Source organism: Bacteroides cutis (assembly GCF_900241005.1).
GTDB classification, from domain to species: Bacteria; Bacteroidota; Bacteroidia; order Bacteroidales; family Bacteroidaceae; genus Bacteroides; species Bacteroides cutis.
This window is the reverse complement of the sequence record NZ_OEST01000005.1, coordinates 1-57671: the sequence shown is the minus strand read 5'-3', so window position 1 is coordinate 57671 and position 57671 is coordinate 1. Positions and strand designations below refer to the sequence as shown.

The 57671-nt window shown below is 41.5% G+C and carries 48 protein-coding genes and 1 tRNA gene (1 of these 49 running past the window's edge); 28 read left to right on the top strand and 21 right to left on the bottom strand.

What is annotated here, in order from left to right; genetic code table 11:
• The 5 genes from cls to C1A09_RS11620 all read right to left on the bottom strand — a co-directional run.
• Positions 1–101, bottom strand: partial view of a cardiolipin synthase gene (gene cls, locus C1A09_RS11640; protein ID WP_101544364.1) — the beginning only. It extends 1339 nt beyond the left edge of the window; only the first 101 of its 1440 coding nucleotides appear in the window; the start codon lies at positions 99–101; its stop codon lies off the left edge, out of view.
• Positions 102–211: 110 nt separating this feature from the next.
• The gene (locus C1A09_RS11635) at positions 212–3154 is read right to left on the bottom strand and encodes a TonB-dependent receptor (protein WP_101544362.1); all 2943 of its coding nucleotides are present in this window, start codon (positions 3152–3154) and stop codon (positions 212–214) included.
• A 210-nt stretch (positions 3155–3364) separates the two neighbouring features.
• Positions 3365–5881: an outer membrane beta-barrel protein gene (locus C1A09_RS11630; RefSeq protein ID WP_101544360.1), complete on the bottom strand. Its 2517-nt coding sequence runs from the start codon at positions 5879–5881 to the stop codon at positions 3365–3367.
• A gap of 32 nt (positions 5882–5913) precedes the next feature.
• Entirely contained in the window at positions 5914–6129 is a 216-nt protein-coding gene (locus tag C1A09_RS11625; RefSeq protein ID WP_101544358.1) for a peptidase associated/transthyretin-like domain-containing protein, read from the bottom strand.
• A gap of 275 nt (positions 6130–6404) precedes the next feature.
• Complete coding sequence (locus C1A09_RS11620) at positions 6405–6812, bottom strand: hypothetical protein (protein ID WP_101544356.1); 408 nt, start codon at positions 6810–6812, stop codon at positions 6405–6407.
• A 194-nt stretch (positions 6813–7006) separates the two neighbouring features.
• Between C1A09_RS11620 and aroB the strand changes: the two genes are divergently transcribed.
• The 4 genes from aroB (at position 7007) to C1A09_RS11600 (ending at position 13112) form a co-directional block, all read left to right on the top strand.
• The gene (gene aroB / locus C1A09_RS11615; protein ID WP_101544354.1) at positions 7007–8068 is read left to right on the top strand and encodes a 3-dehydroquinate synthase; all 1062 of its coding nucleotides are present in this window, start codon (positions 7007–7009) and stop codon (positions 8066–8068) included.
• Positions 8069–8716: 648 nt separating this feature from the next.
• Positions 8717–8790 (top strand) — tRNA-Pro (locus tag C1A09_RS11610).
• Positions 8791–9055: 265 nt separating this feature from the next.
• Entirely contained in the window at positions 9056–9829 is a 774-nt protein-coding gene (locus tag C1A09_RS11605) for a DnaJ domain-containing protein (RefSeq protein WP_101544352.1), read from the top strand.
• A gap of 34 nt (positions 9830–9863) precedes the next feature.
• Positions 9864–13112 (top strand): S41 family peptidase, encoded by a 3249-nt coding sequence (locus tag C1A09_RS11600; RefSeq protein WP_101544350.1) that lies wholly within the window; start codon positions 9864–9866, stop codon positions 13110–13112.
• A 25-nt stretch (positions 13113–13137) separates the two neighbouring features.
• On the opposite strand, the gene C1A09_RS11595 is transcribed toward C1A09_RS11600, so the two are convergent.
• Positions 13138–13527, bottom strand: coding sequence for a DUF2721 domain-containing protein (locus C1A09_RS11595; protein ID WP_101544348.1), 390 nt, complete (start codon positions 13525–13527; stop codon positions 13138–13140).
• A gap of 137 nt (positions 13528–13664) precedes the next feature.
• Here C1A09_RS11595 and C1A09_RS11590 point away from each other — a divergent pair, with 137 nt between their 5' ends.
• The 8 genes from C1A09_RS11590 (at position 13665) to C1A09_RS11555 (ending at position 20449) form a co-directional block, all read left to right on the top strand.
• Positions 13665–15260, top strand: coding sequence for an aspartate:alanine exchanger family transporter (locus C1A09_RS11590; RefSeq protein WP_101544346.1), 1596 nt, complete (start codon positions 13665–13667; stop codon positions 15258–15260).
• A 3-nt stretch (positions 15261–15263) separates the two neighbouring features.
• Positions 15264–16247 carry an aminodeoxychorismate synthase component I gene (locus tag C1A09_RS11585; protein ID WP_101544344.1) on the top strand — a complete coding sequence of 328 codons (984 nt, stop codon included), beginning with the start codon at positions 15264–15266 and terminating at the stop codon, positions 16245–16247.
• Positions 16231–16857, top strand: a complete 627-nt coding sequence (locus C1A09_RS11580) for an aminotransferase class IV family protein (RefSeq protein WP_101544343.1) — start codon at positions 16231–16233, stop codon at positions 16855–16857. Before C1A09_RS11585 ends, C1A09_RS11580 begins: the two co-directional genes overlap by 17 nt.
• 162 nt (positions 16858–17019) lie before the next feature.
• Positions 17020–18282 carry a 3-phosphoshikimate 1-carboxyvinyltransferase gene (locus C1A09_RS11575; protein WP_101544341.1) on the top strand — a complete coding sequence of 421 codons (1263 nt, stop codon included), beginning with the start codon at positions 17020–17022 and terminating at the stop codon, positions 18280–18282.
• Between the two features lie 80 nt (positions 18283–18362).
• Complete coding sequence (locus C1A09_RS11570; protein ID WP_101544339.1) at positions 18363–18791, top strand: phospholipase; 429 nt, start codon at positions 18363–18365, stop codon at positions 18789–18791.
• A 41-nt stretch (positions 18792–18832) separates the two neighbouring features.
• Positions 18833–19666 (top strand): metal ABC transporter permease, encoded by an 834-nt coding sequence (locus C1A09_RS11565; RefSeq protein ID WP_101544336.1) that lies wholly within the window; start codon positions 18833–18835, stop codon positions 19664–19666.
• A 71-nt stretch (positions 19667–19737) separates the two neighbouring features.
• The gene (tsaE, locus tag C1A09_RS11560) at positions 19738–20163 is read left to right on the top strand and encodes a tRNA (adenosine(37)-N6)-threonylcarbamoyltransferase complex ATPase subunit type 1 TsaE (protein ID WP_101544334.1); all 426 of its coding nucleotides are present in this window, start codon (positions 19738–19740) and stop codon (positions 20161–20163) included.
• A 67-nt stretch (positions 20164–20230) separates the two neighbouring features.
• A complete protein-coding gene (locus tag C1A09_RS11555) occupies positions 20231–20449 on the top strand; it encodes an immunity 17 family protein (RefSeq protein WP_101544331.1) in 219 nt (72 codons plus the stop codon).
• Between the two features lie 252 nt (positions 20450–20701).
• Here C1A09_RS11555 and C1A09_RS11550 read toward each other — a convergent pair whose 3' ends face one another.
• The 3 genes from C1A09_RS11550 to dnaE form a co-directional block, all read right to left on the bottom strand.
• Entirely contained in the window at positions 20702–21034 is a 333-nt protein-coding gene (locus tag C1A09_RS11550; protein ID WP_101544329.1) for a hypothetical protein, read from the bottom strand.
• A gap of 18 nt (positions 21035–21052) precedes the next feature.
• A complete protein-coding gene (gene trxA, locus C1A09_RS11545; protein ID WP_101544327.1) occupies positions 21053–21367 on the bottom strand; it encodes a thioredoxin in 315 nt (104 codons plus the stop codon).
• A gap of 64 nt (positions 21368–21431) precedes the next feature.
• Positions 21432–25229: a DNA polymerase III subunit alpha gene (dnaE, locus tag C1A09_RS11540; RefSeq protein ID WP_101544788.1), complete on the bottom strand. Its 3798-nt coding sequence runs from the start codon at positions 25227–25229 to the stop codon at positions 21432–21434.
• Positions 25230–25402: 173 nt separating this feature from the next.
• Here dnaE and C1A09_RS11530 point away from each other — a divergent pair, with 173 nt between their 5' ends.
• The 3 genes from C1A09_RS11530 to C1A09_RS11520 all read left to right on the top strand — a co-directional run bounded on the left by C1A09_RS11530 (position 25403) and on the right by C1A09_RS11520 (position 27125).
• On the top strand, positions 25403–26092 hold the full coding sequence (locus C1A09_RS11530; RefSeq protein ID WP_101544322.1) for a phosphatidylserine decarboxylase family protein: 690 nt from the start codon (positions 25403–25405) through the stop codon (positions 26090–26092).
• Positions 26093–26096: 4 nt separating this feature from the next.
• Positions 26097–26804: a CDP-diacylglycerol--serine O-phosphatidyltransferase gene (gene pssA, locus C1A09_RS11525; protein WP_101544321.1), complete on the top strand. Its 708-nt coding sequence runs from the start codon at positions 26097–26099 to the stop codon at positions 26802–26804.
• Positions 26805–26870: 66 nt separating this feature from the next.
• Positions 26871–27125, top strand: a complete 255-nt coding sequence (locus C1A09_RS11520; RefSeq protein WP_101544318.1) for a DUF4834 family protein — start codon at positions 26871–26873, stop codon at positions 27123–27125.
• Here C1A09_RS11520 and C1A09_RS11515 read toward each other — a convergent pair.
• Together C1A09_RS11515 and C1A09_RS11510 are read right to left on the bottom strand one after the other, a co-directional pair.
• The gene (locus C1A09_RS11515) at positions 27122–27556 is read right to left on the bottom strand and encodes a nucleoside deaminase (RefSeq protein WP_180949218.1); all 435 of its coding nucleotides are present in this window, start codon (positions 27554–27556) and stop codon (positions 27122–27124) included. The two genes, C1A09_RS11520 and C1A09_RS11515, sit on opposite strands and share 4 nt — an antisense overlap.
• A 42-nt stretch (positions 27557–27598) precedes the next feature.
• Positions 27599–27832: a hypothetical protein gene (locus C1A09_RS11510; protein WP_101544316.1), complete on the bottom strand. Its 234-nt coding sequence runs from the start codon at positions 27830–27832 to the stop codon at positions 27599–27601.
• 93 nt (positions 27833–27925) lie between these two features.
• On the opposite strand from C1A09_RS11510, the gene C1A09_RS11505 reads away from it, so the two are divergent.
• The 3 genes from C1A09_RS11505 to C1A09_RS11495 are packed head-to-tail and all read left to right on the top strand — an operon-like array spanning position 27926 to position 29473.
• Complete coding sequence (locus C1A09_RS11505; RefSeq protein WP_101544314.1) at positions 27926–28291, top strand: YraN family protein; 366 nt, start codon at positions 27926–27928, stop codon at positions 28289–28291.
• A gap of 59 nt (positions 28292–28350) precedes the next feature.
• Positions 28351–28707 carry an MmcQ/YjbR family DNA-binding protein gene (locus tag C1A09_RS11500; RefSeq protein WP_101544312.1) on the top strand — a complete coding sequence of 119 codons (357 nt, stop codon included), beginning with the start codon at positions 28351–28353 and terminating at the stop codon, positions 28705–28707.
• Positions 28691–29473 carry a biotin--[acetyl-CoA-carboxylase] ligase gene (locus tag C1A09_RS11495; protein ID WP_101544311.1) on the top strand — a complete coding sequence of 261 codons (783 nt, stop codon included), beginning with the start codon at positions 28691–28693 and terminating at the stop codon, positions 29471–29473. Before C1A09_RS11500 ends, C1A09_RS11495 begins: the two co-directional genes overlap by 17 nt.
• Positions 29474–29483: 10 nt before the next feature.
• Here the strand turns inward: C1A09_RS11495 and C1A09_RS11490 are convergent, their stop codons facing one another.
• Positions 29484–30170, bottom strand: coding sequence for a tetratricopeptide repeat protein (locus tag C1A09_RS11490; protein ID WP_180949217.1), 687 nt, complete (start codon positions 30168–30170; stop codon positions 29484–29486).
• A gap of 164 nt (positions 30171–30334) precedes the next feature.
• Here C1A09_RS11490 and C1A09_RS11485 point away from each other — a divergent pair, with 164 nt between their 5' ends.
• The 10 genes from C1A09_RS11485 (at position 30335) to pelA (ending at position 44137) form a co-directional block, all read left to right on the top strand.
• Positions 30335–31645: an MATE family efflux transporter gene (locus C1A09_RS11485; RefSeq protein WP_101544307.1), complete on the top strand. Its 1311-nt coding sequence runs from the start codon at positions 30335–30337 to the stop codon at positions 31643–31645.
• Between the two features lie 10 nt (positions 31646–31655).
• Positions 31656–32243, top strand: a complete 588-nt coding sequence (locus tag C1A09_RS11480) for a helix-turn-helix domain-containing protein (RefSeq protein WP_101544305.1) — start codon at positions 31656–31658, stop codon at positions 32241–32243.
• A 119-nt stretch (positions 32244–32362) separates the two neighbouring features.
• A complete protein-coding gene (locus C1A09_RS11475; protein WP_101544303.1) occupies positions 32363–34864 on the top strand; it encodes a heavy metal translocating P-type ATPase in 2502 nt (833 codons plus the stop codon).
• Positions 34865–34946: 82 nt separating this feature from the next.
• Positions 34947–35657: a UMP kinase gene (pyrH, locus tag C1A09_RS11470; protein ID WP_101544301.1), complete on the top strand. Its 711-nt coding sequence runs from the start codon at positions 34947–34949 to the stop codon at positions 35655–35657.
• A gap of 146 nt (positions 35658–35803) precedes the next feature.
• The gene (frr, locus tag C1A09_RS11465) at positions 35804–36364 is read left to right on the top strand and encodes a ribosome recycling factor (RefSeq protein ID WP_101544299.1); all 561 of its coding nucleotides are present in this window, start codon (positions 35804–35806) and stop codon (positions 36362–36364) included.
• 114 nt (positions 36365–36478) lie between these two features.
• Complete coding sequence (gene rsgA, locus C1A09_RS11460; protein ID WP_101544297.1) at positions 36479–37411, top strand: ribosome small subunit-dependent GTPase A; 933 nt, start codon at positions 36479–36481, stop codon at positions 37409–37411.
• Between the two features lie 135 nt (positions 37412–37546).
• Positions 37547–38629, top strand: coding sequence for an efflux RND transporter periplasmic adaptor subunit (locus C1A09_RS11455; protein ID WP_101544295.1), 1083 nt, complete (start codon positions 37547–37549; stop codon positions 38627–38629).
• A gap of 36 nt (positions 38630–38665) precedes the next feature.
• Positions 38666–41698 carry an efflux RND transporter permease subunit gene (locus C1A09_RS11450; RefSeq protein WP_101544293.1) on the top strand — a complete coding sequence of 1011 codons (3033 nt, stop codon included), beginning with the start codon at positions 38666–38668 and terminating at the stop codon, positions 41696–41698.
• The gene (locus tag C1A09_RS11445) at positions 41695–43023 is read left to right on the top strand and encodes a TolC family protein (protein WP_101544291.1); all 1329 of its coding nucleotides are present in this window, start codon (positions 41695–41697) and stop codon (positions 43021–43023) included. The genes C1A09_RS11450 and C1A09_RS11445 overlap by 4 nt, the downstream gene beginning before the upstream one ends.
• A 13-nt stretch (positions 43024–43036) precedes the next feature.
• Positions 43037–44137 carry a pectate lyase gene (gene pelA, locus C1A09_RS11440; RefSeq protein ID WP_101544289.1) on the top strand — a complete coding sequence of 367 codons (1101 nt, stop codon included), beginning with the start codon at positions 43037–43039 and terminating at the stop codon, positions 44135–44137.
• A 1-nt stretch (position 44138) separates the two neighbouring features.
• Here pelA and C1A09_RS16760 read toward each other — a convergent pair whose 3' ends face one another.
• From C1A09_RS16760 to C1A09_RS11400, 9 genes are all read right to left on the bottom strand, one after another.
• Positions 44139–44531: an acyltransferase family protein gene (locus C1A09_RS16760; RefSeq protein ID WP_370738740.1), complete on the bottom strand. Its 393-nt coding sequence runs from the start codon at positions 44529–44531 to the stop codon at positions 44139–44141.
• A gap of 17 nt (positions 44532–44548) precedes the next feature.
• The gene (locus C1A09_RS16755) at positions 44549–45292 is read right to left on the bottom strand and encodes an acyltransferase (RefSeq protein WP_370738739.1); all 744 of its coding nucleotides are present in this window, start codon (positions 45290–45292) and stop codon (positions 44549–44551) included.
• 109 nt (positions 45293–45401) lie between these two features.
• The gene (locus tag C1A09_RS11430; protein WP_101544286.1) at positions 45402–47042 is read right to left on the bottom strand and encodes a fumarate hydratase; all 1641 of its coding nucleotides are present in this window, start codon (positions 47040–47042) and stop codon (positions 45402–45404) included.
• A gap of 71 nt (positions 47043–47113) precedes the next feature.
• Complete coding sequence (locus tag C1A09_RS11425; RefSeq protein WP_101544283.1) at positions 47114–49111, bottom strand: DUF4954 family protein; 1998 nt, start codon at positions 49109–49111, stop codon at positions 47114–47116.
• Between the two features lie 21 nt (positions 49112–49132).
• Complete coding sequence (gene hflX / locus C1A09_RS11420; protein WP_101544784.1) at positions 49133–50392, bottom strand: GTPase HflX; 1260 nt, start codon at positions 50390–50392, stop codon at positions 49133–49135.
• Between the two features lie 218 nt (positions 50393–50610).
• Positions 50611–51885 carry a DUF4302 domain-containing protein gene (locus C1A09_RS11415; RefSeq protein ID WP_158557812.1) on the bottom strand — a complete coding sequence of 425 codons (1275 nt, stop codon included), beginning with the start codon at positions 51883–51885 and terminating at the stop codon, positions 50611–50613.
• An 11-nt stretch (positions 51886–51896) separates the two neighbouring features.
• Positions 51897–52805: a zinc-binding metallopeptidase gene (locus tag C1A09_RS11410; protein WP_101544280.1), complete on the bottom strand. Its 909-nt coding sequence runs from the start codon at positions 52803–52805 to the stop codon at positions 51897–51899.
• A gap of 20 nt (positions 52806–52825) precedes the next feature.
• The gene (locus C1A09_RS11405) at positions 52826–54418 is read right to left on the bottom strand and encodes a RagB/SusD family nutrient uptake outer membrane protein (RefSeq protein WP_101544781.1); all 1593 of its coding nucleotides are present in this window, start codon (positions 54416–54418) and stop codon (positions 52826–52828) included.
• A gap of 22 nt (positions 54419–54440) precedes the next feature.
• Positions 54441–57578, bottom strand: a complete 3138-nt coding sequence (locus C1A09_RS11400) for a SusC/RagA family TonB-linked outer membrane protein (RefSeq protein WP_281258241.1) — start codon at positions 57576–57578, stop codon at positions 54441–54443.
• Positions 57579–57671 lie beyond the last annotated feature (93 nt).

Genomic DNA, 57671 nt, shown 5'->3' with positions numbered 1-57671 from the left:
TCGAGGACAATGACAATAATCGTTCCGATAATGGCTCCAAAATAAAGAATATTAAAAGCTACGGCAGCGATTTCACTTGCTATGAAAGTCCAGTCTATCATGCAAGCAAATATAAAAAAAAGAAATGATAATTTAATATACTAATATATAGTTAATGTGCTAATATGCACATATTAACACATTAGCACATTAACTATATATTAGCGCCTTATCAAAATGGCCTTCTACCTCCAAAACCACCTCCATGGCGTCCTCCACCAGGAGCGCCAGGACCTCCGAAACCACGTCTGCCACCATCTTGCATACTCTCACGAGCTGATTTATTACCAAAGATATTCAGACGATAGATAAAATGCAACATACAATAACTATTGACACCGTTGTATTCATAAACCGAACGACCGTTAGCATTCAATGAGCGACTGATATTACTCTGTTGCTTCAGTATGTCATACATCTCAAAACTAACTGTCGCCGCTCCCTTGAAGAGAGTTTGTGAAAGCTGCGCATTCCAAATTAATTCATTACGGTTCATACTGGCATCCGTATAACCACGACGACTTTGGTTGGCAATATTAGTAGAAAGACTCATATTCCATGGCATACTCACTGTAGTATTAGCACCGTAAGAAAAAGTATAAGGTTCCTGATTATTACTTGGTGTCAGTTTGTCTTTTTCAATTGAATAAGAGAGCGAACCGTTCAAACCAAACTCAAGCCAGTCATTACGAAAAGTACCATTCAATCGTTCATTCAAAGTAAGATTTGTAGTAGTATTTTTTTGTTCCACTGCATCAGTACCTCTACCAGAAGTCAGGTAACCCACATTATTAGTATAATCGGCATTGGTATATGAACTAATAGTGAACTTCTTGTTTTTCAATGCCGTATTGAAACCAAACAAACCAGACGCACGCCAATCACCATTTATATTTTTGGAAGTCGTAGTCCATCCACCAGTCGTTTCATTATACACACGACTGTTACTGATACTATTTTGAGTGGTTTGGAAATTCGCATGTGAAAAAATGCCACGTTGTTTATCCGCATTATACGTATTATAAAAAACACGGAGATTATGCGTAAAAGAAGGTTTCAATCCTGGATTACCAATTCTGATATTCAATGGATTAGAATCATCCGTCACTGGTAACAAGTTCTCCATACTAGGTTGACTGCTACGTCCACGGTATGTCATACGCAATTGGCTTACTTTAGAAAAACGTACACGCAAATCCACATTCGGTGCAAAATTAAAAACGCTACGAGTAGTAATCGTATCAATTTCACCCTTCTTATAAGTGAGTTCCGTATTCTGTGGTTGGAAAGACAGACCAGCATTCAGTTGATACTTCGGACGGATAAACCGCAATCCCACCATAGCATCATGATTATAGGTTTTATATTCAGCATACTTACTTTGATCCATATCCTTATTATTTATATAGTCGGCCGGAAGCTGTTCACCCATTTCCCATCCCAGCTTAGAAAGGTCATATGTACTTTTATCACTCTCAGTATAGTTATACTGAAACTGATAGCTGAATTGTAAGAAAGTTGCCCACGCAATAGGTTCGCTATAAGTAAGTTGCCCACTATAACTGTAATTTGACGCAGGTGAAGTAATATAACGTCGTATCACATCATCATCCCGAATGTTATCCGTCTGGAAATATCGCGTATCCGTAGAACTGAACTGTTCGCTATCATTATCACCATAACTAAAACGACCTCGAAAGGTAATATTACGTCCTTTTGAGTTCAGCTTACGATTTATCTGAAGCGTCGCATTAGTGGAAAGAGAATTACCGTTACTACTAGAAAGACTATTATTAGTATTCACCAAAATCTTTTTCAACGGATCATCATCGTCCGTCAGATCGGCACGCATCAGCTTCATCCAGATATTGAGCGAATCATTAGGATTAGTGAAATATTTATAAGGATCATCATTGAACGTAGCAGACTTTCCATCGGAATAGCTTTCCGTCTTTCCATACGAAAGATTAGGACGGAAAATGATATTCGTCAACGTATCGGGTCTCCATTCCAAACGGAAATCCACATTTACATTCTGACTCTTACTTCTACTCAAAGAATTAGAATTTGAGAAAGAAGAATTACTTCCACTGGACAAGAAATTTTCCGAATATCCACGACTAATCACATCATTGTCCCGATAATTATAGCGTGCGCTACCACCTAACTCCAGTTTATCAGTCTCTGTAGCAAAGCTCACACCCAATTCTTTAGTTGCAGTCAATCCGTTGTTACGGCGCCAACGGGGACCGCCGCCACCACCAGAAAAGCCCTGATCGTTTACATTATTCGCACCGGCTATCAGAGACACTTGCGTCTTGTCGCGGAAATAATTCACCATAGCGCGTCCCATATAACGGCTTTCCGTACCTCCTGCCAAATCTATATTACCAAAAACACCTTGATTCATACCTTTCTTTACCGTGAGGTCAAGTACTGTTTCCTCTTCACCGTCATCAATGCCGGTAATACGTGCCAAATCAGACTTCTTATCGTATGTTTTCAGTTTGTCAACCATATCGACCGGAAGGTTCTTCAAACCGGTTTTCACATCACCGCCAAAGAATTCCTTGCCACCAACCATGATTTTCTTTACCTCTTTACCGTTTATTTTCACGTTACCATCTTCATCGACTTCGGCTCCAGGAAGCTTCTTTACCAACTCTTCAAGCATAGCACCTTCGGGAGTACGGTAAGCAGAAGAGTTAAACGCAATCGTATCTTCCACAACCTGTACCTGAGGAGCTTCGGCAGTAACCACTGCCTCTGCCAGCATAACGGCATCAGTTTCCAACGTCAACGTACCTATTTTCCTGTTGGGATTGGCATCAGTCAACTGCAAGGGAACCAGTTTATTTTTAAAACCAATATAGGAAACCTTCAATACATATTTTCCGGCTTTTACCTTCGGTAAGGTAAAATAGCCTTGCCCGGTAGTAGCAATACCGGCTGCGTACGTACTGTCCGGTAATGAGAGTAATTGGACAGTAGCTTGTGCCGCAGGTTCTTTCGTGTCCTCAACTACACGACCGGAAACGGTAATGTTCTTTGTTTGTGAGAAAGCGGAAACTGTCGTTATTAACAGCAACGCCAGTCCGGTGATAATCTTTTTCATGCCCTATTTTTATAAATGACTAACAATGTTTATTTGTACACTGCTTCATTTGACAAACTTCTACACAAAAGGTTTAATACCTTACATGTTGAAATATCTTAATTATCGACCATTCCTCCCAAAGCATCTACCAATCTGCATTTTTTATATACTAAAATCATTGTAGCCAGCATACTCCTGCAGTATCACCGGTCACTGTTCACAATAATACTATCTATCTTTTCGGTTACCACTCTTATTACCTCCCAAAGTGTCGAAACGATAGACAAGATGTACCATGCAATAACTGGTCAAAGTATTAAAACGGATATCCGTAACATTTGTACCGCTTGTCCAGCGATACTGATTATTCTGCTGTTGCAAGATGTCATATACTTTGACACGTACCATCGCCTGCTTCCTTTTCAGAAATTTCTTAGATATCTGCGCATTCCACATCAGTTCATCTTTGTTAGCATTGCCGCTGTATCCGTCACGTATCCTCCAGTTTAAATCTGTAGAGATCTCTATATCCCAAGGTAACCGGATGTTGGTATCCCCACCTAATGTATAGTCAAATGTTTCGCGGTTACTGTCGGTCTGTTTACTATTATATATACTGTTATACCGGAAAGTTGCTTTCAAAGACACATCGAATTTGTCACTACGATAACTACTACGTAAAGTCTCACCCGTCGAAAAATTATGTGTAGTACTCAGTTCCCAATCCTCCCCCTTTTGATTGACAGTAGTATAACTCACCTGATCTCTATAGTTGAAATCCATATTCACTCCGATATTGAACTTCTTGTTTTTCAACGGCATATAAAAAGAGCCCCATGAACCGATATTCCAGTTACCGTTCACATTCACCTTATGATAGGTACGCGCGCCTGTTTCCTTGTCATAAGTCATACGGTCGGCTACGGAATTCATTGTATTTCTGAAATACAGACTCATGTAGATACTTCGCATACTCTTAGGCGAATAACGATTATAGTTGATATCCACATTATTTGTAAACGAAGATTTCAGGTTCGGATTACCATACCGCATGTTCATCGGGTCAGTCACATTAATCACCTCCTGCAAGTCCCACATATTAGGTGCTTCACTATTCCCCCTGTAATTGAGCCGTAGCCTCTCACGTTGAGAAAATACATATTCCAACCATAATGTAGGCGTCCAATTCACTACATATTGCCGTGGTAAATCCTTGAAAGCATTAGGACCAATTGTTGTCTTACTCTCCGTAGTACGCGGATTTAAGGCCACTCCGGCATTATACAACAATCCCTTATAGTTATCGCCTTGCTTAAGGTGGTTACCTTGAATAGAAAGATTTACATAATGGTTGTTATAAAAATTCTCCACACGCGAACTCAATCCATTATTATAGTCCAGATTAAAGCGATTATCGTAGTTGATACTGTCATAGACCAATGATTGGGACAAGCCGCTTTGATGGGAATAATTATAACTGAGACTGAGTGTATAATGTTTGGAAAGTGGTTCTGAATACATGGCAAAAACTCCCCAATTACGATTATCGCCGTTACCAGCCGTCCTACGTTCAATGTCCGAGATACTGTCCTGCTTAAAAAACTGCGAATAAGAATCATTGAAATTATCCCGCTGGTTATCACTATAACCAAAGTTTACAGAGGCATGAAAGTTACGCCCCCGTTTCTTGAAACGGTGATTGTAAGTGAATGAACCACTGACATTAAAATTCCTGCTATCCCCATAATTTTGCGAAGTTGTTTCATTGATATCTTTCAGTTCATTGTCACGGTTCTTGTTCCAATAGTTGCCCCAAGAGTCATTCTTCTGATAGCCCAAAGCCGACCTTACGGAAATTGTATTCAAACTGTCTACCTTCCATTCCAAGTACATGTCTCCTTTCAAATCGTGACTACCATTCTTGCTGTTCGACCTATTATTAGAAAAAGTAGATTCCTCTCCCAGAAAGGTTTCTGTAGATGATTCCGTATCCGAATCTACCTCATTATGCCGATAACGGACATTTCCTCGCAAATCCAGCTTTTTCCCTTTGCGCGCATACGTAAGACCACCGTTCTGGTTAGTACGTTGCCCGCCGCCCCAACTACGATCTCTACCAAAGTCCCGTCCAGCTTCTCCAAGTTCCGAGAAACCTTTCCCATTGGTATTATTGGCAGAACCGATAAAAGACAAATTAACTTCATCCGTGAAATGATTAACATTGACTCCCTCTTCATAGCGATCTTTACTACCATATCCGGCAATCACATTTCCCATCCAACCACTGTTCTTTTTTAATACCAGATCTAATACCGCCGTTTCATTTCCATCTTTAATACCTGTCTGGCGTTCGCGGTCGCTCTTCTCTTTATAAGCTTTCAGTTTCTTCACAGCGTCTGCCGGAAGGTTTTTCAGCGACATTTCCGTGTCTCCACCAAAGAACTCCTTACCATTCACCATGATTTTCTTTATTTCTTCACCATTCAACTTTATCTTTCCCTCCTCGTCGATCTCCACACCGGGAATTTTCTTTATCAGTTCATCAAGCATAGCACCTGCAGAAACACGATAGGCAGACGCAGAATATTCTGTCGTATCGGCTTTCACCACTACCGGAGGAGCTTCTGCTGTGATAAGCGCCTCATCAAGCAACACTCCATCAGATGCCAAAGCTATGACACCGATATTCTTAGACGGTACTTTAGCAGATAATGCTACTGACTGAAAATGAGTGTTATATCCCACAAAGGAAACTTTAAGAAGGTAGGTTCCGGCCTTTACAGGGGCAATGTAAAATAACCCTTCTCTTGGGTGATATTTCCTGCCACTTGCGAACTATCGCGCAAAGCAAGCAGCTGAATCGTAGCAGCTTCAATAGGCTCTTTTGTCTCTTTCTCGATGACCTTCCCCGAGACAACAACTGTGTTCTTTTGCGCCAAAGCAATTCCGGGAGTAAAAAGTAATAACAACATCCCGGCTATAAGTTTTTTCATGTAGTATTAGTGTTTATATTGCGGATACAAATATAGGCACTAATCTCTTACATAAGGTTTAAAATATACCACAATTATCTCCAAAATACATCATATTTACCTTTTAGGTTCAGATATCGTGAACTATTGAAGATTAAAACAGAAGCTTGAAATGTTACTAAGGACTATTTTGAAAAGACAAATGCGAATTTGGGGATGTTATTTTAATTCTTAGGCATAAATTAAACGGATTTCTACTCAGATAAGGATAACACGATGCGATCTTAAAATCTACGTTATTTACGTTTAAAGAGGCCGTCAATCGTTGCTTTCTTTATACCAAATTCCAGACAAAGCACGTTCAATATGAGGAATATCAGGAAAGAAGAAGAGTCTACAGTCAAAAGATCACCCAGCGCCACCCGGTAGAGCATCCCACCGAAAACGAAAAGTACAGTCAGAAAGATAGCGTTCCGCGTTGCTTTATTGCGTATCTGTTCCGTTTCTTTACTTTCGGATTTGGTCAAAGCAAACAAAATCATCAATGCTCCCATCATCATCAAAAGTTTGGCACATTCTTTATAAAACAACAGGTTGGCATCAGTCACTTTACCCATCATCGCCATGATGAAGGGAATAAACAAACCCAATGCAATCACAAAATATCCAAGTGGGCGACAATATGCAGGAAGTAAAGCTCTCATCAATTCAATTACAAATTACTAGTTATAAATTACCGATTATGAAATGCAGATAATAACCACATCTTACAAATCCATAGATTTTCAGTGGACAAAGATAACATTTTATTGTCAAAAGAGCTATCTTTGTACCACAATAAATGAAGGAAATCCCTTGTTTCCTTCCATAATTTGTAATCCGTAATCCATAATCAAGAATGAGTAAACAAAAAGTAATCCTCTGCGAAGGACTGGGAAACAGCCTGACGCTTGCCATTGAACAATGTCCCCACGATAAGCTTTTCATTCTCACTGACGAACATACCCATCGTTTGTGCTTGCCACAACTGAAAGACATTGCCGTTTTAAAGAATGCCACAGAAATCATCATTGGTGCAGAAGACTTGCATAAAAACCTGGAAACGTTGGCTTCCGTTTGGCAAGCCCTGAGCGGGCAAGGCGCCACACGCCATTCTCTGCTTATTAATCTGGGCGGTGGCATGGTAACCGACCTGGGTGGTTTTGCCGCCTCCACTTTTAAGCGGGGAATTGCTTACATTAATATTCCCACCACCCTGCTTGCCATGGTCGATGCTTCGGTAGGTGGCAAAACCGGTATCAACTTTAACGGATTGAAGAATGAAATCGGTGTCTTCGCCCCTGCTACCAGCGTATTGTTAGAAACAGAATTCCTCCGTAGCCTTGATGCGCACAACTTCTTTTCGGGATATGCCGAAATGTTGAAACACGGCCTTATCAGTACTCCGGAACACCTTGCCGAATTACTTTCTTTTGATACCGAAAAAATAGATTATGTAGGTCTTAAAACAATGGTAGGCCGTTCTGTCCGGGTAAAAGAAGATATCGTGGAACAAGACCCTCAAGAGCATGGCATTCGGAAAGCACTGAACTTAGGACATACCGTAGGACACGCGTTCGAAAGTCTCGCGTTGGCAGAGAACCGTCCCGTGTTACATGGCTATGCCGTGGCATGGGGGCTTGTTTGCGAACTATATCTTTCCTATATAAAAGTCGGTTTCCCGAAAGACAGAATGCGCCAAGTCATTCAGTTCGTCAACGAGAACTATGGTGGTTTTGTCTTTAACTGCAAGCAGTACGATCGCCTTTACGAGCTAATGGGACATGACAAAAAGAACGCTGCCGGAATTATCAACTTTACTTTACTGAAAGAAGTCGGTGAAATCTGTCTCAACCAGACGACAGATAAAGCCACTATTTTCGAAATGTTTGATTTCTATCGGGAATGTATGGGGGTATGACATTCCACTTTTTTATTGCCACTCTCAATATGTCAGCAAAATCCCCTTTTTGCTGACATACTTATTTTCTAAAACTCTCCTAAAAAAAGTCTCAGCCCCTTTACATACAACTTTCAGATATAGGTATTAACTATCCGAACGGACAAGAAAAGCATTTTCTTCCACGAATAAACTTACTTCAGACGTGGTGCATATAGATGGAACACATGCTATCTATATAGGTAACGTGTCCCATCTATATACGGTTCGCGATCCACATATAGATGCCACCAAACGGACATATACATCTACTGAAAAAAAAGTATATATTTCACTGTTCGTCTCTCATTTGTCCATTCAAAAACGCTTCATTCCAGATTACAGAATTGTATATATTTTTATATTCACCTATCTTACAGAAACTTATCAGATTTCATTCGTTTGTTTTCTGCTAACTGTCTTTCCACCCACAAACAAAGAATTCTCGTTACGGTTGAAAATACAAAATGTCAGTCGACATAAAAAAGTTCTATCTTCAATCATTCACAAATCCACTATAAAACAAAGTATTATCACACTTTCTTCAACCACAGTCTATTTTTCATTCTAAAAAAGAAGCCAGAAAATTTGCAAGTTTTCCATAAATGCCGTACTTTTGCAACCGCAATTCGGGGTATAGCTCAGCCCGGTAGAGTACGCGTCTGGGGGGCGTGTGGTCGCAAGTTCGAATCTTGTTGCCCCGACAAGCTGAATAAAAGGAGTTAAGTGAAAACTTGATTCCTTTTTTATTTTATCCATCCCTGCTTTATAGAACACTTTATTGGAACTGACAGATTTTCTATACCGGATAAAAACAAAATATTTCCACTATTACATTTGCCACTATTTGTAACTTGAAAAAGACAGTAAAGTTTACTTAAAACAAATTATATATATAGGATTTTATCAGTCCCGTCTTTCTATAATTTAACTGAAATAGTTACTTTTGCAAAAGTAAAAAACAAATTTATGGGAGCAGCAAAATGGATTGGTGGTATCATCGGTTTCATGGCCGGAGGTCCACTGGGAGCATTGGCAGGTTATGCCTTTGGTTCGCTTTTTGACAACAGTGACAATAACTACTATAATCGCTATAATGACGAACAGGCCAAAGGATACTACGGACAACGTAACAGCTTTCTTTTCTCTATGCTCGTTATGGCTTCGTACATCATCAGGGCTGACGGACGTATTATGCACAGCGAAATGGAATTTGTCCGCCGTTTCCTGCGAACCACTTTCGGTGAAGAAGCAGTAAATGAAGGTGAGCAGATACTGCTCAACCTTTTTGAGCAAAGTAAACAGATGGAAAAACAAGATCCTCTTGCCTTTAAAAATACCATTCGTGACTGTGGAAAACAAATTGCCGTAAACCTCACATACGAGGAACGTCTACAATTGCTTGTTTTCTTGGCAGAAATTGCCAAAAGTGACGGTCACGTTTGCTTGAAAGAAATAGAAGCACTAAAGGAAATAGCCACATATATGGGGCTTTCGGCAGCCGAAGTAAATTCCATGCTCAATCTGGGTGGAAACTCACTTGAAGAAGCGTACAAAGTGCTCGAAATAGAATCCACTGCTACCAATGACGAAGTACGTGCCGCATACCGCCGCTTAGCCTTGAAACATCATCCCGACAAAGTGGCAACATTAGGAGAAGATATAAAGAAGGCTGCCGAAGAAAAGTTCCAGAATATTAACAATGCCAAAGAACAAATCTACAAAGCAAGAGGTATGAAATAGTAAAAGCCATTAATAACAATATCAATCAGTATTTATGGAAAAACTTCTCGTAACCATTACATTACTTCTCACAGTAATGACCGGCCATGCCGCCACTCCTCTCTGGATGCGTGATGTACGTATCTCACCCGACGGTTCGGAAATCGTTTTTTGCTACAAAGGAGATATTTACAAAGTGCCTGCAAAAGGCGGAACAGCTATCCAACTGACAACCCAAAACTCATACGAATGTACACCTGTATGGTCGCCCGATGGTAAACAGATCGCTTTTGCCAGCGACAGGCACGGCAACTTCGATGTATTCGTAATGTCTGCCAATGGAGGAACGGCACAACGCCTGACTACCAATTCGGCAGGTGAACTTCCTTCCACTTTTACACCAGACGGTAAATACATATTGTTTTCAGCCTCTATTCAAGATCCGGCAAGCAGTGCCTTGTTTCCCACCGGTGCCATGACTGAACTTTACAAAGTTCCTGTAACCGGCGGACGAACGGAGCAAATACTGGGTACACCTGCCGAAGCAGTCTGCTTCGATAAATCCGGTAATCATTTCTTCTATCAAGATCGTAAAGGTTTCGAAGATGAATGGCGAAAACATCACACATCGTCCATCACCCGTGACGTATGGATGTACGATATTCAAAGCGGGAAACATATCAACCTTACCCAACATGCCGGCGAAGACCGTAATCCGGTACTGGCTCCCGACGGACAAACCATCTACTTTTTGAGCGAACGAGATGGCGGTTCGTTCAATGTATATTCTTTTCCACTCGACCGACCGCAATCGGTAAAAGCGATAACCGACTTCAAGACTCATCCGGTACGTTTCCTTTCTATGAGTAACAATGGAACATTGTGTTATGGATACAATGGTGAGATTTATACTCAGCAGAACAGTTCTGCCCCGCAAAAGGTACAGATAGAAATGATACGCGACGACCAGCCCCAATCAGTCAATCTGGTCTTTTCGGACAGAGCAACTTCGGCTACCATTTCTCCGGATGGCAAACAGGTCGCTTTCATCGTTCGTGGTGAAGTTTTCGTTACTTCGACAGACTATACCACTACCAAGCAAATCACGCATACTGCAGCACGTGAAGCCGGGCTTACCTTTGCTCCGGATAATCGCACTTTGGCATATGCCAGCGAGCGTAATGGTAACTGGCAATTGATTTTAGCCAAAATCGCCCGGAAAGAAGACCCCAATTTCCCCAATGCAACTATTATCAACGAAGAAATATTGCTACCGTCCGCTACCATAGAGCGTGCGTATCCGCAATTCTCTCCTGATGGTAAAGAACTAGCATTTATTGAAGACCGTAACCGATTGATGGTACTTAATCTGGAAACCAAGAAAGTGCGCCAAATTACCGACGGATCAACCTGGTACAGTACCGGTGGTGGGTTTGACTATTCTTGGTCACCCGATGGCAAATGGTTTACCCTTGAATTTACAGGAAACAAGCACGACCCATACTCTGATATAGGTCTTGTCAGTGCAGATGGTAAAGGTGAGATTGCCAATCTAACGAATAGTGGATATATGAGTGGTTCTCCCCGTTTCGTACTTGACGGCAATGCCATTCTCTTCATCACTGAGCGTTACGGTATGCGCGCTCATGCGTCATGGGGTTCGCAAAACGACGTCATGTTGGTATTCCTCAATCAAGATGCTTACGACAAATATAGCCTGAGTAAAGAAGATTACGAACTGCGTAAGGAACTGGAAAAAGAACAGAAGAAAGATGCTGACAGTAAAGATAAAAAGAAAGAAAACAAAAAAGAAGATAATGATGCCGAAACAAGAGTAAAGGAGATCGTTGTAGAATTGAAGAACATCGAAGACCGCATTGTACGTCTCACTCCAAATTCTTCCGATCTGGGTAATGCCATCATTTCCAAAGACGGTGAAACCCTCTACTATTTCGCAGCTTTTGAAGGGGGATATGACCTCTGGAAGATGGATATTCGAAAAAAAGACACCAAATTACTCCACAAGATGGACACAGGATGGGCTTCTATGCAGCTGGATAAGGGGGGAAAGAATCTCTTCCTGCTGGGTAGCAGTAACATGAAGAAGATGGATATGGTCTCCAATAGCCTGAAACCTATCACTTATCGTGCCAATGTGAAGATGAACTTGGAAGCTGAACGCGAGTATATGTTCGACCATGTGTATAAACAACAGCAAAAACGTTTCTACAACACCAATATGCACGGTGTAGATTGGGATGCCATGAGTGCTGCTTATCGTAAGTTCCTACCCCACATCAACAATAATTATGACTTTGCCGAACTACTGAGTGAATGGTTGGGCGAACTGAATGTATCGCACACTGGAGGACGCTATTATCCAAGTGGACAAAGTGAACCGACTTCAAGCTTGGGACTGCTCTTCGATTGGAATTACATAGGTAAAGGTATGCTTATTTCGGAAGTGATAGAGAAAGGTCCTTTCGACAGAGCTAATACAGAAGTAAAACCGGGTATGGTAATCGAAAAAATTGATGGTACGGAAATCACTCCCGAAATGGACTATTATACCTTACTTAATAATAAGACAAAGAAGAAAACCCTCGTCTCACTTTACAATCCACAAACCAAAGAACGCTGGGAAGAAGTGGTAATCCCTATCAGTAACGGTACACTAAACGATTTACTCTATACCCGTTGGGTGAAACAACGTGCTGCCGATGTGGATAAATGGTCTAACGGTCGTTTGGGTTATGTCCATATCGAGTCGATGGGCGATGACAGTTTCCGTTCCGTTTATTCGGACATTTTAGGAAAATACAACAATCGTGAGGGTATCGTTATTGACACTCGTTTCAACGGTGGTGGTCGTCTACACGAAGATATAGAGGTGTTGTTCAGTGGTAAAAAGTATTTCACGCAGGTAGTTCGTGGACGTGAAGCCTGCGATATGCCCAGTCGCCGTTGGAACAAACCTTCCATCATGTTGACGTGCGAAGCCAATTATTCCAACGCACATGGTACACCGTGGGTGTACAGTCATCAGAAATTAGGTAAGCTGGTAGGTATGCCCGTTCCAGGAACCATGACTAGTGTATCATGGGAACGCTTACAAGACACATCACTTGTTTTCGGTATTCCGGTGATAGGTTATCGTCTGCCTGATGGCAATTATCTGGAAAACACCCAATTGGAACCGGATATCAAAGTGGCCAATGACCCTGAAGCTATCGTCAAAGGAGAAGACACACAATTGAAGACAGCAGTGGAAGAGCTGTTGAAAGAGTTGGATGAAAATAAGTAAAAAAACAGGTTTCAATGATATGGATTTACTCATCCATATCATTGAGGTGTATTTCTAACGCTTTCACCGAAATATAAATCTCGTACACCGAAATGGCCAGCGAAATGATCAGCAATACCAAAGCAAGGCCAAAAATATAGACCGAAGCAAGATAAAGCCGGATATAAATAAAGAACATACTGACTACGCACAGTAATAAACTCGCTATACCTGACACCTGCATAGCACGTGTCAGGTATAGTCTTTTTCGCAAGTTGGCAATCTGTGCGGCAGTCACCGAGGAATGGTTCTTCTGATGTTGTTCCTTCAAAGTACGTACCAAGCTGGCATAAGACAGAAAACGGTTAGTATATGCCAACATAATCAGAGAAATTGCCGAAAACAGCAAAGCGGGAGTAGTCAGATCTATTTGCATAAGAATCAGTTTCTAAGTTTATATCTGCAAATATAAACGAAAGAATGTAACGACATGTTTATCATCAGAAGATAATACTTTTTCCATCTCACTTTTTTGCCTTATCTTTGTTTCCTAAAAAACAACTCTCTAAACCTATGTTTACAGACCTGCTCAATTCCTCCTATTTCGCCCTTTTCCTCATCGTGGCTTTAGGCTTCATGTTGGGAAGAATTCAAATCAAAGGATTATCCCTTGATGTCTCCGCAGTAATTTTCATCGCCCTACTCTTCGGACACTTTGGCGTTGTCATTCCCAAAGAACTTGGAAACTTCGGCCTTGTACTTTTTATCTTCACTATAGGCATCCAGGCAGGGCCTGGCTTTTTTGATTCCTTCCGGAGTAAAGGAAAGACACTTATCATCATTACCATGCTGATCATCTGTTCCGCAGCGCTGACAGCTGTCGGACTTAAATATGCTTTCGATATTGACACCTCTAGTGTTGTAGGACTGATAGCAGGTGCACTGACTAGTACTCCCGGACTTGCTGTCGCCATAGACAGTACCCACTCTCCGTTGGCATCTATTGCCTACGGTATCGCTTATCCGTTTGGCGTTATCGGGGTTATCTTGTTTGTAAAACTACTTCCCCGTGTTATGCATATCGATCTGGATAAAGAAGCACGTCGTCTTGAAAAAGAGCGTCGCGGTCAATACCCAGAACTGAATACCTGCATTTACCGTATCACTAATGCTATAATCTTCGGTCGTAGTCTGGCACAAATCAACGCCCGCGCCATGACCGGTGCAGTAATCTCCCGCCATAAACACGGAGAACAAATATCCATTCCGACTGCCCATACCGTACTCCACGAAGGAGACTACATACAAGCTGTAGGCAGTGAAGACGCCTTAAATCAGCTCGCAGTACTGGTAGGAGAAAGGGAGGAAGGTGAGTTACCGTTGGCAAACACACAGGAAATTGAATCTTTGCTACTAACTAAAAAAGATATGATAAACAAACAATTGGGCGACCTCAACCTGATGAAAAATTTTGGTTGTACGGTGACACGTATCCGCCGAAGCGGCATCGACCTGTCACCTTCACCCGACCTTGCTTTGAAATTCGGCGACAAATTGATGGTAGTAGGCGAAAAAGAAGGCATTAAAGGCCTGGCGCGCCTGTTGGGAAATAATGCCAAGAAATTATCCGACACCGATTTCTTCCCTATCGCTATGGGTATCGTACTTGGCGTATTGTTTGGTAAATTGAATATCTCCTTTCCTGGCGGCTTGTCCTTTTCTCCGGGGCTGACAGGCGGTATCCTGATGGTTGCCCTTTTCTTGAGTGCAATCGGTAAAACCGGTCCTATCATCTGGTCGATGTCCGGCCATGCCAACCAATTATTACGTCAGTTAGGTCTTTTACTGTTTCTTGCTGAGGTAGGAACATCGGCAGGAAAAAATCTTGTAGCGACTTTTCAAGAAAGCGGTTGGTTACTGTTCGGAGTAGGTGCCGCCATTACGTTGGTTCCCATGCTGATAGCCGTACTTGCCGGACGGTTCATTTTCAAAATCAGCATTCTTGATTTAATGGGAACCATTACCGGTGGAATGACCAGTACACCAGGACTTGCAGCCGCCGACTCTATGACAGACAGCAATATTCCCAGTGTAGCTTATGCAACGGTATATCCCATTGCCATGGTATTCCTTATTCTGTTTATACAAATAATTGCGACAGTGGTCTAAGAGATGAAAACATATAGTAAAGAAGAAGCTATCAATAGAATAAATAAATTAGCCCGACACAATCTTCCGTTTCTCTTTATTATTGATTACCTCCAAGAGCATTCTTTCATCGAGGAAATCAACAAAATAGATGCGGCATCCTGTCTCTTCCAGTTCAGAGAAACAGGAAATGCCGGTAATGATGTACCGCCATATACCGGAGCAATAGACTGGAAATACAGTGCACCGGCTCCTTGTGAATACAAACGTTCTTTCGATCATGTAAAACAAAATATACTGGCAGGAAACAGTTATCTGACCAATCTAACATGTAAAGTTCCCATCAGTACCAATCTGGCATTGAAAGATATATTTCTCCACTCTCAGGCTCTATACAAACTTTGGCTAAAAGACAGGTTCGTCTGTTTTTCCCCTGAAATCTTCATTCGGATCGAAGAAGGGAAAATAAAATCTTTCCCTATGAAAGGTACAATTGACGCGACCTTACCTCATGCCGAAACAACATTGCTGAACGATTTAAAAGAAACCGCCGAACATGCCACCATCGTAGATCTGATAAGGAATGACTTAAGTATGGTATCCAACCATGTTATGGTCAAATCTTATCGCTATATAGACCGCCTACAAACTAATAGAGGAAGTATCCTCCAGACCAGTTCCGAAATTTGCGGTATACTGCCTGATGATTATACAACGCATATCGGTGACATTCTTTTCAAATTATTACCCGCCGGCTCCATTACCGGTGCTCCCAAACCCCGCACCATGCAAATCATTACTCAAGCAGAAGGTTACGAACGAGGTTTCTATACCGGGGTCATGGGTTACTATGATAACGGACATTTGGACAGTGCCGTCATGATCCGTTTTATCGAACAAGAGAATGACCGCCTCTATTTCAAAGCAGGAGGTGGTATTACAGCCAAAAGCCATTGGGAAAACGAATATAACGAAATGAAACAAAAGATATATGTACCGATTTATTGAAACCATACGTATAGACCACGGCAAGATATGTAATCTATCCTACCATAATCAACGGCTGAATAATACCCGTACCCACTTCTGGCCGGAAAGCCCTGCTCTACAATTGACAAATTATCTGCCTTCCGTTCCCGAAAACGGTATATATAAATTACGGGTAATTTACAGCCGGGATGGTATCGAAGAAATAACCTGTACCCCCTACACTATACGACCTGTCCATTCACTGGCATTGATACAAGCAGACAACATCGACTACGCCTATAAAAATACGAACCGTGATGTACTTAATCAGTTATTCACACAACGTGGTTCCTGTGACGACATTCTGATTGTCCGACATAACTTGCTTACAGATACCAGCATCGCCAACATTGCCTTCTCCGACAGCAAGTGTTGGTACACTCCGCAATACCCTCTGATGAAAGGTACCAAACGTACCGAATTGTTGGATAAAGGGATCCTTGTGGAAAGGAATATCTGTATTGAAGACATACCGTCTTATTCCACCATCCGCCTTTTTAATGCCATGATAGACTGGGGGGAGTTGGAACTACCTTTTTCCTTAACAAAATCTGGTACAGTATTACAAGCTTCAGGACTATGCAGATAACTCCGCTATTTAAAGAAACGGCAGACATATTTAGCTTCTATCTGTCTCCGACACATTTCTGGAATACAGCAAAGGAAAATGCCTAATAATCAAATTTCCATTTTCCGAAGATTTATTTTACTTTTGTAGTAGAATATCACTTATAAATTAACGAATACAATTATGCGCTATATCATTTCCGCTCCCGAAATACCGTTGCAAACCACTATACAGTTGCCTGCGTCCAAAAGTATCAGTAATCGTGTACTTGTCTTGCATGCTCTTTCCCATGGCAAACAGATACCATGCAATTTGAGTAATTGTGACGATACCCGTGTTATGATACGTGCCCTGCAAGATAATCCGGAACACATAGATATCATGGCAGCCGGAACAGCTATGCGTTTCCTCACCGCTTACCTTAGCGTAACACCCGGTACACATACTATTACCGGTACACCACGTATGCAACAGCGCCCTATCCGTATTTTAGTAGATGCCTTATGCCAACTCGGCGCAAATATCGAGTATATCGGTAATGAAGGTTTTCCACCTCTTCGTATCATCGGCACTGAGCTGCAAAAGAATGAGATTTATCTCGCTGGAAATGTCAGTTCACAATATATATCTGCCCTGCTGATGATAGGAACCGTACTCCCTGAGGGATTACACCTGTACCTTACGGGGAACATAATTTCTCGCCCTTACATCAACTTGACACTGCAATTGATGCGTGACTTCGGCGGACACGCTGAATGGACCTCAGAAAACAGTATTACCGTGCAACCCGGTGGTTACCAGGATGTACCATTCACTGTGGAAAGTGATTGGAGTGCCGCCTCCTATTGGTATCAAATGTTGGCACTTGAAGGCATGAAAAAGAGAGCAAAGACAGAACCGGTAACTTCTAAAATTGAATTGTCCGGTTTATTTCCCCACAGTTATCAAGGTGATAGTCGCGGAGCGGAAATCTTTTCACGTCTAGGTGTCTGTACCGAATATACCGGCCGGGGTGTAAAACTTACTCCCAAAGGGACTCCCGTAGCTCATCTTGTAGAAAATATGGTAGATATCCCTGATCTGGCACAAACATTCGTTGTAACTTGTTGCCTGATGAATATTCCTTTCCGCTTCACCGGATTACAAAGTCTTAAGATAAAGGAAACCGATCGTATCACGGCACTCATCACTGAACTACATAAGTTGGGATATATAGTACGTTCTGAACAAGACAGTATTCTGACGTGGAATGGTGAACGTTGTCCCACAGAGAAAATCCCTGTGATATCCACTTACGAAGATCATCGCATGGCAATGGCATTTGCCCCCGCCAGTCTCATGTTTCCTGAAATTCGTATTGATGAGCCACAAGTGGTTTCCAAATCATATCCCGCTTATTGGGAAGATTTACAAAAAGCCGGTTTCCAGATTCAAGCAATATCTTAGCCGTGATTTTGCAATCAGTAAAACAATATGTATCTTTGTCCGTTCATTAGAAGGACATATTTTTCAGAGAAAGGAAACTCATGTGGATACTGATTATTAGTCTGATCGTCCTTGCCCTAGTAGCTGCCGCGGCAGGAATATTGCGCAACTGGAGACTTCAAAAGAAGATTGACCGTGGCGAGTTGGATGCTATGCCCGAAGTACGCGAAGTGGATGCGGAGTGTTGCGGACAACATGAAATCTGCGAACGTGACAGTCTGCTGGCTGCTGTAAGTAGAAAGATAGAATATTACGACGACGAGGAACTAGACAAGTACATCGGTATCGCCCCCGAAGCCTATACTCCAGAACAGGAAGATGAATTCCGTGACATCTTTTATACCATGCAAGATATCGATGTTGCCGGATGGGTGCGTAGCTTGCAGTTACGAGGTATTGCATTACCTGACAATATAAAAGATGAGGTGTTTTTGATTATAGGAGAACGCCGTATCACTCCTCATGCCTGAAGTTACCTAACTAAATTTAATTCTTAACTTTTAACCGAACAATGGAGCTCCTGCAATATACATTCTTTCAACATGCCCTTATAGGTAGTCTGCTGGCAAGTATCGTTTGCGGACTCATTGGTACGTATATCGTCACCCGCAGGTTGGTATTTATCAGTGGAGGATTGACACATGCTTCTTTCGGAGGTATCGGCTTAGGGCTTTATACTGGTATTTCACCTATCCTATCAGCCGCAATTTTCGCAGTGCTGTCGGCTTTCGGAGTAGAGTGGCTCAGTAAGCGGAAAGATATGCGTGAAGATTCTGCTATTGCCGTGTTCTGGACATTGGGAATGGCATTGGGTATCATGTTCACTTTTCTTTCTCCAGGTTTTGCACCCGATTTATCAGCTTATCTTTTCGGTAATATACTTACAATAACGGTAGGAGACATTGCACTGTTATGTGGACTTGCCCTTGTCCTTGCTTTTTTCTTCATACTATATCTTCGACCGATAATCTATGTAGCGTTCGACCGCGAATTTGCACGTTCGCAAGGTATCCCTGTACAGTTGTTCGAATATGTATTGATGATGTTCATTGCGTTGACTATCGTAGCCTGTCTACGCATGGTGGGTATTGTGTTGGTGATTTCATTACTTACCATACCGCAGATGACGGCTAATCTCTTTTCACACCGTTTTCATCGTATCATCTGGTTGTCCATCGGTATAGGCTACCTCAGTTGCCTGGGCGGACTGATGATTTCGTTTTATCTCAACGTGCCCTCCGGTGCTGCCATTATTTTCTTCTCCATTATTATTTACGCAGTTTGTAAGGCCGGAAAAAGTTTTTATCTATCTTTGCCCAAGAAATTACTTCATACCACAGATTGATTACATAGATATATACAAATAAACCTCTGCAATCGATACGTTTTCTGTGGTGAATATCAAAAACTGTAACAATGGAAATCAAAATTCAGTCATTAGACCAAATTCATGAAGCCGCCCGCCAATTCATCGAAGCTATGGGTGACAATACCGTTTTTGCTCTCTACGGAAAAATGGGAGCCGGTAAGACAACTTTTATCAAAGCAATCTGTGAGGAACTTGGTGTATCCGACGTCATCACCTCCCCCACTTTTGCCATCGTTAATGAATATCGTTCCGATGTTGCCGGTGAATTAATTTATCATTTCGACTTCTACCGTATCAAAAAACTGGAAGAAGTTTATGATATGGGATACGAAGATTATTTCTACAGCGGTGCGCTTTGTTTCATTGAATGGCCGGAACTGATTGAAGAACTTCTGCCGGGTAATGCCATCAAGGTTACGATTGAAGAAGTAGAAAACGGAGAACGCAAGGTTACATTGGAGGATTTTGAATAAAATTTCCAGCTCTTTCCTAAGTGTTTTTTTATCTCTCTCTATTTTTCATTCTAATTCTTTATTTCTAATGAGCCAATATATCGTACAAGGCATCTTTGCCGCTGCAGGCATCATCTCTCTACTGGCGGCGCTTCTCGACTGGGAATGGTTCTTTACAGCTCAGAACACACAATTTGTCGTGCGCAACGTAGGTCGAAAGCAAGCCCGCTGGTTCTATGGCGTATTGGGCCTTATACTTATCTGTACAGCTCTATTCTTTTTCCTGAATATGCCCGAAACACGGTAAAAGACAATCACCTTATTCCCTGTATTCATATATAGGTCTGACATTTATGCCATTATATTGGCACAGTAGTGCCACTTTAATGGCACTAACCATGTGAAAGTTAAATATACATCCACTTTTTAGCAAAAGAATACTGCATTTATCTTATTTATATAGAAAAACGCACCTCCTCCCCATACAGGGAGAAGATGCGCATAATACAAATATTTTCTATTCATCCTCAGGAATAGAAACAGGCACTATTTCGCCCGGCTACTCATCTTCCAAAGATTCGGTATATTCCATCTCACCTTGCACTATGAAAAGAATTTCCTCCGGTTCATAGTCACCTATCTCATCTTTATGAGCCTCCTTGATAATGTAGTCCACGATTTTTCCGAGATCAATGTCGATATATCCTTCGGCATCAGGCTGCACATCAAGGATACCACTGGTTGAATAATACTCGTCAATCAAATCGAGAAAATAATAGAACTCGTCGTCAGAGAACTTCTCTTTCAACTCTTGTGGCAAATAGTTTTTGATGTACTCAATGGTCTTTTCGTCATCGACATCATTCTTCAAAAAATCGTCTTCTAGTCCCATAACTTTATTATTTAAAGATTATAACAATGCTTTTATTTTAGCAACGTATTCAGTTTTTTGAGTAGAACCAACTTGCTTGTCTACCAACTTGCCATTTTTAAAGAAAAGTACGGTAGGAATATTGCGAATACCGAATTCAGTTGCAACATCACCATTCTCATCTACATCACATTTACCAATGACAACTTGCCCTTCGTATTCTCCGGCCAATTCATCAATGATAGGTCCTACCATCTTACATGGTCCACACCACGGTGCCCAAAAGTCAATCACTACAGGTTTACCCTCTGCCAGGATCTCCTTGAAATTGTTGTCTGTAATTTCTAATGCCATTTCTTTAATGATTAATTATTAATTGTTTAATGTTTACTATATCCGTCATTTAGAGCAAAGATAACTAATTTATCCGAAATCCAAGGTCGGGACGCTCTTTTAAATAAGAGATAAGGTCACGTCCTACTGAAAGTTTGACCGGACGGGATATCAAATCAACTGTCATCTTACTGTCCGGATCGGTAACTTTGAAATAAAGTTCCGTCGTTCCAGGATGTTCTTTCATCAGTTCGGCAAGTTCGGTAATCAATGCCTTGTTTAGCACACTTAACGGAATAAAAATGGTTATTTTTTCAATCAGTTTTTCTTTAACATCAGGCAGCAACTCCATCGACGTAATCTTTAGTTCCAGTTCGTCCTGCCGCCATTGCTTGGGCTGACAACGTGCTTTTATATAAAGGAAAGTCCGTTCTCCCAAATATCCCTGATAAGTCACCCAATCGTTACCAAAGAAAGGAAGTTCTGCCGAACCGGAATAGTCCTCTATTTTAGCAATACCGTATGGATTACCGTTTTTACTGATACCACGACGAACGGAAGTAACGATTCCCCCCATCGTAATTTCACGACCTACAAGGGCTGCTTTATCTTCCAATTCCGCCATATGGGTATTACAAACATGTTCCAAAACTACAGAATACTCATCCAGAGGATGAGCAGAGAGGTAAATACCCACTAAATCACGTTCACGGTTCAAACGGTCAAGGTCACTCCAACGTTCAGCCAAAGGTATTTCGGGAGTAGCTATATCGACCACATTCTCACCACCAAACAGAGAGTTTGCGGCAGCCGCCTTATCAGCCTGATACCGGTTTCCGTAGCGTACCAATGTTTCAATAAACACCTCATTTTTAGAGTTCACGGCAAAATATTGTTCACGTTTCAATTCAGGAAAACTGTCAAAGCCACCTGCCAATGCCAAACATTCAATGTTCTTTTTATTACAGGCGTTCAGATTGACACGTTGTACAAAATCAAAGATACCGGTAAACGGACCGTTCTTCTCACGTTCTTCCATAATACTTTGTACGGCACCTTCACCTACACCTTTCACAGCACCCAAACCAAAACGAATATTACCCTCGGTATTTACAGTGAATTTCAAGTTCGACTCGTTTACATCCGGACCAAGTGTATTGATACCCATCGCCTTACATTCATCCATCAATTTAGTGATATCCGTTATGTTCGATAAGCTTCGGCTCATCACTGCTGCCATGTATTCTGCCGGATAGTTAGCTTTAAGGAATGCTGTTTGATAAGCAACCCAAGAGTAACACGTAGCATGAGATTTATTGAATGCGTATGATGCAAATTTTTCCCAGTCCGTCCAAATCTTCTCAAGGACTTTCGGATCGTGTCCATTCTTCTGTCCCCCCGCAATGAATTTCGGTTTCATGTGATCTAGCTTATCACGCAGTTTCTTACCCATCGCCTTACGTAAAGCATCGGACTCACCACGAGTAAAGTCCGCCAACAAGCGTGACAAAAGCATGACCTGTTCCTGATAAACCGTAATACCATACGTGTCTTTCAGATATTTCTCCATGATAGGAATATCATACTCAATAGGTTTACGTCCCCATTTACGGTCGATAAAATCCGGAATGTAATCCATAGGTCCCGGACGATAGAGTGCATTCATGGCAATCAAGTCTTCAAAAGTACTTGGTTGTAACTCACGCAGATATTTCTGCATACCGGCGGATTCAAACTGGAAGGTTCCGATTGTCCGTCCGTCACAATAGAGTTTATAAGTAGCAGGATCATTGATGGATATCTTATCGATATCCAACTGCATCCCCCGATGTAAACGTACATTTTCTACGGCTTCCTTGATGATAGACAATGTTTTCAATCCCAAGAAGTCCATTTTGATTAAACCTGTATCTTCGATGACCGAACCCTCGTATTGGGTAACAAGCATCTTTTCACCAGTTTCCTTGTCATCGGCTGTACTTACAGGTACCCAATCCGTGATGTCATCGCGACAAATAATCGTACCACAGGCATGTACACCTGTACCGCGTACATTACCTTCGAGCATCTTGGCATATTTCAAAGTATCCCGTACTAAAGGATCTGGTGACGCTTCTGCTGCCTGCAATTCGGGCACATATGCAATCGCATTGGGCAAATTCAATTTCTTGTCCGGTATTTTATCTGGAACCAATTTTGCCAAACGATCGGACTCTGACAAAGGTAACTTCTGTACACGGGCAACGTCCTTGATGGCCAATTTAGTTGCCATGGTACCGTATGTAATGATATGCGCTACTTTCTCCTGCCCATATTTCTCAGTCACCCAACGTAACACCTCACCACGTCCGTCATCATCAAAATCCACATCAATATCGGGCAAAGAGATACGATCAGGATTTAAGAAACGCTCAAACAGAAGATCATATTGGATAGGATCGATTTTAGTAATACCCAAACAGTAAGCCACTGCCGAACCGGCAGCCGAACCACGCCCTGGACCAACAGAAACACCTAACTGTGTACGAGCCGCATTGATAAAGTCTTGTACAATCAAAAAGTAACCAGGGAAACCCATTGTCTTCATGATGTACAATTCAAAAACCAGACGCTCTCTTACTTCATCAGACAAAGGATCACCATAAATCCGTTTGGCACCATCAAATGCCAATTTCGCAAGATAATCAGCTTCCAACTTGATACGATAAAGTTTTTCATACCCACCCAGACGTTTAATCTTAGCTTTAGCAGCTTCCTCATCCAGTACGACATTTCCATTTTCATCTTGCGTAAATTCATCAAACAGATCTTTCTCTGTATATTTTCTACGGTATTCCTCTTCCGTTCCGAAGCCTTCGGGAATAGCAAAGGTAGGCATGATAGGCGCATGGTCAATGGAATAATACTCCACCTTATCCAAGATTTCCAACGTATTGGACAATGCCTCGGGTACATCAGCAAAGAGTTCATTCATCTCCGCCTTTGTCTTCATCCATTCCTGCTTGGTATAGAGCATACGAGTGGGATCGTCCAAATCCTTACCCGTACTAAGACAAATCAAACGGTCGTGAGCTTCCGCATTTTCTTCGTCCACAAAGTGAACGTCATTGGAACAGATAACTTTAATGTTGTATTTTTGGGCATATTCCAGCAATTTGGCATTTGCCTTTTGTTGCATAGGATAAGCTTCGTGATTGGCACGGGATACGGTAGCCTTATGCCGTTGCAATTCCAGATAATAATCATCCCCAAAAAGGTTCTTGTACCAGCGGATAGCCTCTTCAGCTTCTTCCAATTGATCATTGATAATCTTCTTCGGTACCTCGCCTCCTATACAGGCAGAACATACAATCAAGCCTTCATGATACTTCTCCAACTCATTCCGGTCTGTACGTGGCCTCATGTAATATCCCATCGTCCAGGCACGTGAAACCAACTTTATCAGATTATGATAACCTTTTTCATTCTTTGCCAACACAATCAAATGATATCCACTCTGATCAGGCTTGCCCTCTTTCTTATCCATTGTACGGCGGGCTACATACATCTCACAGCCTATGATAGGCTTAAACAATTTATTTTCAGCCTCAACAATCTTTGTCTTACAATCAGCAATCTCCGCTTCTTTATCCCCACAGACTATTTCGCCACTTTCCAAAGCGGCAATTCTCTTTTTAAGATCTTTTATTTCTCCCTTCGGACCGCTATTCTTCTTATTAACATAATTGGTGAATTCTTTAATACCGAACATATTACCATGATCGGTCACGGCGATACCCTTCATACCATCTTTCATAGCTTTGTCCACCAGTCTGCTTACACTGGCCTGACCATCGAGAAGAGAATATTGGGTATGAACGTGTAAATGAACAAAATCCTGCATAAATATATCCTTTCTATAAGTGAGCATAAAGGTACGATGTATGTAACACCTAACAAAAATATTCCTCAAAAAGTTATCAACATCTGCATTTCTATGCTCAAATCCTTGTTAGATTTTCAAAATAAGCCTATTTTTGCCGATAATTTGTATTCAAAAAGAATAAAACAAGATACATGGGCCGACTAAAAAAATTAAAAAAGATACGTATTCACCGTGAAGGAACACATACACTGGCAGGTAGCCTTCTACTGATACTTACCGTCAATGCCGTATTATATTTCGGCTTGGAGTGTAAAATACCCTTCTATATAGTAGCCGTTATTAGTATTATTGTATACGGTATACTGGTAAATTTCTTCCGTTGCCCAATACGTTTATTCGGCCAAGAAGATACCGAGAAAATAGTCGTTGCACCCGCTGACGGAAAAATAGTAGTCGTAGAAGAGGTGGAAGAGAATGAATATTTCCATGACCGCCGTATCATGGTTTCTATTTTCATGAGCCTTGTCAATGTACATGCCAATTGGTATCCAGTGGATGGTATCGTAAAGATGGTGAAACATCAGAATGGTAAGTACATGAAAGCCTGGCTTCCAAAGGCCAGTACGGATAACGAACGATCTACTGTAGTGATTGAAACTCCTGAAGGTGTAGAGATCATGGCACGACAAATTGCTGGAGCCATGGCACGGCGTATCGTAACTTATGCCGAACCGGGTGAAGAATGTTACATCGACGAGCACATGGGATTCATCAAATTCGGTTCCCGTGTAGATGTATTTCTTCCGTTAGGTACGGAAATATTTGTAAAACTAGGACAACTGACTACCGGTAATCAAACCGTGATAGCAAAACTTAAATAATATAATGGCAAATCGCATCACCCGTCCTATTCCCAATACTCTAACCTGCCTGAATTTATTCTCCGGGTGTATTGCTTGCGTCATGGCCTTTGAAGCCAAGTATGAATCCGCACTTCTTTTTATCATCTTGAGTGCAGTCTTTGATTTTTTTGATGGAATGATGGCTCGCTTGTTGAATGCTCATTCTGTTATTGGTAAGGATCTGGACTCTTTGGCAGATGATGTTAGTTTCGGTGTAGCACCTTCAATTATTGTATTTTCCGTTTTCAAAGAAATGCACTACCCTGCCGGAATGGGCTGTGTGGCAACCTTATTTCCATATTTAGCATTCTTATTGTCCATATTTTCAGCATTACGACTGGCAAAATTCAATAATGATACCCGCCAAACAATCTCCTTTGTAGGATTACCAGTTCCAGCAAATGCATTATTTTGGGCTTCTTTAGTGGTGGGGACACACGATTTTTTAGTTTCAGACGCTTTCAATCCGTTTTATTTATTAGTATTGGTTTGCCTGTTTTCTTGGTTGTTGGTGGCTGAAATCCCTATGTTCTCCCTAAAGTTCAAAAGTCTTTCCTGGAAAGATAATAAAGTAAGCTTTATTTTTCTTACCGTATGTATTCCACTTCTTGCCTTTTTGCAAGTCAGTGGCTTTGCAGCCATCATCGTATGGTACATATTACTGTCACTGTTTACGAGAAAAAGTAAATAAACAATTTCTTGGCACGGTTGTTGTACTATCGTTCGTAGAAAACGAACACATTAAAGACATTAGCCCATGTTTCATATTTTAGGTTTCTTATTTATTATCATAATTGCTATTCTACTTATTGGACTTAGCATTGTCGGTACCGTTATCCGTAGCATTTTCGGTTTCGGGGGGCATCGTTCATCCAAAAGCCATCAAGACCACTCCTCCGATTTTTCTCAGAAAAAGACGAAACCAGATGACAATACAACATATTCCAAACGCAAGAAACTATTCTCTGAGGATGAAGGAGAGTATGTAGACTTTGAAGAAATTAAAGATTAACGGCGTCTGGCGGCAAAAAAGTTTTTCATCAATCCGACACATTCATCTGCAAGTATACCTTTTATTACGACTGTTTTAGGATGCAACGCCTGTGGAGCATAGCGTTGATATCCTCGTTTTTCATCTTCCGCACCAAAAACAAGACGTCCGGTTTGCGCCCAAGCAATAGCGCCTGCACACATCACACAAGGTTCTACAGTTACATATAATGTACATTCATTTAGATATTTCCCCCCCAAAGTAGCGGCAGCAGCAGTGATAGCTTGCATTTCAGCATGAGCAGTGACATCTGTCAGAGTTTCGGTAAGATTATGTGCACGAGCTATGATACGATCTCTACACACCACTATCGCACCAACGGGCACTTCTCCCCTCTCACTTGCCTTTTGAGCTTCAAGAAGCGCTTGCTTCATATAATCCGTATCCGTCATTATCACATTACCATTATCACTTTAGCACCTTACCACTTTCTGTCACCGTCTCATATCATGCTCTCCAAAAAGAGTAGGATAATCCTCTTCCATATTTTTATGGATAAACATAAGAATAGTTTCCCTTAGCCAGCGCGATTTATTCGTTATCTTATATTTATCAAGATAACGATCTACAATCCGCAGCTCCTCTTCGCTCATCAAACATACCATCCGTTGTTCACGTTTTGGTTCTTCAAGCGTCGCTTTAGTACAGGTTTTATCTCTCTTTCTCATATTTCAATGCAAAATTACTTTTACTTCTGTAAAAACAAAGCAGAAAAAGCTTAATTTTGTATCGAAACAACTAAAAATTAGGACAAAAGAATAATGGCACTACATAACCTCCTCGGGAAAATCGGTGAAGACGCGGCAATAGCATACTTGGAAAGTAATGGTTACACCATACGCGACCGTAATTGGCGAAAAAATCATCTGGAACTGGACATCGTTGCAACCAAAGACGGAGTATTAATTGTGGTAGAAGTGAAAACCCGTAGTAATACGGACTATATTGAGCCACAAGATGCTGTCAATTGGCAAAAAGTGCGACGTATCGTTATTGCCGCAGATGCTTATATAAAGCATTACAATATTGACGCTCCTGTTCGTTTTGATATTGTTACCGCTGTCGGCAAGAAAGGAGATCTTGAGATAGAACATATCAAAGAAGCCTTTTATCCGCCCATATTTTGAGAACTTGAAATGAAAATTTTCAATCGTTGAATGTTAATAATTAAATCGTAACTACTATCATGGATATAGAAACTGTTCGTGAATACTGTCTCAGTAAAAAAGCCACCACAGAAGATACTCCCTTTGGTGAAGACATTCTTGTCATTAGAGTGATGGGAAAAATGTATTTATGCATTAATCTCAATACCCCGGACCGTATCACAATGAAATGTGACCCTGAATATGCCCTAGAGTTACGTGACCACTACAATGCCATTGAAGGTGCTTGGCACTTCAATAAGAAATATTGGAACCAAGTATTTCTAGATAGTGATGCGAATGACAAGTTGATAAAACATTTGATAGATCATTCCTACGAAGAAGTTCTGAAGAAGTTTACTAAAAAGATGCGTACCGAATATGATATCCTCCCCTGATACTTTCACATACCCCTTAATCTGTTTGCAGGAGACCGATTCCACAAACCGATATCTCAGTCATATCTGTAACGAACAACCGGAAACTATTGCTGAGTTTACAACAGTTACCGCTGAATTTCAAACAGCCGGTAAGGGACAACGCGGTAATAGTTGGGAAGCGTCCAAAGGGAAAAACCTTCTGTTTAGTTTCGTACTCTATCCTGTTTTTCTGGAAGCTCGTCGACAGTTCATTCTTTCACAAATTGTTTCCCTTTCCATTAAAGAAGAACTAGACCAATGGATAAATGATGTTTCCATCAAATGGCCTAATGATATTTATTGGAAGGATAAGAAAATCTGTGGTATACTGATAGAGAATGATTTATCTAGCCATTTCATTGAAAGAAGTATTTCTGGTATCGGAATAAATATTAATCAGGAAGAGTTTTACAGTAATGCCCCTAACCCAATATCCTTGAAACAAATCACTGGACAGGAGTACAATCGGCGAATTATATTGGACGGTATTATGCAACGTATTCAAAAATATTATACCCTATTGCAAACAGATGAAACAACTACATCAACCTTAATTTCTACCAATTACGGACTCCATCTTTTCCGTCGGGAGGGTCTTCACCATTACGAAGATTGCAACGGCCAGTTCCGTGCTTTTCTGGAACGCGTGAAACCGGACGGAAGACTTATTCTAAAAGATGAAGCAGGATACATCCGGGAATACCTGTTCAAGGAAGTAAAATACGTAGGGAATTTCCCTACTTAAAAAATATTCTTTAATAGTTGTTCATCTCTATTTCTACTTTCTTTATCTTCTCCAGCGTTTTTCCCGCCTCAGTGGACGGAAAGAGCTGAAGTACCTTCTGCAAATAGGATTTTGCTCTGACATATCTCGTAGAAAAGATATCTGAAAGTCCGTTACGATATCGAGCATATTGCATCCGCGTAGGAGAAGATATTTTCTTATAATCTTCTTCTATTTTCTTTTTGGCCTGTTCTGCCTGAAGATAATAGTAATTACCAAGGAATATATTGGCCTGAAGATTATTCGCATCAAGCATCAATACCTTTTCGCAAAGGTTTACAGCATCTTTCTCTTTACCACGCATCATCTGCATTTCGGCACACGGTACAAGTACGGACACATCTTCAGGAAAATATTGAAGAAGCTCTTTATAGAAAAGATAAGCTTTATCATAGTCACGTTTTTCTTTATAATATATGGCCATTTCCTTTGCTAATCGTGGGGCTATCCCAGAACGTTTGTCAACATGCGTCCAATAGTACATTTCTACCAGGTCTACATTGATATTCACAGCCTGCCGAAACAGACTTACCGCATAATCACTTTTATCAACCGAAAGTGCATCGGACACCTTCTGCAACAAAATTTCTGCCGACTGTGCCCAAAGTGACAGAGGACATGTCAATAATAAAGTAACAAATAAAGCTAAGGTTTTCATTATTAAAATATATAAATAGTTTACAGCCCAATACAGTCTCATAAAGATACATCTACAAATGTACAAACTTTACTCACAACAGTCAACAGCTGAAAGTAGAAATATAGTTAATCTTTCTCACTGTTTTTTCTTTTATATGTACCTTTGCTGACTATAAAAACAATATGAATTCCAGAAATAAACAAATCCTGCAAATAGCATTGCCTTCGATTGTATCGAACATCACCGTCCCATTACTGGGATTGATTGACGTCGCTATTGTCGGACACCTGGGTGCACCTGCTTATATAGGTGCCATTGCCGTGGGCGGAATGCTGTTCAATATCATCTACTGGATTTTCGGTTTTCTACGTATGGGTACCAGTGGTATGACATCACAAGCCTACGGAAAACGAGATATACCCGAAATTGTTCGCCTGCTCCTGCGCTCAGTCGGAATAGGTCTGGCAGTAGCCATCCTGCTTATTTTGTTGCAAATACCCATCCGGCAAGCAGCTTTCCTAATCATCCATCCGACGGAGGAGGTCAGAGAACTGTCAACGCTCTATTTCCATATCTGCATTTGGGGCGCTCCCGCCATGTTGGGGCTTTATGGACTCTCCGGTTGGTACATCGGCATGCAAAATTCACGCATCCCCATGTACATTGCCATTACCCAGAATATAGTTAACATTGTTGCCAGCCTCAGCCTGGTATATCTGTGCAACATGAAAGTGGAGGGTGTTGCCCTTGGAACGCTGATTGCCCAATATGCCGGATTCTTCATGGGCGTGGCTCTATGGATGTATCAATACGGCAAACTGAAAAAGTACATTATCTGGAAAGGGATATTGCAAAAAGAAGCCATGAGCCGTTTCTTCCGGGTAAACCGGGATATCTTCTTGCGGACGCTTTGCCTTGTGGCGGTTACGTTGTTCTTTACTTCGGCAGGAGCTTCGCAAGGAGTGATTATCTTGGCGGTGAATACGCTGCTGATGCAACTCTTTACACTGTTCTCTTATGTGATGGATGGCTTTGCCTATGCGGGAGAGGCATTGAGCGGACGGTATATCGGAGCCCGAAACCGGGAAGCATTTACAGATACAACCCGCCGTTTATTCGCCTGGGGCGGAGTAATGGTAGTACTTTTTACATTAGTCTATGCTCTGGGAGGAGATGCTTTCCTCGGACTACTGACTGATGACAAAGAAGTGATAGCCGCCGCCGACACCTATTTCTATTGGGCACTCGCCATACCGGTAGCCGGAATTGCCGCCTTTATATGGGACGGCATCTTTATCGGTGCCACGGCAACACGAGGCATGCTTCTATCTATGGTAATAGCAGCTATCTGCTTCTTTACTTTGTACTACGGGCTGCGTCCTGTCCTGGGAAACCATGCCCTGTGGCTGGCTTTCCTCACTTATCTTTTCATGAGAGGAGTGGCACAGACCCTACTCAGCAAAAAAATATTCGCTATCTTTACATCCAACTAACAAAAAGACTATGACAAAGACAAATATCCATCAGGAGAATATCCTCCATATCAAAAATATGGTGTGCAACCGTTGCATCATGGTGGTAGAAGACCAACTTAAAAGATTAGGGTTACAACCTCTATCGGTAGAGTTGGGCGTTGCCATATTGCAGACGCAGGTAACGGATGAAGTCTATCATTCCGTAAAGGAAGCATTGGAACCTTTCGGCTTTGAGCTGATGGATGACAAGAAGTCGCAGGTGATAGAGCAGATAAAAGATGCGATTATCGAGCTGGTGCACTACAAAGACAGTGACTTGAAGGTCAATCTGTCCGACCATCTGGCATCCAAGCTCAACCGGGATTACAGTTCATTGAGCAAACTCTTTTCGGAAGTTACCAATACTACTATCGAGAAATACCTCATTGCACAGAAGATAGAGCGCGCCAAAGAACTTCTGGTATACGGAGAACTCTCCCTGAACGAGATTGCCGACAAGCTGAACTACTCCAGTGCCGCCTATCTCAGCGCCCAGTTCAAAAGTGTAACGGGACTGACTCCCAGTTACTTCAAAAAGATAAAAGAGCATAAGCGCAAACCGCTCGACGAAGTATAAATCTGCCCGTAGCAACACCTGCCGTAATTCTATAAATCAAATCCATAATTCCATAACCTCTCACAACTTCTTTGCCGTATCTTTGTTCCAGAAATAACAAAGAAAAACAACCTATCATTATGGCAAACAAGAATACTGTTCAAGAAGCATTTCCCGTATTAGGAATGAGTTGCGCCTCTTGCGCCGCGCGGATAGATAAAACCCTCAATCATCAACCGGGGGTCAGTAAAGCTGCCGTCAACTATGCGTCGGGAGTGGCAACGGTGGAATATGACCGTTCGCAATGCACGCCCGAGACTTTGCAACAAGCAGTACAGGCGGCAGGATATGACTTGCTGATTAAGCAAGACGAGAACACACTCGATGAAGTGGAGCAAGTGCACAACAAGAAATACCGGGCGTTGAAGTTCCGCACTACCTGGGCTATCATCCTGTCCGTACCGATTGTGATTATCGGCATGTTCTTTATGAATATGCCGTATGCCAACCTCATTATGTGGATACTCTCCACCCCTGTCGTCTTCTGGCTGGGAAGAAGTTTCTTCGTCAGTGCCTGGAAGCAGCTGAAGCATGGCAGCGCCAATATGGATACGCTGGTAGCCAACAGTACCGGAATTGCCTATGTGTTCAGCCTGTTCAATATGCTTTTCCCCGACTTCTGGATGGCAAGAGGCATTCATCCGCATGTCTATTTTGAAGCGGCAAGTGTCATTATCGCCTTCATCCTCTTAGGACGTTTATTAGAGGAAAAAGCGAAAGGAAATACCTCCACTGCCATCAAGAAGCTAATGGGCTTGCAACCCAAGGCGGTGACAATGATTACTCCCTCAGGAGAAGAAGTAGAAATCCCGATTGAACAAATCCGTCCCGGAGACATCGTTCTGGTGAAACCGGGAGAGCGGATTGCGGTCGATGGCATTGTGACGGAAGGAACTTCGTATGTAGACGAGAGCATGTTGAGCGGCGAACCGGTAGCGGTAGCCAAACAAAAGGATGCTAAAGTATTTGCCGGAACCATTAACCAGAAAGGAAGTTTCCGGTTCAGTGCCGAGAAGGTCGGGACAGATACCCTATTGGCTAAAATCATCCACATGGTGCAGGATGCACAAGGCAGCAAAGCGCCCGTGCAGCAGTTGGTTGATAAGATTGCAGGGATTTTCGTGCCTGTCATTATCGGCATCGCCGTACTGTCTTTTATCGCATGGATGTTGCTGGACGGGCAGAATGGATTTACGCACGGACTGCTGGCATTGGTCACGGTACTTATCATCGCTTGCCCGTGTGCCCTGGGACTCGCCACTCCTACCGCCATCATGGTAGGCATTGGCAAAGGTGCTGAAAGGGGTATCCTGATAAAAGATGCCGAAAGCCTGGAGATTGCCAAGAAGATTGATACGGTGGTGCTGGACAAAACCGGAACAGTGACGGAAGGCAAACCGGTAGTCAGCGATTTAATCTGGACTACGCAGGCAGAAGATGCCCAAAATGTCTTTTACAGCTTGGAGAAGCTATCGGAACATCCGCTTGCCGAAGCAGTTATACGCTATTTCCGGAATGCCCAAAGTGTAAATATAGACAACTTTGAGAGCATCACCGGCAAAGGAGTCAAAGGTGAACAAAACGGAAAGACCTATTATGCCGGCAATCGCAAACTGTTGGACGAAAACCAGATTGCAGTAGAACAATCGCTCAGCGATGAAGCCGCCCGTCTGACGGCAGATGCCCAAACCGTCATCTGGTTTGCCGATGAGGAAAGAGCGTTAGCGATAGCAGGTATTACAGACCAAATCAAGAAAACTTCCGTGCAAGCCGTTAGTGAATTGCAGGCTTCCGGCATTCAAGTTTATATGCTGACGGGAGACAATGAAGCCACTGCCAGGGAGATAGCCGGCAAAGCAGGAATTGCCCACTACCAAGCAGGCGTATTGCCGCAAGATAAAGCAGCTTTTATCAGCCGGTTGCAGCAGGAAGGCAAAATAGTAGCCATGGTTGGCGACGGCATCAACGATAGTGCCGCCTTGGCACAAGCCGATTTAAGCATTGCCATGGGTGGTGGTAGTGATATCGCCATGGATGTAGCCAAGATGACTATCATTTCTTCCGACCTGACCAAGATACCGGAAGCGCTCAAACTTTCCAAGTTGACCGTGCGAACCATTCATCAAAACCTGTTCTGGGCATTTATCTACAACGTAATCGGCGTGCCCATCGCCGCCGGTGTACTCTACCCCATCAGCGGTTTCTTGCTGAACCCGATGATAGCAGGTGCTGCCATGGCATTCAGCAGTGTCAGTGTAGTAACCAACAGCTTGAGGCTGAAAAGAAAAAAGATACAAGTAACGGAAACTCCCATTGAAGAACATCAAGTTTCCGCCAATATCAATAAAGTAGAACCATTAAAAAAAGAAATCATGAAGAAAGAATTTAAAGTAGAAGGCATGTCATGCAACCACTGCCGCATGCGTGTAGAAAATGCGTTGAACACTATTGAAGGTGTACATGCCACAGTAACCCTTACCCCGCCCGCAGCCATCGTTGAGTTTTCAAAAGAAGAAAAGCCTTTGAGCAAGCTACAGGCTGTGGTAGCAGACAAGGCGGGAGACTATACACTCAAAGAATAGATAATACAAATTCAAGTCAACTTGATTGTATTGCCCCCAAATTCCATTATCTTTGTCGCTAAAGACAACAAACTTTAAAATTATGGCAACATACAAACGAATTTTATTGAAACTCAGCGGCGAAAGTCTGATGGGAGAAAAGCAATATGGCATTGACGAGAAGCGTCTTGCCGAATATGCTGCACAGATTAAGGAAATCCATGAATTGGGCGTACAAATAGGTATCGTCATCGGTGGCGGAAACATTTTCCGTGGGCTGAGCGGTGCCAATAAAGGGTTCGACCGTGTGAAAGGCGACCAGATGGGTATGCTGGCTACGGTAATCAACAGTCTGGCACTAAGTTCGGCATTGGTAGCTGCCGGTGTAAAAGCACGTGTGCTGACGGCTGTCCGCATGGAACCTATTGGCGAGTTCTACAATAAATGGAAAGCCATTGAGTGTATGGAAGCAGGCGAAGTAGTCATCATGTCCGCCGGAACAGGAAATCCATTCTTTACCACCGACACCGGTTCCAGTCTGCGAGGCATCGAGATTGAAGCCAACGTTATGCTGAAAGGTACCCGCGTTGACGGCATCTACACCGCCGACCCCGAAAAAGACCCGACTGCCACCAAGTTCCACGACATCACTTATGATGAGGTGCTGAAGCGCGGATTGAAAGTGATGGACCTCACAGCCACCTGCATGTGCAAGGAAAACAATCTGCCTATCATCGTGTTTGATATGGATACGGTAGGCAATCTGAAAAAGGTAATGCAAGGCGAAGAAATCGGTACACTGGTACACAATTGACAATTCAGCGTAGAGTACATAAAGTGATAACAAAATATTGGTAATAACGTTTTAAAGAAAAAAAAACTCTATGTCCTCTGTGTCCTCTGTAGTGAAATAATTATATTTGCAAAGTTTCAAATCAAGCAACTTCAAATTATAGAAATATGAAAGACGTAAAAGACATCTTAGACGAAGCGCAAGAGAGTATGGATATGGCAGTGATGTATCTGGAAGAGGCATTAGCTCATATTCGTGCAGGAAAAGCCGACGTCCGTTTGTTGGATGGTATCCGTGTGGATTCTTACGGTAGTATGGTACCTATCAATAACGTAGCGGCTGTTAATACTCCCGATGCACGCAGTATCGCTATCAAACCATGGGATAAAAGCATGTTCCGTGTTATTGAAAAAGCTATTATCGACTCTTCTTTGGGTATCATGCCTGAAAACAACGGTGAAATCATTCGTATCGGTATACCACCATTGACCGAGGAACGCCGTAGACAGCTTGCCAAACAGTGTAAAGCTGAAGGTGAAACGGCCAAAGTAAGCGTTCGCAACGCTCGTCGTGATGCAATCGATGCTTTGAAGAAAGCTGTAAAAGAAGGTCTTGCAGAAGATGCTCAAAAAGGCGGTGAAGAAAAGTTGCAGAAAATCCATGATAAATATATCAAGCAGATTGATGATATGTTAGCTGCAAAAGATAAGGAAATTATGACAGTATAATCTATTTATTGACAATTGACAATGAATAACTGATAACTCGTTTCCTCCTAAAAATAGGATATATTTGTGTCAAATTATTCATTGCCAATTGTCAATTATCAATTATGAATTAAATTGAGAGGACTTGTTATTAAAAACACAGGAAGTTGGTATTTGGTAAAGACCGACGAAGGAGCATACGTCGAGTGTAAGATCAAAGGAAACTTTCGTTTAAAAGGTATCCGAAGTACTAATCCGGTAGCTGTAGGTGATTATGTACAAATCATACTAAACCAAGAAGGCACAGCCTTTATCTGCGAAATAGAAGACCGGAAGAATTATATTATCCGCCGTTCCTCCAATTTATCCAAACAATCCCACATACTTGCCGCCAATCTTGACCAATGCATGTTAGTGGTAACAGTGAATTATCCAGAAACATCCACTATCTTCATCGACCGTTTTTTAGCTTCAGCCGAAGCTTATCGCATCCCCGTTAAAATTATATTTAATAAGGTGGATGTTTACGATGAAGATGAATTACGTTATTTAGACGGACTTACCAATCTTTATACTTACATCGGTTATCCCTGCTTCAAGATTTCCGCCAAGACAGGCGAAGGGATTGATAGTATTAAAGAAGAACTTCAAGAAAAAATAACCCTTTTCTCTGGACACTCTGGAGTGGGTAAATCAACTCTTATTAATGCCATCTTACCGGAACTTGACATCAAGACTGGTGAAATCTCTACATATCATAATAAAGGTATGCATACCACCACCTTTTCTGAAATGTTCCCTGTAACAGGTGACGGATATATCATTGACACTCCGGGTATTAAAGGTTTCGGCACATTTGATATGGAGGAAGAAGAAATAGGACACTACTTCCCCGAAATATTCAAAATTTCTGCCGATTGCCGCTATAATAATTGTACACACCGCCACGAACCGGGATGTGCCGTACGTGAAGCTGTAGAAAATCATTATATCAGCGAATCACGTTATACTTCCTATCTGAACATGCTGGAAGATAAGGAGGAAGGAAAATACAGGGCAGCGTATTGAAGATGATAAAATGACAAAGTGGCAAAGGTGATGGAATTTTTCATTTTTCTATCACTTTTTTTAACTCTTCCTTTTTTAAACCTTTTCGTACCTTTTCAGTCCAAAATCAAAGGTATAAATATATACTAATACTATATGAATAAAAAAGTAAAATGGGGCATCATCATTATTGTAGGTGCCAGTTTAATAGGAGGGGGAATTTATTCTCAACTTCCCAAAGAAAATGAGGAATTAACAGCTGCCGACAAAGTGATGACAAGTAGACCGAAAGGGAAACAGGTACTGAATGTCAACGCTAAAATAGTAAAACCACAGCTATTGAAAGACGAAATTCTAATCAGTGGTAGTTTATTACCTGATGAAGAGGTAGACTTATCTTTCGAAACATCCGGTAAGATTGTCGAAATCAATTTTGAAGAAGGGACTTTTGTCAAGAAAGGACAATTGTTAGCAAAAGTGAACGACCGTCCTTTACAGGCGCAATTACAACGATTGGTTTCTCAATTGAAATTAGCTGAAGATCGTGTATTCCGTCAAAATGCACTGCTAGAAAGAGATGCTGTCAGTAAAGAAGCTTATGAACAAGTAAAGACAGACCTCGCTACCTTGAACGCAGATATTGAATTAGTAAAAGCTAATATTCTACAAACAGAACTTCGCGCCCCATTCGACGGGGTGATTGGTTTACGCCAGGTCAGTGTGGGAACCTACGCTTCTCCTTCTACTATTGTGGCAAAACTTACTAAGATATCTCCTCTAAAGGTAGAATTCGCCGTACCCGAACGATATGCCAACGACGTAAAGACTGGCGCCGGACTAAACTTTACACTTGAAGGAAAGTTAAATGCTTTTTACGCTACAGTCTATGCCCGCGAGTCTAAAATAGACCCGACCACACATACATTGACCATTCGTGCTCTCTATCCCAATACCAATGGTAGTGTCCTGCCGGGGCGTTATGCCAGTATCAGATTGAACAAGGATGAGATAAAAGATGCGCTTGCCGTACCTTCCGAGGCCATTGTACCGGAAATGGGCAAAGACAAAGTATTCCTTTATAAATCGGGTAAGGCTCAACCAGTAGAGATAACAACCGGTATCCGTACCGAAGCCGAAGTACAAGTATTACAAGGCTTGCAGGTCGGAGATACCATTATCGTTTCAGGAACTCTCCAACTCCGTACGGGATTGCCGGTGACACTAGACGCCGTTAACTAAGAACGATCTATTATCAATTATCCATTATCAAAAAACATGAATATATCCGAACTTAGCATACGGCGCCCTGTACTATCCACTGTATTGACGCTAATCATCCTGCTCTTTGGTTTCATCGGGTACAATTACCTCGGTGTCCGAGAGTACCCCTCCGTAGATAATCCTATCATTTCGGTATCCTGTTCTTATCCAGGTGCCAATGCAGACGTTATCGAGAACCAGATTACAGAGCCATTGGAACAAAACATTAATGGCATTCCAGGTATCCGTTCACTCTCTAGTGTCAGTCAACAAGGTTCCTCACGTATCACGGTGGAGTTTGAACTTTCCGTTGACCTGGAAACGGCAGCTAATGACGTTCGCGACAAGGTTTCGCGTGCACAACGTTATTTGCCGCGTGACTGTGACCCTCCTACCGTATCCAAAGCTGACGCAGACGCCATGCCTATCCTGATGGTAGCTCTACAGAGTGATAAACGTTCTCTGCTGGAATTGAGCGAGATAGCAGACCTTACCGTAAAAGAACAGCTGCAAACAATCTCCGATGTCAGTAGTGTAAGTATTTGGGGAGAGAAGCGTTATTCCATGCGCCTTTGGCTCGATCCTATCAAGATGTCCGGTTATGGCATCACTCCTATCGATGTTAAGAATGCGGTAGACAAGGAAAACGTGGAACTTCCGTCCGGAAGTATCGAAGGAAATACCATTGAGCTTACCATCCGTACACTCGGGCTGATGCATACGGCAGAAGAGTTTAACAATCTTATTCTAAAAGAAGAGAATAACCGTATTGTCCGCTTCAGTGATATCGGCCGTGCCGAACTAGGACCTGCAGATATAAAAAGCTACATGAAAATGAATGGTGTACCGATGGTAGGTATCGTTGTTATTCCACAGCCGGGTGCCAATCATATCAAAATTGCCGATGCCGTGTACGCCCGTATGGAGAAAATGCAGAAAGACTTGCCTGAAGATGTGCACTATACATACGGTTTTGATAATACCAAGTTTATCCGTGCTTCCATCAATGAAGTAAAACAAACTGTATATGAAGCATTTGTACTCGTTATCATTATCATCTTCCTTTTCTTACGTGACTGGCGTGTTACACTAGTACCTTGTATCGTAATCCCCGTTTCGTTAATCGGAGCTTTTTTTGTAATGTATCTGGCAGGCTTTTCCATCAATGTGCTTTCCATGCTTGCCGTGGTACTTGCCGTAGGATTGGTGGTGGATGATGCCATTGTAATGACGGAAAATATCTATGTCCGTATTGAGAAAGGAATGCCCCCCAAAGAGGCAGGTATCGAAGGAGCCAAAGAAATCTTCTTTGCAGTTATTTCAACGACTATCACGTTGGTAGCGGTGTTCTTCCCCATTGTATTTATGGATGGTATGACAGGACGTCTGTTCCGTGAATTCAGTATCGTTGTTTCCGGTTCAGTAATTATTTCTTCATTCGCCGCATTGACTTTCACTCCGATGTTGGCTACCAAACTGTTAATAAAGAGAGATAAGCAAAGCTGGTTTTACCGTAAAACCGAACCATTCTTTGAAGGAATGAACCGTCTATATAGTCGGTCACTGGCAGCATTTTTGAATAAACGCTGGATCGCAATGCCTTTCATCTTGATAACGATTTTGATTATTGGTTTCCTTTGGAATTACATCCCTGCTGAAATGGCACCGTTGGAGGACCGTTCGCAAATCAGTATCAACACACGTGGGGCAGAAGGTGTGACATATGAATTTATTCGTGACTATACAGAAGATATCAACCAACTGGTTGACTCTATCATTCCGGATGCCAAAGCTGTAACTGCCCGCGTATCCAATGGCAGTGGAAATGTGCGTATTACTTTGGAAGATATGCAAGATCGTGACTATACACAGATGGAAGTTGCCGAGAAGCTATCAAAAGCAGTACGAAAGAAAACCGACGCACGTTCATTTGTACAGCAGTCCTCTTCTTTCGGTGGACGGCGTGGTGGAATGCCAGTGCAATATGTATTACAGGCTACCAATATCGAAAAGTTGCAAGAAGTATTGCCCAAATTCATGTCAAAGGTTTACGAAAATCCTGTTTTCCAAATGGCGGATGTCGATTTGAAGTTCAGTAAACCGGAAGCACGTATCAACATCAATCGTGATAAAGCAAGTATTATGGGGGTCAGTACTAAAAATATAGCGCAGACTTTACAGTATGGATTAAGTGGCCAGCGTATGGGATATTTCTACATGAATGGAAAACAATACGAAATATTAGGAGAAATCAACCGTCAGCAACGTAATAAGCCTTCTGATCTGAAAGGTATTTATATTCGTAGTGACAAAGGCGATATGGTACAACTTGACAATCTTATCGAATTGACAAACGGTATTGCTCCTCCGAAACTGTATCGATACAATCGTTTTGTCTCTGCCACCATATCTGCCGGACTTGCTGACGGTAAGACTATCGGCCAGGGCTTGGACGAAATGGACAAAATAGCAAAAGAAACATTGGACGAAAGTTTCCGTACTGCCCTCACCGGTGACTCTAAAGAGTATCGAGAAAGCTCCTCCAGTCTGATGTTTGCTTTCGTACTTGCCATCTTATTGATTTACCTTATTCTTGCCGCACAATTTGAGAGTTTCAAAGATCCGCTGATTATCATGTTGACAGTACCTCTCGCCATTGCAGGTGCTTTGGTCTTTATGTTTTTTGGAGATATCACAATGAATATATTCAGCCAAATCGGTATTATTATGTTGATTGGTCTGGTAGCAAAGAATGGTATCCTTATCGTGGAGTTTGCCAATCAAAAGCAAGAAGTGGGTGAAGATAAGATGCAAGCGATCAAAGATGCAGCCTTGCAACGTCTGCGTCCCATTCTGATGACGAGCGCTTCCACCGTATTAGGTTTGATACCGTTAGCATTTGCCACAGGCGAAGGTTGTAACCAACGTATTGCTATGGGTACTGCCGTTGTAGGTGGTATGGTAGTATCTACTTTGTTGACAATGTATATCGTTCCCGCCATTTACAGTTATATATCTACTAACCGAAGTAAACTAAAGAAAGTATGAAACGTACGATTTTATCAGTCATCGTCCTCCTCTGTATAACCTTTACACTTCAGGCACAGCCCGTACCTACCTATACTTTGAAGTCATGCCTTGAACTGGGACTTCAAAATAATTACTCTTTACGTATCACCCGTAATGAAGAACAGGTGAGTAAAAATAATGCCACTCTTGGAAATGCCGGATATCTACCTACTCTAGACCTCTCTGCCGGATATAAAGGGACATTAGACAATACTGACACAAAAGTGAGAGCTACTGGAGAAACAACCTCTGAAAATGGTGTCTTTGACCAAACATTCAATGCAGGTATCAATCTGAATTGGACAATTTTCGACGGTTTCAATATTACTACCAACTATCAGAAATTGAAAGAATTGGAACGGCAGGGAGAAACCAATACCCGCATTGCAATTGAAGACCTGATAGCCAACCTTACAGCCGAATACTATAACTATGTTCAGCAAAAAATCCGTTTAAAGAACTTCCGTTATGCAGTCTCTCTCTCCAAAGAACGTTTACGCATCGTAGAGGAACGTTATCATATCGGTAATTTCTCCCGTCTGGACTATCAGCAGGCCAAAGTAGACTTCAATGCCGACAGCGCCAAATATATGAAGCAACAAGAATTACTGCATACTTCACGTATTCAGCTGAATGAACTGATGGCGAACGAAGATGTAGACCAGCCCATCAATATTCAGGATAGTCTCATCAATGTACATGCCCAGCTCAATTTTGCAGAACTTTGGGATGCTACTTTGCAAACTAACTCTTCACTGCTGAAAGCCGAACAGAACAATAATTTGGCACGTTTAGATTATAAAAAAGTAAGTTCACGAGATTATCCGTACGTAAAAATGAACGGAGGTTATGGTTACACGCTCAACAAATATGATATTTCTGTAAACAGCCATCGCAGTAATCTCGGACTAAATTTTGGCCTGACCGTCGGTTTCAATCTATTTGACGGTAATCGTAAACGCGAACGCCGTAATGCCCGCATTGCCATCCAAAACGCACGGCTAGAACGGGAACAATTAGAACAAGCCTTACGTGCCGATCTCAGTAACTTATGGCAAGCTTATCAAAATAATCTCCAAATGCTAAATTTAGAACGTCAAAATCTTGTTGCCGCTAAAGAAAACCATGAGATTGCCATGGAACGTTATATGCTCGGTAATCTCTCAGGTATCGAAATGCGCGAGGCACAAAAAAGTTTGTTGGATGCGGAAGAACGTATCCTTTCGGCAGAATACGACACCAAGTTATGCGAGATATCACTGTTACAAATCAGCGGAAAGGTTACAAGTTATTTAGAATACTAAAGAGAATAATACCATGAAACGAACTTTTTTACTATATGTATTACTCGCTTGCCTGATAGGTATCCAAGCACAAGAAACAAGAACCTACCAAGAAAAGCAATCCTATAAAAACTGGGTAAAAATGGCTCCCAAATTGGAAGATTCTTTTTTCAAGACTCCCGAAGCCATACGTATAGCTGATAATGTATTGTTATATCAACAAACGACCGGTGGCTGGCCTAAGAATATCTTCATGCCAGCCGAACTTTCCAAAAAGGAACGTAAAAAAGTACTTGCCGCCAAAGGTAATATCAATGAGAGCACTATCGACAATAATGCCACCAGTACCGAAATTCGCTACCTCGCCCGTGTCTATCTCGCCACCAATATCGAAAAATATAAAGATGCTACTTTGGAAGGCATCCACTATATATTGAAATCACAGTATTCCAATGGTGGCTGGCCACAATTCTGGCCCCGCCCTACAGGTTACTATACACACATCACCTACAATGACAATGCCATGGTGAATGTGATGAATTTGCTACGCGAAGTCTACGAAAGAAAGCCCCCCTATACCTATGTTCCCGACAGTATTTGCGAAAAGGCACGTACCGCATTTGACAAAGGCGTGGAGTGTATCCTCAAAACCCAAGTAAAACAACATGGAAAGCTCACCGTATGGTGTGCACAACATGACGAACACACTCTAGCTCCCGCCAAAGCCCGAGCCTATGAATTACCTTCTCTAAGCGGTGCCGAGTCTGATAATATTGTTTTATTACTGATGTCCATTCCCAATCCCTCCTCTGAGATTATCACTGCAGTGGAGTCAGCAGTAGAATGGTTCAAGCAAAACAAGATTACAGGTATTATGCGCGAAACCTTCATCAATAGTGAAGGAAAAAAGGACTTTCGCATGGTTCCTTGCCCACAGGACGATTTCAATTGCCCCACGCTTTGGGCACGATTCTACACCTTAGAAGATAATCGGCCCTTCTTCTGTGATCGCGATGGCATCAAGAAATATGACATCTCCGAAATCGGTTATGAACGCCGTAACGGATACAGCTGGTACAACAGTGAAGGGCTGAAGGTATTAAAAAAGTACGAGCAATGGAAAAAAAAGTTATAAACTATCCCATTACCCACTTTGTACTCTTACCGAAACAACGATAGGCCATTGACACCAAAAACCATGATACACAGAATGCCACTACCGCTGCACAAGGGATTTGTAAACAGATCGGTACATGAATGACTCGCATCAGTACTACACTGGGACCAGTAAAGAAATAATGTATCATATAAACCCCAAAACCACAAAGGGTCAAATTAGCCAAGGCTTTCTTAACCTTTTCTGATTTTATATTCACCCGTTTGCAAAACATAAATATAGGAATTGTCATCATTACTACATTCAGAGAGCAATATGTGAAAAATAGCTCCAGCATCTCATCTGTATATTCCGGTAACGATGTAATATGGCGGAAGCCGAAGAACGTAACAGCATATCCAATTAAAAACATCGGAATACCTAATAACATCAATTTACTACCACTCCAATCGTGGTTCCGAAGATAATGTCCCAAAAACAGGTAACCATTGAAACCCGCAAAATAATAGAACATTCCAAAAGCATTCCACGAACAACTTCCCCACAAGTATTGAGCAATGAATTCATTATAATAAGGTAATAATAAAGTCCCCATGCAACAAGAAACCATAATTTAGCGCGTTCCGACGCTTTCTCCACCCATGCTGAAAATATGGGCAAATAAAGATAAAGCCCTATCAACAAATAGATGTACCACATATGAACAGCAAGAATGGAAAAATTAAAAGGTATTTGGGCAATATACTCCAAACTTACAGCAAACGACTGACGCATAACCTCTTCTCCCGAATAAGGGAAAAAATCAAGAATAACCCGGGGGTCTATGCCCAGCATCCCCGTTATCCACGGAAAAAGATTATAGATTACAGACCAGATAAGGAAAGGAAAGAATACGCGGGGAATACGTTTTCTGTAAAACACCGATGTTTCACCATGTACCGGAAGCAACAACGCACCAGTAATCATAACAAATAGAGGTACGCATGGACGAAGTATTGCACCATAAATTGCTCCCCAAAACTTAATGTTGGCAATGTCAGGTGAAGTCCCCGGATAGAAATTAAAAGGATCTGCACTGTGACAACAGACCACGGTAAACATAGCCACCAACCGGACTACATCTAGCCATACAATGTGTTGTCTTTGATTTTGTCGTGAAAGAGTTTGTTCCATACTATCAGATTAATTAATAATTAGTAATGCAAAGATAGAAAAAAGCCGTTTACGAAATATTCCGAAACGGCTTTTTAGCATCAGCTGTTAAAACAGCATAAATATACATTTATTTAGTGCAATTCCAAGGCTTCAATTGCTTGAAGAAGTCATTACCCTTATCATCTACCAGAATAAATGCAGGAAAATCTTCCACCTCAATCTTCCAGATAGCTTCCATACCCAATTCCGGATATTCCACACATTCAATACTCTTAATATTGTTCTGTGCTAAAATAGCGGCAGGTCCACCGATAGAACCAAGATAGAAACCACCATATTTCTTACATGCATCCGTAACTTGCTGGCTACGGTTACCTTTAGCAAGCATAATCATACTTCCACCGTGGCTCTGGAAGAGATCCACATAAGGATCCATACGTCCGGCAGTGGTCGGTCCCATAGAACCACAAGCCATACCTTGCGGAGTTTTGGCAGGACCAGCATAATAGATAGGATGATCTTTGATATATTGCGGCAAATCTTCACCACGGTCCAAACGCTCTTTCAGCTTAGCATGAGCAATATCACGACCTACAATAATGGTACCATTCAATGACAAACGGGTAGAAACCGGATATTTAGTCAATTCTTTCAGAATATCTTTCATCGGTTGGTTCAGGTTAATCTTAACAACATCACCCTCACCTGCCTTACGAAGTTCCTCCGGAATTAGTTCACCCGGATTACTATCCAGTTTCTCAATCCAAATACCTTCTTTATTGATTTTACATTTAATGTTACGGTCGGCAGAACAAGAAACGCCCAAACCTACCGGACAAGAAGCACCATGACGCGGCAAACGGATAATACGTATATCGTGAGCTAAGTACTTACCACCGAATTGTGCACCAAGACCAATCTTGTGAGCCTCCTCCAATACCTTCTTTTCCAGTTCAATGTCACGGAAAGCACGTCCGAATTCATTACCGGTAGTAGGCAGATTGTCATAGAAATGCGTAGATGCCAATTTCACAGTCAGCAAATTCTTTTCGGCAGAAGTACCTCCGATGACAAAAGCGATGTGATAAGGAGGACACGCAGCCGTACCCAACGTTTTCATCTTTTCTACGAGGAAAGGAACAAGTGTGCCTGGATTCAGGATAGCTTTTGTTTCCTGATAAAGATAAGTCTTATTGGCTGACCCCCCGCCTTTGGTTACACAAAGGAATTCATACTCCATACCTTCGGTAGCTTCAATATCAATCTGCGCCGGAAGGTTACACTTCGTATTAACTTCATCATACATAGTCAAAGGAGCATTCTGCGAATAACGCAGATTTTCTTCTGTATATGTTTTGTAAACACCCAGCGAAAGAGCCTCTTCGTCACAATAACCTGTCCATACTTGCTGTCCTTTTTCGCCGTGGATAATCGCAGTACCGGTATCTTGGCAGAAAGGAAGTACGCCTTTGGAGGCCACTTCTGCATTACGCAAGAAAGTCAACGCCACATACTTATCGTTATCGCTTGCTTCGGGGTCACTCAAAATTTTAGCAACCTGCTCGTTGTGAGAACGACGCAACATAAACGAAACGTCACGAAAAGCCGCATTAGCCATTGCAGTCAAACCTTCTTTCTCAATCTTCAAAATAGGATTTCCTTCAAACTCGCCTACTGACACATAGTCTTTCGTAAGCAGATAATACTCAGTCGTATCTTTCCCCTTTTCAAACATGGGTTGATACTTGAACGGAGGTGTTGTTGCCATAATTACTTGTTCATTTAATGTTTAAAAGTGATTCGTGTAGCAAAGGTAACAACTATTATTGAAATATTTCTTTAATTAGTCTGAAAACTTACCTTCTTCATTCGTCCTATCAACTCATCTCCAAGCTCTGTCTTTACCTCAATATGTTTCAAAACAGCCGTGACGAACGGATTACTTTCAAAATCGCCACGCACTTGTTCAAAATCCAGTTCTTTCTCTACTCGAGAACCATCGGCTCCGAAACCAGTCATAGAAGCCAAGGAAAATTCTTTCTTAGCATCCTCGTAAACCATACGATCAAGGCCAACAACAGATTCTTTCCATTTTTCTACAATATGAATAATGTCTTCAGAAGTTATATTTTCAGGATTGATACCGTAATATTCTTCCAGTTTCTCGTAAGCCCATGTCCATTCATAAGTATAATAGTTCCGGTGCATCCGTTCAAACTCGGCATTAATATACTTTAAACGATTTACCACACCTGTTTCAATACCCTCTATTAAAGCATCTATCTCACTTTTGGGAGCAATCAAACCGGATATATCGACCCATTCACCACTACCAATAGATGTGTCGGGTTTCAACCGGGCACGAATTTCATCATCGCTCAAGAAATTGATACCTTCCAAACGCTTGATAATGGAATTACCCAGGAATTTATGAATAGCAATTTCATAGAAACCAATACCTTTTACCAAAGCCGAGTTACGGATTTTCGCACTGTGAAAAGAGTAGATGTCAGAAAGTTCACCGGAAGCATGACGGAGATTTATCAAAGTCTCCCGCCCCTTAAACATCTTCTGTACGGTGTAAGGACTGAGAAGATTATAATTGATAAAATCCAATTTGTTAATATCGGTACGTTTGTCACGTTTCGGCCATTTCTGCGCATCACGGATCGTACCGACGCTACGTAAGTTGACACCTGGTACAAGATAAGTAGTATTATTCTGCTCTATCAGATAAGAAAAGGGGAGATTAGAAGTATCGGAATGGTTGACGTGACGTCCCATAACGAGAGAAAAGGCCCCTACCCTAGCAGGCCATAGGATATAAGAATCGGAAGTAGTCTTGGCACCACGTTCCAATGTACCCTGATGGATAGGACCAAGTTTATACATGTGATTACTCTGGTTAGACCCCGAACCTGCATTCATAAATGAGAACATACCGGCTATCAAAAGAGTAGATTTGTGATGCGTCACGGTATAAGGGCCAGCAAAGATAGCACATGCTTCACCGTTCTCTCCTTGGCAGTTACTGAAAAACAAAGAATCGGAAGCGGAATAGTTATGTCCCAATTTACAAGCTTGCCCCACAAAGCAACGACTCAACATCGCGCCATCATCTACATGCGAACCGGAGGAAATAATAAAATCATCGCAGATAACGCCATGACCGATATGCACAGGAGCGACCTCATTACTATTAATACTTCCGTTGTACAAACGGCACGTACCACAGATACGGCAATAATCACCAATACGCACATTCTTAATAGAACCAGTATTGAGTATCATTACATGATTACCGATAGAACCGACATCAGAAGCATGTTTGTTGGAATAAAAATCCGTAATTTCCTTCATCCGGGCAATGAGTTCAGGACGATGGCGATAAAGCGCCATGATATAAGCTTGGTGGGCAGATAACTTGTCATTGATGAGTACCTCACGTCCCCCTGTCTCGTTCAAAACAGAAACCTCTACTCCATTACCGAACTTGGAAAGACCGTCAACCAAAATAATATCTACATTCTCAATGAAAGTGTCATGTCCAATCTCATAGTTGGCAATATAGTTCTGGATGTTTTCAATACAGCAATTGTCACCTACCGTCACATTGTGAAGTGTGACATGTCGCAACCCGGAATGTTTCTTAATTCCTCCCGGCAAAGTAAAACTCGACTGAAAAACTCCTAAACGTACCTCCCCTGAGAAACGGGTATGATGTACAAATTCCGTTGTAAAACCTTCTGCAACGGTTACTTTCTCCCAATCGTCAGCCAAACACGACTGACTCTTTAACCGGAGCACTTCATCTTCGGTCAAGTTTCTGTAATTCATAATCCTTATCAGTTTTGAAAATTATTCCTCACCATCTTCGTAAGTCTGATAAAGAAAATCGTTATAAGGATACTTCTGTACGTGCAATTCTTTGACACGTTGATAAACCACACTCTTCAGCTCCTCCAGATTAATCTTTTCGCGGGCAGAAATAAAGAGACAATTGTCCTCCATTTTTGCCATCCACGTCTTCATCAGTTCTTCGAGTGTTAAGTTTTCTTTGGTTCTGGGGGTAAGGTCATCGACTGCTTTCTCTATATAAGTATAAGCATCTATCTTATTGAATACAAGCACCATGGGTTTACCGGATGCACCGATATCGGCCAATGTCTTGTTTACCACTTCTATCTGTTCTTCAAAATCAGGATGAGAAATATCAACAACATGCAATAACAAGTCGGCCTCACGTACCTCATCCAAAGTAGATTTAAAAGAATCTACCAGATCAGTTGGCAACTTACGGATAAAACCTACCGTATCGGACAACAAGAAAGGTAAATTCTCGATAATAACCTTGCGCACCGTAGTGTCCAACGTTGCAAACAACTTGTTTTCTGCAAAAACTTCGCTCTTGGAAAGCAAGGTCATCAAAGTGGATTTTCCCACATTGGTATATCCTACTAAAGCAACGCGAATCAGACGCCCACGATTTTTACGCTGGGTAGACTTCTGCTTGTCAATTTCAGCCAAACGTTCTTTCAGTAATGCCATACGGTTCAAGATGATACGACGGTCCATTTCCAACTGTGTCTCACCCGGACCACGCAAACCAACAGAACCTTTTCCTCCACCAGCACCAGAGCCACCACCCTGGCGTTCCAAGTGAGTCCACAGGCGTTGCAAACGGGGAAGCATATACTTATATTGTGCCAGCTCCACCTGCGTTTTAGCATTGGCAGTCTGTGCACGCATCGCAAAAATATCAAGAATAAGTGAAGTACGATCCAATATTTTGATTTTCAATTCCGCTTCAATGTTACGTATCTGTTTCGCCGATAGTTCATCATCGAAAATCACCATACCTACTTCACGCTCAGCTTCTTCTTCGTTATGGATATATTCTTTTATTTCTTCCAGCTTACCCTTACCGACATATGTCACAGAGTTTGCCTGATCTAACTTCTGAGTAAATTTTTTCACTACTTCCGCCCCGGCTGTCTCAGCCAAGAATGCCAGTTCGTCGAGATATTCGTTCGTCTTACGCTCATCTTGAGTCTTCGTGATAAGACCAACCAATACCGCAGTTTCAACCTGTGCCTCGGAAATTATAAATTCTTTCATTGCCATATTCTGTCCTTATACCTTATTATATAATCACACTCCGGCTCTGACCGGAACAATTGACATATAAATGGGAGTTTAGCTGGGCTAAATTATCATTTATATGGCGACAAATATAGTGAAAAAGAAAGCATAAATAAAAGGTTCCTACTAAAAATCCCCCTGTACTTCAGTACAGGGGGATTTTATATCCAATCGATATTCAATCAAACATTATCTTACTTATCTAGCGGAAATGAGATTTGTGCAGCAAACAACGTCATACTATTTGTAGGATTGGCATCTTCGGTTAAAGTAATATAACTCGGATTTTTTATATCGTCCGTAGTCAATGTAAACAAACGTGCACTACTGTAACCAAACGGTACCAAAGCATTGTACATACCTTCATTATGATACCATACCCCATTACCTTCACCGGTCAGAGCACATTGTAATGCTATCTGGTTATCGCCAACCAATTGGTAGTTAAAATGCAGCACACCACCATAGCCACTACTGATAAAGTTAAAACCAAATGTACCTGTTTCAGAGAGCATAGTACCCATAAAAGCATATTGCAGAACCTCGCCTAATCCATCTTCCATTTCTTTCACCTTATCAAAATAAGGTTTGGCATATTCACCCAACTGGCTGTAAGCGATAAACCAATCACCTTCTACAAACAATTCATTTACCGTAGGTGGTATTTTAATCATAGTAACACCAGAAGTAGAAGAAGTGAAAGCATCAGTCGATACATCATAAATCAAATCTGCAAATTCAGTACCATTCACAGTTATGGGAGCATAGAATTTCATACCAGTAGGGGTCACAATATAAGATACCTTTTGCGATACCGTTTCATCATTCACCTCATAGCTCAATGACAAAGTACGTTGTGATCTGCGTACAAATATCTCCATACCATCTACCGTCATCGTGAACTTATTGCTGAACATAGCTATTTCCACCGTTTGGATTTCTGTAATATAATCTTCCCAGTTACCACTAACCGGAGTCATCACAGCTACATTACCACTCTTCTTACCTTTCAATACCACTTTTTCTTGAGTAGCTTCCAGTATCAAGAAGTCATAGTCACCTTCCATTCCATATCCGGGACCTCCCAACCCCGATGGATCGTCAGGATCAGAATAAAAATGAAAAATTTCATTGTAAGTATCAAAAGAAAGCATTACGCCTGCACTCTGCTTCACAGAATAGAGACTGGTAGCCACATCGGTTGCCTCATAAACATCACTCGATACGCTAACCTTACCATTTTTTTCAAATTTCACCAATGTATTGTAACCGCCATACTTTTGCTGCATTTCAGGATAATACTCCATCAGCCATCCGTTTTCGGCTCCGGTCAATATATCCGTATAAGCTTTGATTGTCGCATCGGCACGGTCGGCAGATGAAGAGTCAAACAAATCTTCTTCCTCGTGAGTACATGCAGACGCCATCATGACCGCAACCAAACAAAATAGATAGTATATTTTCTTCATAATCGTATCCATTAATTAAGTGTTGATAAATCCATGTCCAAGACCTCTTGTGAACGACGCTGTACTACGGTACGAAGCTCATCCAAATCAATCTCCCATGTAGTTTTCATGTAATCTTTCACAATAGCCAGCTTTTGATCTATGATCTCACGTCCATAATCGTTTGCCAAGCTAACCAACGCATCCCAATATTCCGCCGTATGAGTAACATAAATAGAAATGAACTCTACAAAATCTTCTTGTGGTTCAGAACTACCGTAAGAAGAAATAAATCCCATATTAAGTGCGGCAGGAGAAATCTTTCCCAACTGTGGGTGTACCACTTCTTCTACATTCACCCAACTCCCAGCCTGATAGTTACTGGCGGATATAGTACCGAAATCGGTAGAATATTCCTTAGTTTGATGCAGAATATGTGCAAACTCATGGTGCATAGTCTTGAAATACCAATAATTCAGTTCATCAATGTCTATATTGTCCAAATCAATGGCATTTACATTATAAAGTGTAATCTTAAGACCACCTTCTGCTGTACCCAATACAACTTCTCCTTTACTGTTATAAGCCGGTGAACCTATCAACTGTATTATTTTAGGGCAATAAGTACGAATAAAATGTGGTCCTGCCAGTTCTTCGTAAGCATCAAGCCACAAGAACTTCACCATCTTAGCCAGTGCTACTGATTTATCATAATCGGCAGGGACAAGATTATACCCCATATCCGTTTCTTTATCTTCCAGATGATACTTGAAATTGATATTGAAAGGTCCGGCATAGTTATTGAGCAACCATGAATCAAACTCATTCTGAACTCCGGTATCTTCCGTATCAAAGATACTGTTCGAATTCAAGTCATCTTCACTACACGCTCCTAACATAAGAGCAGTGAGTAACATAAATATCCATTTTATTTTTTTCATATTCGTTTCGTTTATAAAAGTCATTTATTACGTGGATTCGCTTCAAGTCCTGCACTTATCACATCAGCCGGTAATTGGAAGGCACGACGTGGATCATCAGCTTTCAAAACATCATTTACCTGTCCTTCGCGATTATGCGAAATTTCTATGCGATAACGCTTGATATCCTGCCAACGTAGTCCTTCATGTATAGTCTCGATACGACGTAAATGCAAAATACATTGTATCATTTCTTTCTGATCACCTTCAGCCAGCGTAAAGCCGATAGGATTTATCTCCTTCTTAATGGTACGTTCGCTATTGTCAAGTGGCATACACTTGATGGCCTTATAGAAATTCACGATTTCTTCCGTAGTCACTTGTAAAGGAGCATCACCGGGAGCCGGTTGATTAGGATCGGCAAACATACGAGTATGTGTAGAAAGCCATGAATTGATATCCGCAGTAGCCTCATTAAGCATTCCCTTCAGCGCATAAGCCTCAGCGCGGCAAAGCAAAGTTTCATCTGCGCTGAATGCTAAAATAACATTCTTACGATAACCAATTCCATTTACCTTATCAGTATAGAAGAAATAGCCACCCACTTTACCTACCGCAAATTTTTGGTCCATACCCCACACATTTTTAAAGGGTAACAACTGATAATGGTTTCCCCACATACCTATAGCTCGACCGGTTTCCGTCATGCAAAGATCTTTAGAATGACCATATCGAGTACCTATATCATAAGGTCCTCCCCAATATCCCCAAGAAGAGGTCACCGGAAGAAGTAACAAATTAGCAGGATCACTGGCATTGATATAAGCATCCACACGGTTATCCCAGTTAGGAGTACCGCTTTCTATCACAATACTATACCAGTTTTTCAACATTTTTTGCGGAACTGTACCCAATACTACATTGGCATATTTTATCACATTATCCAGATTTTTGTAGTACAGATTAAAACGTGCAGCAAATGAATAAGCAGCCTTTTTATTAAAATGATATTTAGGAACCTTATAAATTCCATCATTTACCAATGGAAGTGCCTCTTCTATATCTTTATTTATTTTGGCATAGAGCTCTTTCATATTACCCCTCTGATAGGCAGGAGCTACTTCTGTCTCAGGTTTATCAGAATAAGGTATTCCCAGATCCTGTTCGGCTGTTTCAGGATTATAAGGTAGGCAAAAAAGATTTGCTAACGCAAAATGTCCGTAAGCGCGACACATCAAAGCTTCACCGCGTTGTGCTTGCAAACTGGCCGGATTTCCCATCTCTTCAATTGCAGCCAAAGCCTGATTGGCAGATGCAATAGCATTATAACATGCATCCCAATAACTTTTGGGAGAATCATTACCGGTACTTGTAATATTTTTCCATAAATAGGCCTCTTCCTGTGCCTTATCTTCTATAGAATATCTGGAACCGTTATCCACGGCATTATCCGATGCCATTTCCGCCAACACCACATCCGTATTACCCGGATAGGCAGACACCAACAAACTGGTAATTTTACTTTCAGTGTTCACTTCGGCCCGATTGTCAGGCATCGTATCCAGAAAATCGGCACACGAAGCCAATGTTATAGCAGAGCCAATCAATATATATAGTAAACTGTTCTTTTTCATATCCTTCATATATTATTGTATTTTAAATGCCTAATCTTACAGTAAGTGTAAATTGTCTGGGGACAGGAGCAGCCACACCGCCGGTATTATAAAATTCCGGATCCTGACCGTTCAACTTATCATCAGCATAAATCAGGAAAAGATTTGTTGCCTGCAATTTCAGTGAAAGATCACTCACTTTCAGAGGTTTCAACCAATTTTTCGGGAAATCGTATGATAATGAGATTTCCTTCATACGGATAAAATCACCTTTTGCTACACGAGCGGTAGAATAATTGTAAGCATTATAGGCATAACGCAGATAATTATCATTGTTATTCATGCGTTTATCGGCAATGACCGGAATATTCGTAGTATTTTCATCACCGGCAACGGTCCAACGATTTTTAAATTCCTTGGGCATTGCATCAAGGTCGGAATAGCGATTACTAAACACAGGATCCAGACGGATAACATTACCAAACGAATAAGTCATAAATACATTCAGTTTAAAATTCTTATAACTGAATACATTACCGAAACTACCGGTAATTGTAGGGTCTGTCGGTCCTTCATAAACCAAGTGCCCCTTATTGTCACGTTCTTGGAAGTCAATATCACTTACGGTCAGTTCACCTTTTTCGTTAATAAAAGTAGGTAATCCTTCTTCATTCAACCCTTGAAAATCCATAGAGAAAAGTGAGCGTACCGGATATCCCGCCATAGTAAAACCAGTACCGGTAATCATATCGATAACACGTGCTGTAGATTCAAGATCAGTCACCTCATTCTTAGTTTTCGAGAAAATGAAGTCTGTATTCCACTTAAAATCTTTCGTTACGATATTACGGGTAGAAAGAGTCAATTCTACACCATGTGACTTCATACTAGCTACATTGGCATACTTCATGATCTGTCCACCTACTCCCATAGTATTAATAACACCTATCAAATCGTAATTATTACGTTTATACCAGTCAGCAGAAAGATTGATACGGTTATTCAAAAATCCTATTTCAGCACCAATATTCAATTCGTGTTTCTTTTCGTAAGTAAGTTCGCTATTCTCAAGATCATATATTTGCAACCCGGACTCATTAACACTAGTAAAAGGACGCCAAGGATTATAACTTTGAATTACAACTCTGGAATTAGTTACACTGGCAGGTCCCCGGTCAGCAGTTAGTGAATAAGAAGCCTTTAAAGTCAAATTAGACAATGCCGGGGTAAGGCTTTCAAAGAACTTTTCTTCGTGCATGTTCCATGCTGCAGACACGTTCCATGTAGGAAGCCAACGTGCGGAACGGCTCTTTCCTAACTTATTGGTTCCTTCGTAACGTACTGTACCATTCAACGTATACCTCCCTTGATATGAGTAAGTAGCAGTACCGAAAAATGACGCTGAACGGGTACGAGTCTCATCTACCGTATAATACTGTGAGTTTTCCTCATTACCTTGCTTGAAATACAAATAATCATAGGCAGGAAGCATACCCATCTCATACTGCATACCTACACCGTTGAACCAAGTTTTTTTACGGTCTACGGCATTGATTTCCATACCTCCGAAGAAATTGAAGATATGATCATCATTAAACACATCGTTATAGCTAGCTGTCGCACGGAAATCATAACTATTCATAGAATACTTTGTTTCACGGTAGAAGCCCCCGACCGGCAATACACTTACAGGTAGAGAGTTTACATTATCCGGGTCTGTATATAACCACGGGTTAGCATCTCTCATAGTCGCATCATCCATAGCACGGAATGCCCAGGCTTGATTGGAATAATCTTTGATTTCATGACTTTGTGTAGTAGTTGAATATTTATAAGCACCCAATGCTGCAAGTTCCAATTTTCTAAAAGGTTTCCACTTTAATTCACCCTGAAATTTCAAGTCCACTACATCCAAACTCATATTGTTATTCTCCAACTCATTAAGAATATTGAAAGGAGCATAATTACGAACATAATATTCATTGGCATCTAACGCACGCGATGTATTCAGAGCATAAGAGTAAGGATTAATATCAAAATCACGTCTCACTTCACCAGAAACCACATCCAAACTTTGGCTTAAAGTACCAGGAGCCTTTTGCTTACGATATGAACCGTTACCAATCAAATTCAAAGACAAATGTCTGGAGATATTATATAATGCATTGATATTTGCAGTATAACGACTTACTTCACTTTGTTTATACCAGCCCGGATCGTTCATCACACTTAATGAAGTGTAATAAGAAGCCTTATCCGTACCGGAAGACATGCTTATAGCATGATTTTGAGAAACAGAATTATTAAACAATACATCAAACCAATCAGTATTTCTATATTCAGCAGCCTGTAGGTAGGCGTTACGTGCAGCAACCGTATTCGCCAAAGCATATTTTCCAGTTATGGGATCATATGTGTTGAGTAAGTGATACATTTTACCATATACACCACTATCTGATGCACGATAAGTTTCCGCCAAATTTAAATATCCTCCTCTTTCCATTTCGCGATAGACACTCATCTGTTCCTGCGAATTCATAATGTTGTAATTGCGATAGCTAGGTTTCATACGGAGAGAAAATTCACCCGTATAGCTTATTTTATTACTACCTGCCTTACCCTTTTTAGTAGTAACTACAATCACACCCGCCATAGCACGTGCACCATAAATAGATGTAGCAGAACCGTCCTTCAAAATTTGAAAGCTTTCGATATCATCAGCATTTAAACCGGCAATGGCAGAAGAAATTAATGTTTCAGCATCACCTGAAGACAATGCATCGGCATCTACTTCAGTAACATCTTCCATAATAACTCCGTCTACAACCCATAGTGGTTTAGAACTACCATATATAGAAGTAGCACCACGTACACGGATTTTGGGAGCTGTACCAAATGTTCCGGACACATTCTGCACGGATACACCGGCTGCACGACCTTCCAATGCACGACTGATTTCAGCGATACCGTCCAGCTTTACATTATCAGCAGCCAATTTGGTAGCAGCTCCGGTGAACAATCTCTTGTCCATCTTTTGCATACCAGTGACAACAACCTCATCAAGTACTTCACTATCAGCCTTTAAAGTAACTTTCACATGAGGTTTTATTGCTACTTCCAGTGTCTGCATACCAACATACGAAACACGCAAAGTCTTCGCAGAACTGTAAGGTGTGTATATTGCTGGCTATTAACTTATTATGAATATGGAAAGAACTTGTTATTTATATTTACATATCCACTACAAACCATTATACGGTAGGTGTAAATTATT

Bases quoted from the DNA above. Each gene is read 5' to 3' on its own strand.
- C1A09_RS11635 (WP_101544362.1), bottom strand. From the start codon at position 3,154: ATGAAAAAGATTATCACCGGACTGGCGTTGCTGTTAATAACGACAGTT.
- C1A09_RS11625 (WP_101544358.1), bottom strand. From the start codon at position 6,129: ATGAAAAAACTTATAGCCGGGATGTTGTTATTACTTTTTACTCCCGGA.
- C1A09_RS11620 (WP_101544356.1), bottom strand. From the start codon at position 6,812: ATGAGAGCTTTACTTCCTGCATATTGTCGCCCACTTGGATATTTTGTG.
- aroB (WP_101544354.1), top strand. From the start codon at position 7,007: ATGAGTAAACAAAAAGTAATCCTCTGCGAAGGACTGGGAAACAGCCTG.
- C1A09_RS11605 (WP_101544352.1), top strand. From the start codon at position 9,056: ATGGGAGCAGCAAAATGGATTGGTGGTATCATCGGTTTCATGGCCGGA.
- C1A09_RS11600 (WP_101544350.1), top strand. From the start codon at position 9,864: ATGGAAAAACTTCTCGTAACCATTACATTACTTCTCACAGTAATGACC.
- C1A09_RS11595 (WP_101544348.1), bottom strand. From the start codon at position 13,527: ATGCAAATAGATCTGACTACTCCCGCTTTGCTGTTTTCGGCAATTTCT.
- C1A09_RS11590 (WP_101544346.1), top strand. From the start codon at position 13,665: ATGTTTACAGACCTGCTCAATTCCTCCTATTTCGCCCTTTTCCTCATC.
- C1A09_RS11585 (WP_101544344.1), top strand. From the start codon at position 15,264: ATGAAAACATATAGTAAAGAAGAAGCTATCAATAGAATAAATAAATTA.
- C1A09_RS11580 (WP_101544343.1), top strand. From the start codon at position 16,231: ATGTACCGATTTATTGAAACCATACGTATAGACCACGGCAAGATATGT.
- C1A09_RS11575 (WP_101544341.1), top strand. From the start codon at position 17,020: ATGCGCTATATCATTTCCGCTCCCGAAATACCGTTGCAAACCACTATA.
- C1A09_RS11570 (WP_101544339.1), top strand. From the start codon at position 18,363: ATGTGGATACTGATTATTAGTCTGATCGTCCTTGCCCTAGTAGCTGCC.
- C1A09_RS11565 (WP_101544336.1), top strand. From the start codon at position 18,833: ATGGAGCTCCTGCAATATACATTCTTTCAACATGCCCTTATAGGTAGT.
- tsaE (WP_101544334.1), top strand. From the start codon at position 19,738: ATGGAAATCAAAATTCAGTCATTAGACCAAATTCATGAAGCCGCCCGC.
- C1A09_RS11555 (WP_101544331.1), top strand. From the start codon at position 20,231: ATGAGCCAATATATCGTACAAGGCATCTTTGCCGCTGCAGGCATCATC.
- C1A09_RS11550 (WP_101544329.1), bottom strand. From the start codon at position 21,034: ATGGGACTAGAAGACGATTTTTTGAAGAATGATGTCGATGACGAAAAG.
- trxA (WP_101544327.1), bottom strand. From the start codon at position 21,367: ATGGCATTAGAAATTACAGACAACAATTTCAAGGAGATCCTGGCAGAG.
- dnaE (WP_101544788.1), bottom strand. From the start codon at position 25,229: ATGCAGGATTTTGTTCATTTACACGTTCATACCCAATATTCTCTTCTC.
- C1A09_RS11530 (WP_101544322.1), top strand. From the start codon at position 25,403: ATGGGCCGACTAAAAAAATTAAAAAAGATACGTATTCACCGTGAAGGA.
- pssA (WP_101544321.1), top strand. From the start codon at position 26,097: ATGGCAAATCGCATCACCCGTCCTATTCCCAATACTCTAACCTGCCTG.
- C1A09_RS11520 (WP_101544318.1), top strand. From the start codon at position 26,871: ATGTTTCATATTTTAGGTTTCTTATTTATTATCATAATTGCTATTCTA.
- C1A09_RS11515 (WP_180949218.1), bottom strand. From the start codon at position 27,556: ATGACGGATACGGATTATATGAAGCAAGCGCTTCTTGAAGCTCAAAAG.
- C1A09_RS11510 (WP_101544316.1), bottom strand. From the start codon at position 27,832: ATGAGAAAGAGAGATAAAACCTGTACTAAAGCGACGCTTGAAGAACCA.
- C1A09_RS11505 (WP_101544314.1), top strand. From the start codon at position 27,926: ATGGCACTACATAACCTCCTCGGGAAAATCGGTGAAGACGCGGCAATA.
- C1A09_RS11500 (WP_101544312.1), top strand. From the start codon at position 28,351: ATGGATATAGAAACTGTTCGTGAATACTGTCTCAGTAAAAAAGCCACC.
- C1A09_RS11495 (WP_101544311.1), top strand. From the start codon at position 28,691: ATGATATCCTCCCCTGATACTTTCACATACCCCTTAATCTGTTTGCAG.
- C1A09_RS11490 (WP_180949217.1), bottom strand. From the start codon at position 30,170: ATGAAAACCTTAGCTTTATTTGTTACTTTATTATTGACATGTCCTCTG.
- C1A09_RS11485 (WP_101544307.1), top strand. From the start codon at position 30,335: ATGAATTCCAGAAATAAACAAATCCTGCAAATAGCATTGCCTTCGATT.
- C1A09_RS11480 (WP_101544305.1), top strand. From the start codon at position 31,656: ATGACAAAGACAAATATCCATCAGGAGAATATCCTCCATATCAAAAAT.
- C1A09_RS11475 (WP_101544303.1), top strand. From the start codon at position 32,363: ATGGCAAACAAGAATACTGTTCAAGAAGCATTTCCCGTATTAGGAATG.
- pyrH (WP_101544301.1), top strand. From the start codon at position 34,947: ATGGCAACATACAAACGAATTTTATTGAAACTCAGCGGCGAAAGTCTG.
- frr (WP_101544299.1), top strand. From the start codon at position 35,804: ATGAAAGACGTAAAAGACATCTTAGACGAAGCGCAAGAGAGTATGGAT.
- C1A09_RS11455 (WP_101544295.1), top strand. From the start codon at position 37,547: ATGAATAAAAAAGTAAAATGGGGCATCATCATTATTGTAGGTGCCAGT.
- C1A09_RS11450 (WP_101544293.1), top strand. From the start codon at position 38,666: ATGAATATATCCGAACTTAGCATACGGCGCCCTGTACTATCCACTGTA.
- C1A09_RS11445 (WP_101544291.1), top strand. From the start codon at position 41,695: ATGAAACGTACGATTTTATCAGTCATCGTCCTCCTCTGTATAACCTTT.
- pelA (WP_101544289.1), top strand. From the start codon at position 43,037: ATGAAACGAACTTTTTTACTATATGTATTACTCGCTTGCCTGATAGGT.
- C1A09_RS16760 (WP_370738740.1), bottom strand. From the start codon at position 44,531: ATGTTTTTAATTGGATATGCTGTTACGTTCTTCGGCTTCCGCCATATT.
- C1A09_RS16755 (WP_370738739.1), bottom strand. From the start codon at position 45,292: ATGGAACAAACTCTTTCACGACAAAATCAAAGACAACACATTGTATGG.
- C1A09_RS11430 (WP_101544286.1), bottom strand. From the start codon at position 47,042: ATGGCAACAACACCTCCGTTCAAGTATCAACCCATGTTTGAAAAGGGG.
- C1A09_RS11425 (WP_101544283.1), bottom strand. From the start codon at position 49,111: ATGAATTACAGAAACTTGACCGAAGATGAAGTGCTCCGGTTAAAGAGT.
- hflX (WP_101544784.1), bottom strand. From the start codon at position 50,392: ATGAAAGAATTTATAATTTCCGAGGCACAGGTTGAAACTGCGGTATTG.
- C1A09_RS11415 (WP_158557812.1), bottom strand. From the start codon at position 51,885: ATGAAGAAAATATACTATCTATTTTGTTTGGTTGCGGTCATGATGGCG.
- C1A09_RS11410 (WP_101544280.1), bottom strand. From the start codon at position 52,805: ATGAAAAAAATAAAATGGATATTTATGTTACTCACTGCTCTTATGTTA.
- C1A09_RS11405 (WP_101544781.1), bottom strand. From the start codon at position 54,418: ATGAAAAAGAACAGTTTACTATATATATTGATTGGCTCTGCTATAACA.